General features: G+C 51.5%; 28 protein-coding genes and 1 riboswitch. Of the genes, 6 read left to right on the forward strand and 22 right to left on the reverse strand.

Annotated elements, in window-relative coordinates; translation table 11 throughout:
• Positions 1-362 precede the first annotated feature (362 nt).
• The 21 genes from M4D81_RS32860 to M4D81_RS32960 all read right to left on the reverse strand — a co-directional run bounded on the left by M4D81_RS32860 (position 363) and on the right by M4D81_RS32960 (position 33,677).
• Positions 363-1,733, reverse strand: coding sequence for an NCS2 family permease (locus M4D81_RS32860; RefSeq protein WP_071220837.1), 1,371 nt, complete (start codon positions 1,731-1,733; stop codon positions 363-365).
• Between the two features lie 214 nt (positions 1,734-1,947).
• A riboswitch (purine riboswitch) is annotated at positions 1,948-2,046 on the reverse strand.
• Between the two features lie 346 nt (positions 2,047-2,392).
• Positions 2,393-3,331 carry an NADP-dependent oxidoreductase gene (locus tag M4D81_RS32865; RefSeq protein ID WP_260069450.1) on the reverse strand — a complete coding sequence of 313 codons (939 nt, stop codon included), beginning with the start codon at positions 3,329-3,331 and terminating at the stop codon, positions 2,393-2,395.
• Positions 3,332-3,566: 235 nt separating this feature from the next.
• Entirely contained in the window at positions 3,567-5,105 is a 1,539-nt protein-coding gene (gene guaA / locus M4D81_RS32870) for a glutamine-hydrolyzing GMP synthase (protein ID WP_071220839.1), read from the reverse strand.
• A 78-nt stretch (positions 5,106-5,183) separates the two neighbouring features.
• On the reverse strand, positions 5,184-7,508 hold the full coding sequence (locus M4D81_RS32875; RefSeq protein ID WP_260069451.1) for a transglutaminase TgpA family protein: 2,325 nt from the start codon (positions 7,506-7,508) through the stop codon (positions 5,184-5,186).
• Positions 7,480-8,778 (reverse strand): DUF58 domain-containing protein, encoded by a 1,299-nt coding sequence (locus tag M4D81_RS32880; RefSeq protein ID WP_260069452.1) that lies wholly within the window; start codon positions 8,776-8,778, stop codon positions 7,480-7,482. The genes M4D81_RS32875 and M4D81_RS32880 overlap by 29 nt, the downstream gene beginning before the upstream one ends.
• Positions 8,775-9,782, reverse strand: a complete 1,008-nt coding sequence (locus tag M4D81_RS32885) for an AAA family ATPase (RefSeq protein WP_260069453.1) — start codon at positions 9,780-9,782, stop codon at positions 8,775-8,777. Before M4D81_RS32885 ends, M4D81_RS32880 begins: the two co-directional genes overlap by 4 nt.
• Positions 9,783-10,058: 276 nt before the next feature.
• Positions 10,059-14,498, reverse strand: a complete 4,440-nt coding sequence (locus tag M4D81_RS32890) for an endo-1,4-beta-xylanase (RefSeq protein WP_260069454.1) — start codon at positions 14,496-14,498, stop codon at positions 10,059-10,061.
• A gap of 57 nt (positions 14,499-14,555) precedes the next feature.
• Entirely contained in the window at positions 14,556-15,515 is a 960-nt protein-coding gene (locus M4D81_RS32895) for a carbohydrate ABC transporter permease (protein WP_007127858.1), read from the reverse strand.
• Positions 15,515-16,474: an ABC transporter permease gene (locus M4D81_RS32900; RefSeq protein WP_260069455.1), complete on the reverse strand. Its 960-nt coding sequence runs from the start codon at positions 16,472-16,474 to the stop codon at positions 15,515-15,517. Before M4D81_RS32900 ends, M4D81_RS32895 begins: the two co-directional genes overlap by 1 nt.
• Before the next feature lie 86 nt (positions 16,475-16,560).
• Positions 16,561-18,264 (reverse strand): extracellular solute-binding protein, encoded by a 1,704-nt coding sequence (locus tag M4D81_RS32905; RefSeq protein WP_260069456.1) that lies wholly within the window; start codon positions 18,262-18,264, stop codon positions 16,561-16,563.
• 126 nt (positions 18,265-18,390) lie between these two features.
• Entirely contained in the window at positions 18,391-19,923 is a 1,533-nt protein-coding gene (locus M4D81_RS32910; protein ID WP_260069457.1) for a response regulator transcription factor, read from the reverse strand.
• Positions 19,895-21,739, reverse strand: a complete 1,845-nt coding sequence (locus tag M4D81_RS32915) for a sensor histidine kinase (protein WP_260069458.1) — start codon at positions 21,737-21,739, stop codon at positions 19,895-19,897. The genes M4D81_RS32910 and M4D81_RS32915 overlap by 29 nt, the downstream gene beginning before the upstream one ends.
• Positions 21,740-21,756: 17 nt before the next feature.
• Complete coding sequence (locus tag M4D81_RS32920) at positions 21,757-23,304, reverse strand: helix-turn-helix domain-containing protein (protein WP_260069459.1); 1,548 nt, start codon at positions 23,302-23,304, stop codon at positions 21,757-21,759.
• A 189-nt stretch (positions 23,305-23,493) separates the two neighbouring features.
• On the reverse strand, positions 23,494-24,327 hold the full coding sequence (locus M4D81_RS32925) for a carbohydrate ABC transporter permease (RefSeq protein WP_100540217.1): 834 nt from the start codon (positions 24,325-24,327) through the stop codon (positions 23,494-23,496).
• Positions 24,328-24,358: 31 nt separating this feature from the next.
• Complete coding sequence (locus M4D81_RS32930) at positions 24,359-25,309, reverse strand: carbohydrate ABC transporter permease (RefSeq protein ID WP_113059341.1); 951 nt, start codon at positions 25,307-25,309, stop codon at positions 24,359-24,361.
• Positions 25,310-25,339: 30 nt separating this feature from the next.
• Entirely contained in the window at positions 25,340-26,662 is a 1,323-nt protein-coding gene (locus tag M4D81_RS32935) for an ABC transporter substrate-binding protein (RefSeq protein WP_071220850.1), read from the reverse strand.
• A gap of 140 nt (positions 26,663-26,802) precedes the next feature.
• Positions 26,803-28,356: a response regulator gene (locus M4D81_RS32940; RefSeq protein ID WP_260069460.1), complete on the reverse strand. Its 1,554-nt coding sequence runs from the start codon at positions 28,354-28,356 to the stop codon at positions 26,803-26,805.
• The gene (locus M4D81_RS32945; RefSeq protein WP_113059338.1) at positions 28,331-30,109 is read right to left on the reverse strand and encodes a cache domain-containing sensor histidine kinase; all 1,779 of its coding nucleotides are present in this window, start codon (positions 30,107-30,109) and stop codon (positions 28,331-28,333) included. Before M4D81_RS32945 ends, M4D81_RS32940 begins: the two co-directional genes overlap by 26 nt.
• A 312-nt stretch (positions 30,110-30,421) precedes the next feature.
• Positions 30,422-31,597: an NAD(P)/FAD-dependent oxidoreductase gene (locus tag M4D81_RS32950; RefSeq protein WP_071220853.1), complete on the reverse strand. Its 1,176-nt coding sequence runs from the start codon at positions 31,595-31,597 to the stop codon at positions 30,422-30,424.
• A gap of 31 nt (positions 31,598-31,628) precedes the next feature.
• Positions 31,629-32,099, reverse strand: a complete 471-nt coding sequence (locus M4D81_RS32955) for a DUF1641 domain-containing protein (RefSeq protein ID WP_194540930.1) — start codon at positions 32,097-32,099, stop codon at positions 31,629-31,631.
• A gap of 270 nt (positions 32,100-32,369) precedes the next feature.
• Complete coding sequence (locus M4D81_RS32960; RefSeq protein WP_260069461.1) at positions 32,370-33,677, reverse strand: polysaccharide deacetylase family protein; 1,308 nt, start codon at positions 33,675-33,677, stop codon at positions 32,370-32,372.
• 104 nt (positions 33,678-33,781) lie between these two features.
• Here M4D81_RS32960 and M4D81_RS32965 point away from each other — a divergent pair, with 104 nt between their 5' ends.
• Positions 33,782-34,078 carry a hypothetical protein gene (locus M4D81_RS32965; protein WP_260069462.1) on the forward strand — a complete coding sequence of 99 codons (297 nt, stop codon included), beginning with the start codon at positions 33,782-33,784 and terminating at the stop codon, positions 34,076-34,078.
• 348 nt (positions 34,079-34,426) lie between these two features.
• Here M4D81_RS32965 and bcp read toward each other — a convergent pair whose 3' ends face one another.
• A complete protein-coding gene (gene bcp, locus M4D81_RS32970) occupies positions 34,427-34,909 on the reverse strand; it encodes a thioredoxin-dependent thiol peroxidase (RefSeq protein ID WP_260069463.1) in 483 nt (160 codons plus the stop codon).
• Positions 34,910-35,038: 129 nt separating this feature from the next.
• On the opposite strand from bcp, the gene M4D81_RS32975 reads away from it, so the two are divergent.
• The 5 genes from M4D81_RS32975 (at position 35,039) to M4D81_RS32995 (ending at position 40,404) form a co-directional block, all read left to right on the forward strand.
• Entirely contained in the window at positions 35,039-36,127 is a 1,089-nt protein-coding gene (locus tag M4D81_RS32975; protein ID WP_260069464.1) for an LCP family protein, read from the forward strand.
• A gap of 79 nt (positions 36,128-36,206) precedes the next feature.
• Positions 36,207-37,523, forward strand: coding sequence for a glutamate-1-semialdehyde 2,1-aminomutase (locus tag M4D81_RS32980; RefSeq protein ID WP_260069465.1), 1,317 nt, complete (start codon positions 36,207-36,209; stop codon positions 37,521-37,523).
• 172 nt (positions 37,524-37,695) lie between these two features.
• On the forward strand, positions 37,696-38,568 hold the full coding sequence (locus tag M4D81_RS32985) for an aminoglycoside 6-adenylyltransferase (RefSeq protein WP_260069466.1): 873 nt from the start codon (positions 37,696-37,698) through the stop codon (positions 38,566-38,568).
• Between the two features lie 299 nt (positions 38,569-38,867).
• Complete coding sequence (locus tag M4D81_RS32990; RefSeq protein ID WP_194540924.1) at positions 38,868-39,467, forward strand: RNA polymerase sigma factor; 600 nt, start codon at positions 38,868-38,870, stop codon at positions 39,465-39,467.
• Entirely contained in the window at positions 39,418-40,404 is a 987-nt protein-coding gene (locus tag M4D81_RS32995; RefSeq protein ID WP_260069467.1) for a DUF4367 domain-containing protein, read from the forward strand. Before M4D81_RS32990 ends, M4D81_RS32995 begins: the two co-directional genes overlap by 50 nt.
• The last annotated feature ends 248 nt before the right edge of the window (positions 40,405-40,652 follow it).

Here is a 40,652-nt window from a genome sequence, read left to right on the forward strand (position 1 = left end):
ATCATTGCAAGCTTTTTTTGAATTTAATTTTTCAAATTCATTTTGGCTTGTTGTCCCAAGCGTTTGTTTCGACCGTATTTCTTGGCCGGAAATATAATATACCATGTGCAGATCCTGAATGCAAGTCTTTTTTAAAAGTTTTTTCATAGAATGCTCTCTATCTAATAGAATGCTCTTGATGACACGTCTACTCGGTGACAGAACCTTTCTATAATAATATGACTAACTTAACCCTAGCTTCCCCAACATCCTGTTATTTTAGCAATTACCCATACCTGCATTGGCAGACATAAAAAGTGAAGGCTCCGGATAGAACCCGAAGCCTTCACTTATTTATTCATTTATATAGTAGTATTCCGAAACTACTCGGCACCGAGGAAAGCGTATCGGATCAGGATGATCACAAACAAGATCCACATCAGCCAATGCACCTTAGTATCTGTGCGTCCGATCAACTTGCCGAATACTGCAAGGATGACATAAGCAATGATACCAGCAGAGATGCCGTTAGCGATACCGCCAGTGAATGGCATCAGGATGATGGTCAAGAATGCCGGGAATGCCTGCATGAAATCATCCCACTCGATATCCCGAACCTGACTCATCATCAGCACACCGACAATTACGAGTGCCGGCGCGGTAGCAGCCGAAGGAACAACCAGAGCAATCGGAGCCAAGAACAATGCCAGTATAAAGAGTACGCCAGTAGTAACAGCGGTCAAGCCTGTACGTCCACCCTCGGCGACACCCGAAGTACTTTCTACGAAAGCTGTGATCGTACTTGTTCCAAGGAATGCGCCTGCGCTTACGCCGCCGGCATCCACGAGCATCGCTTTACCAAGCTTCTTCTCGCCTTCCTCTTTGTTCTTGAGGAGTCCCGCACGACCTGCGGTACCAACCAATGTACCGAACGTATCGAATAGTTCAACGAATGTAAAGATGAAAATAACTTCGATAAGACCAATGCCAAGCGCGCCCTTCAAGTCCATCTGTCCGACAGCCAGATTATCAAATGAAGGAATCCAGCTTGCAGTGCTTAGACCTGACAGATCGGTTACTCCCATCGGAATACCAATCAGCGTCGTGAGCACGATACCAATAAGCAGAGCGCCTTTCAGTTTCAGGACCATCAGGATGGCGATCAGGAACAGCCCGATGATCGCAAGCAGCGTATCCTTGTTCTCAACGAAATTCCCAAGGCCAAGATTGAAGGCACCGCCTGGTACCGGATGAGTAATATCCGTTCCCGGGTTAATGGAAGCCGTCACAATGTTGCCCAGCTTAAGACCTACGATGGTAATGAACAAGCCGATACCGACGGTAATAGCAATCTTTAAGTTGTTCGGAACTGCAGTCAGCAGCATTTGGCGGACTTTGGTTACCGTGAGAATGATGAAGACAATACCCGAGATGAATACTGCACCGAGTGCGGCCTGCCAAGTAATCGCACCGTTCGAGCTTAATACAACCGTCATGAAATACGCGTTCAAACCCATACCTGGTGCCAACGCAACCGGAATGTTAACGAAGAAGCCCATGGCCATCGTCACGAGACCGGCACCTACTGCAGTAGCGAAAAATACGCCTTCCTGCGGAATACCTGCGCCATCAGGTCCCAGGAACAGATTGTTGACCAGCAGGATGTAAGCCATGGTCATAAAGGTCGTCAAGCCTGCGATAATCTCGGTTCTTACATTTGTTCCGTGTTCCTTTAGTTTAAAGAAACGCTCCATTGTAGAGATATCCCCCTTAAAATTAATGACCGGCAACATACAAAAAAGACCCTAAGGATAAATCCCCAGGGCCGTCGCTTGAAAAAAGAGCCGCAAAACAATCATTCGCATGCTGCAGGGCAGCATCCTTATCGAATAACCGGCTGCTGCTTAATGGAACGCTGCTCCATCTTGCTGGCCGATATCTCGAATGCTGGACGAGTCCGCATCATTATATTGCCGCTCTTCTTTTCGTAGCGAGATCATTACGGTGACCTGTAGAGACTCCCGGGCCCATTCCCGGGATTATACGAAAAAGCTCGTTATTTGTAGTTGTCATGTCAGTTTCTACACATATTCTAGGACGAGAAGCCCAACCTTGTCAATAACAAAAACGAATATTGCACTTGTCAATTTAAAGAAACGTTCGGGATTTGATATTCCACAACCTATTCATTCTAGGACAACCGAACTACATACGACAAAATACACCCCCGGAACAGGGGACAATGTGCACATAACCACTCAAATCCGCTCGCGAGGTACATTCGATTTCAATTTTCAAATCTTAGCTGTCCTTACGATCCCCACCTAGCCCTCTCATTTCACTCGATGACAGCAGACGCGATTGAAACCGGATGGTTTCCACACGCAGGATGAAACAGGGGTCACTGTGCTCCTTAGGAGAAACTTATAGCTATTTTACCGACAGCATGGTGGGTCTCACTTAATGCGTGGGCATCGGAGAGCCCTTTTTGCGAAAAAGGAAACGTAGCTCCAACTATGGATCTTACTTTTTTTTGCTCCAACAGGGCGGCTATTTCCTGAAGCTGCTGACCATTGGGATCCAGCCATATATTTTTGGCGGTTACGTCGTATTGTCTTACCAACTCTTCATCAAAATCGCTGACAATGGATATGATTCGCCCGGTATGTTTCTTCAGCACTTTAAAGCTGTTCTTCTGAACGTCACCGCCCATCGTATCGAACACGACATCCACATCCGATAAAACATCTTCAAAAGGGGTCGTCCGATAATCAATAATCTGGTCAGCTCCGAGTGAAGCCAGCAGCTCATGATTACGCTCACTGGCTGTCGTAATCACATAGGCGCCCGCTTGTTTGGCAAACTGGATTGCGAACATGCCAACGCCACCTGCGCCTGCGTGAATCAATACCTTCTCTCCATGGGTCAGTTCACCATGTGTAAACAGCGCCTGCCAAGCCGTCAGTCCTGCGAGCGGAACGGATGCGGCTTCCTCCCATGAGATAGCAGCAGGCTTACGCGCCAGCAGGTGATCATCCACCAAAGTATATTCGGCATATGTGCCAAAACGGGTCGTTTCCGGACGGGCAAACACTTCGTCTCCCACCTTCCAATCCGTTACCTCGTCCCCAATTTCCGAAATCGTCCCGGCAACATCCCAGCCCAAAATAATCGGAAACTCCCAATCCATCATTTGTTTTAAATAGCCTTCACGGAGCTTCCAGTCTATTGGATTTATCGAGGTGGCGGCCACCTTAACTAAGACCTGATGCGCTTCCGGTGAAGGGGTAGGTACTTCTCTTTCCTGTAGTTCTTCCTTGCCCCCATAACGATCAATGACGATAGCTTTCATTCTTTTTCCTCCTCACGGGTTTAGGTCTTGGTTCAGCCTCCCTTAACGCTCGCACCTGACTTTTGCACCCTAACGTATTATTTATCTTAATTCACAAAAGATGCATGCAATAAAACCAATGGCATTTACCCGTCCAGAGGAGAACGGTTTTGGTCGTACAAGCACACATAAAAAAACCTTCAATTCCACAGGTGTGGATTTGAAGGTTTTTGGGTTTAGTACAGCTGTATAAAAACTATTCCCACTCGATCGTTGCTGGCGGTTTGGAAGTCACGTCATACACGATACGGTTGACGTTCTCGACTTCGTTCACGATACGAACGGAGATTTTCTCCAGCACATCCCATGGGATACGTGCCCAGTCCGCTGTCATGCCGTCAATGGAGGTTACGGCACGGATGCCTACGGTGTAGGAATACGTACGTGCATCACCCATGACGCCGACACTCTTCATGTTCGGAAGCGCCGTGAAATACTGCCAGATCTCGCGATCCAATCCCGCTTTCGCGATCTCTTCACGCAGGATGTAGTCGGAATCACGAACGATTTGCAGCTTGTCCTCCGTTACTTCACCCAGTACGCGGATCGCAAGACCTGGGCCAGGGAAAGGCTGACGGTGAACGATCTCATCCGGTAAGCCCAGCTCCTCGCCGACTTTACGAACCTCATCCTTAAAGAGAGCTTTCAACGGCTCGATCAGCGTGAATTTCATGTCTTCTGGAAGCCCGCCGACATTGTGGTGGGATTTGATCGTATGCGCCGTGTCCGTACCGCTCTCCACGATATCGGTATACAGCGTGCCTTGAGCCAAGAATGCAAAATCATCAAACTTGCTGGACTCCTCATCGAATACGTAGATGAACTCGTTGCCGATGATTTTCCGTTTTTTCTCCGGATCGTCTACGCCTTTCAGCTTGGACATGAAACGTTCCTGAGCGTCAATCTTAACGACCTTCATATCAAACTTGCCGACGAAGGTTTCCATAACGCTCTCAGCTTCGCCCTTACGCAGCAGTCCATGATCGATGAACATGCATGTCAGCTGATCGCCGATTGCCTTGTGGATCAGCATGGCCACAACGGAGGAATCCACGCCGCCGCTCAGCGCGCACAGCACTTTTTGCTCGCCAACGACTTCACGGATTTCACGGACCTGGTCCTCGATAAAAGTCTCCATGCTCCAGTTGCCTTCGCATTCGCACACTTCATACAAGAAATTCTTGATCATTTCATTGCCATGGACGGAGTGACGAACTTCCGGATGGAACTGCACGGCGTACAGCTTCTTATCCTCGTTACTCATTGCGGCGATCGGAGCGGATTCCGTTCCTGCATCCAGCTTAAAGCCGGAAGGCAGCGATACCACGTGATCACCATGACTCATCCATACCGTTTGTTTTTGCTCAATCCCTTTGACAAGCGTCGAGTTCGGAGCAAACTCCAATTCGGCTTTGCCGTATTCACGTTTCGAAGCACGTTCTACTTTTCCGTCCAGCTGTTGAGCCATCAGCTGCATGCCGTAGCAAATGCCGAAGATCGGCAGTCCCAGGTCATAAATGGCGGGGTCCACATGCGGTGCATTCTCGGAATACACGCTGGAAGGACCTCCTGAGAAAACAATGCCGCGCGGGGAAAGTTCTTTAATTTTCTGAGCGGACGTGTTGTATGGCAGAAGCTCACTATAAACGCCGAGATCGCGAATGCGTCGTGCTATAAGTTGGTTGTACTGTCCACCGAAGTCTAAAACGACGATGATTTCATTAGGCTTATTCATTACCGGGCCTCCCTTGATTAATGAAATTAATTATACGCAACCCTAATTCATACCGTCAAGAAAGAGGGGCTTTTGTTTTCATGCCAGTTTTTTGACAATTCGAATACATTGGCGTAAAAAGAGTACTTTTTCGGTACGGGACCACGGTTCGTCATCGAATGCCGCCCGCTCCCAGCGCTGCGCAAACTGCTCCAGCTCCGCCCTGAATTCGGCATCGGCAATCGACAAGGCATTGACGTATTGACGCATGGTCTGCCCTTTTTCCAAATCTCCAAACCTTCGCTGGAGCTTGTCCCAAACCCATACCGAAATCGATACGAGTCCCTCCCGCCCGCTTACCGCTATCGTTCTGGCCATCCTCAGAAAGGCCAAACTTTGGCGCACGGTCGGAATCTGATAAACAACCGCCACCAGGATGGGAAGAACTAATAGTAGCACGCCCCCAAACATCACAGGACCGATGGCGGTTATCAGAAAGAGTACTTTAACGGCTCCGTAAATCATGGAGTTCCACAGGCTGTTCCAGTACTTAAGCCCGGCAGAACCGGAATCACCAACCAGTGGAGGCGTGGACATCTGCTCGATGCTAAAGCCCGGGGTCGGATCGAACAGCACCCAGCCTTGTCCCGGAAAAAAAACCTCAACCCATGCATGCGCATTCTTTTGGGCTACCTCATAACGGTCAACCGTACCTGCCACCCGCTCACCCGGTGCAAATCCGGTCACGTAGCGTGCCGGGATGCCTTCGGATCGAAGCAGCACGGTCATCGTCGTAGCAAAATGAACGCAGTATCCTTCCTTCGTATCAAACAAAAAATAATCGGTAAAATCCCTGCCTTCCGGAGGCACGGACGTTTGCAGGGAATAGGTATAGTTCTGCTCCAAATAGGATTCGATAGCTTTCACCTTTTCATACCTGTTCTCAGCGTCCCATGTGATCTCCCTTGCTAAATCGCTCACCCTGAGGGGCAGTTGCTCGGGAAGCTGCAGATACATTTCCTTCATATATTCGGGATCGTTGTTAGTCGCACTGCGAAGCGATTGCTCATCAGGCTGACTATATAAAGTTTCTATGGTATAACCGGATACCGCCCTTTCGCCCTGCAAGGATACCGTTTCGGACAGCCTGTCAACGGCGAGCCTCGGTGTACCTCTCTCTTTGGAGAAATGGATCTCCTTTACGCTGGTAATAATGCCTCCTGACAGCACGGACTGGATCGGAGTATCTTGTTCAAAAGTCAGTGTCTGAACAAGCTTGTCCCCGGAAGGACGCTCCCAATAGGGCAGGATGCCGCTCAGGTCCTCGGACAGCTTCACGGGTTTGCGGATTGAAGGATCCGCCTCCCACTTCCGCCCATCATACCGATTATACGTGTCTCCTCGCCAATAAGTCGGTTCAGGCGACTGCGCGGTAAAATACAACGCATCACTCAGCGTTAACGGACCTCCCAAATCTTTTCCTTGGGAAGCATATCCGGCAACCTGGGAGGCAGGAATCGACGGTTCCCTGTTTCCCCAGACAAGGTCTCCCCATCCCGTCAGACGTGCCGCCATTTCGGACACCGTTAATCCCACACCGGCCGACGGCTCGCTAATAGCTCCTCCCACTCGGGTAATACCGGCGATCAGACCGGAAGCAAGCAGCACCACCAGACTCCAGCGAAGCACAGGCAGCCCGGACAAGCGGCCGGATCGAACAGGCTCAGGGATGTCCAATTCAAAAGAGGTTCCCTCCACAGTTTCCTGCTTCAGCTTTAGGATCAACATCATGCCCTGGGCCAGCAAAATGTACAGCACCGCACGCAGCATATCGCCATAGATGCTTTCTTCCATGGCCGATTCCAGCACCGCCAAATAAACCAGCGTCGAGCCGCCAAACAGCCACACGGTTCGGCGATACAAAGCCAGCATATGGACCGCGGATACCATGATTGCCCAGCCGACAAGCAGGATGATCGTTCTCGTCTCCTGGCTTAAGGCAGTAAACTCCCACGCATTTCCGAATGCCGAAACGTCCCCCGGAAGTGTCTCCGAAGCATAATCGGACAGCCATGCCAGCGGATGGTTATATTCAAACAACCGGGCACACAGCCAGACCACCAGAACGGCGTTCAGCGGCAGCCATACCCAGCCCCGCAGCGTAAACAATCCTTGGAGCAGCAAGAATAAAGCCCAGATGAATAAGGTTTGCAGCATAAGATGGCTGCCCATGTCACCTGCATCCCGAAGCGGCAATAGCCACTCTGACAGCAGTCCCATAACCGGCAGCGTAATCAATATACGATGAAGAAGTGTTCCGTGCGTCAATCGGGAAACGAAAATAGAGGGTACATTCCAGGCTCCGGATATTCCGGCCTTACGATGGCCTCCATCCCTAACGGGCGAGCTTCCCGGTCCGCTCATGGTCGGCACCTCCTATCTTCATTGGCTTCCTCTCTGTCCACTTTTCATGCAAGTAAACCAGCCTTCCGCCTTTGTTGAAAAACTCCCCTGCCCACTCAGGCAACGCCTGATTCTCTAATGGACTCACTTCTAAGCCTGAGTTGCCAGCCGATTTCAAACGCGTTACACTTTGCGTACAGAAGATGGTAACCTTTCTGCTGCCCTCATTCAGCAGGTGGATTGCTGCGACAGCCGCTCCCTCATGAAAAACGCCCGTAATAATCGCCCAATCCTTATTCTTTTGCGAGGGAGAAAGAGACTTCTCGAAGCTTCGGTCCCTTACAGGACCGTTCCCGGTTAGCTGAACGGAGGCAAACGGAACTAACGTGTCCTGCTGCCCCTTGAACACGTCCTTGTATTCGTTTCGCCGATCCTCTATCCCAGCCCCATCGATATATAGTTGATAGGGAACTTTGTAGCGGATGAGCCGGGATACAAATCCTGCTGCCGCAGATACCGCGTCTTCAAATGCATCCTCCGGTTTCAAGGCGCCAAGACCTGCATACCCTTGGAGCGATGTATCCAGCACAACCCCCTGCCTTGATCCATACCCCTCATGCGGCATGAAGGATTGCAGGCGTCCCAGCTTCGCGGAATTCTTCCAATGAATCCGGTTCATGGGATCACCAGGAACATAGTCGCGCACGCCCGATCCTCTCATTTCATTCCAAACATGGAAGCGTACCCGTTCATCTTCGAAGTCCATATCGCTTCCATGCATGGGCACTTGGGCCTCCGGCCACTCGGCGGGTCTTGGCAGCACAATTATGCCGCTGTTATCGCTTTGCACGCTCCGGCTTGTTCTGAACCAGCCGAACATATCGCCCCATTCCACCTCGCTATAGATCGAAGACCAGACTCCGCGGGGAACCTGGTTCAGTCTGTAGGTATACTCGAGCCTTCGCTTCATGCCGGGGAACAGCAGCTTACGGTATTCCCTGATGCCGATCCGGTCGGTTATGATAAGCCACGGCACGGGTAGAGGAGAACGATAGGTTACTTGAACCGTCAACTGAGCAGAATCTCCCGCCTGTAAGCATGAAGGGGAGCTTGTATGCGAAATGGTGATTCGTGTTGGGCCCAGCAAACTCGTCAAAGCTCCGCCAAGCAACAGAATGGTGCTTGCCCACCATACAAGACGCAGCGATTCACCTCCTAACCAAACATAAAGACCCAAAGAAACGGACCAGATGGCCACTCCTCTCGACCATTCCAGCAGACGGCGTTTCATGACGGATTCCCCTTCCGGCTTCGCTGGCGCGGCAGATCAAACCTCGTAATGATGGACTCCACCATTTCATAAGGAGTTATGCCGGCAGCGCGTGCCTCATGAGACAGATGAATCCGGTGGGTGAGCACAGGAACGGCAACGCGCAGGCAGTCATCAGGGATGACATACATTCGTCCTGTCAAAAAGGCGGCCGCCTGTGAAGCGCGGAGCCACGCCAATGTCCCTCTCGGACTAATCCCTAAGGACACATCTTGCTGTTTTCGGGATGCATCGGCCACACTGACCATATAACGTTTTATGGTGTCATCCACAAATACACGGGAAACCATCTGCTGCATTCGTATGAGTTCGGATCCCATCATGAGGGGCTTCAGGTCGTCCAGTCTGGAACTGCCCATCCCCCGCTCCAGCAGCTCCAATTCACCCTCCATATTGGGATATCCCAGCGATAATCTCATCAAAAAGCGGTCCAGCTGCGCCTCCGGCAGGCGGCTTGTGCCTTCATATTCGTACGGATTTTGCGTTGCCAGCAGGAAGAACGGGGCAGGCAGCGGATACGTATGGCCGTCCACGGTGACGCGCTCCTCTTCCATCGCCTCCAGCAGCGCGGATTGCGCCCGCGGCGATGCCCGGTTGATCTCATCGGCCAACACAATATTGGACATCACGGGTCCTGGCCTGAATACGAATTCTCCCGTATGCGGATAATAGACCGACGCCCCTGTAATATCCCCTGGCATCAAATCATACGTAAACTGAATGCGGCTGAAATCGCAGCCGATTAAAGCGGCCACCGACTTCACCAGCATGGTCTTCCCGACTCCCGGCACATCCTCCAGCAGCACATGTCCTCCGGCCAGCAAGGCAATCATCGTTAACGAGATTTGCTCCTCATGTCCGACAATGACACTCCCGATCCGTTTGGTAACCCTCCCCAGAAGCTCGGGTGCCCACTCCGGGTGGTTCGCTTCTTCAGCATGAACGGATGAACTAAACAAGAACATCAACCCCCAACCTATATTCATAGATTATTAGATAGCGGTAACTTGGAATCTTGAATCTATGAATAGGTTTTCCAAGAAAGCAAGAAGATAGACGTCATTTACTAGAAAAGCATTGGCCTGTCCTGCATGATTTATAGCGTACGGTCCGCCTGGCCTAATCGGCATCTACACAAAAAAGGCCAGCCCGTTACTCACGGCTGGCCTCCAAACTCATTCATAATTTTCATTCAGGCTTTCATCGTTCAAGTCCGATCATCGTATTAACGATTCACAGCCTTAATCATTCCAAGTCCAGATCCGGTCAAGGATCACAGCCGCCTGAGCACGCGTAAAGTATGCTTTCGGCTCGATTTTGCCGTTCATTCCGTTCACGATGTCCGAACCTGCAAGCGCTGCTGCACTCGATTTAGCATACTCGGCGACCTGATCCCCATCAGCAAAAGAATCCAGTGACCTCTGTCCTTCCAGCTTCTTGCCGGCTGCCTCCAGAGCACGTTGCGTCGTTACCATCATGTCCTGGCGTTTCATTGGCGTGTCCGGCAAGAAACGGGTTCCTCCGACACCTTGAACGAGCCCAAGCTCTGCGGCGATCTGCAAGTCTTCGTAATAATATGCCGAAGGCAAAACATCTCCGAACGCTGCCCGGCCTTCGCCCGAGCCTTCCAGCTCCAACGCGCGTACGAGCATAACGAGGAATTCGGCTCGAGTAATCGGGTTCAACGGATTGAAACTTGTTTCAGTCTCACCTTGAATGATCCCTCGAGATGCCATCGTTTCGATTGCATCGATCGCCCACGGCACATGCTTCAGGTCATGAAACGTCTTGAATGCGGAAACGACTGCAAACGTGCCGCCATGCGGCAGCGCAGCACGAACGATCCCATCTGCGGAGTTATACCGGCTACTGGAAAGCGGAACCCCGCGTCCGTTAGAGTCGATATGCCAAACCATGATATGATTCGGCCGTGCAAGCTCTTCCTCGGTGGGGGAATAAGGCATCGACCAGATGAGACGATGCTTGCCCTGTTTCCAGGACAAAGCCCGCTCGCCAGCAAGAACCTCTGCCCGGAACACCGGACGATCGCCGATCTCCTCGCGAAGGGCCGCATCCAGATTGCCGCCCGATGATTTCTCCAGACGCAGCGTTACGGTTTCCGTATCCGTTACACCGGTCCCCTGAATCAACACGCTTGGCATTTCCAGCGTACCGAACTCCGTTTGGACTAGGAGAACTGCCTGCGGATTCTCCAGCAGCCACTTACCCGGCAGCAGAATGTCATAGGACTGGGCTCCTTTCTGCGCCGGAACGTTAACAAGCGCCCGCTTCGTTCCGGTAGTTCCAGCCACAGCCTTTTCCATTGCCTGCTGAAGCACTCGGCTCGAGACTCCAACTATAATCCGCCCGTCATGGTTCCGGATTTCGAGTGAAGACGTACTTGGTGCTGGACTCGGACTGCTTCCGCCACCGCCCGCAGTTCCGCCGCTTCCACCGTTACCGCCGTTACCGCCCCCACTATGTTCTCCGCCGTCTCCATTTCCTCCACCGGGAGCGGAGCTATTCGTAAATTCCAGCACGCCGAATCGGGTCGTGTTCTGATAGGATTGGCCGGTCGGATCCGACCATATGGCCACACTGTCTCTTGTACCTTGGCCGTCTTCATCGTTGTTCACCTGAAAATCGAACCCGATCACCGTCCCTTTCTCAGGTTTGATCTTATCCAAGCGGATCGCTGCTTCAACGACATATCCGCCCTCGATAACCTTCGCAGCGGAAACGAAATTATCCTCGCCCGCATGACCGCCGAAGGAACGCGCATTGTTGAAGTTCATCCGGTACTGTCCATCATCTTCTTGGTAAACATCCGTCTTTCCATTATTCTGATCCACAAAAATCTCTACCGAATCCTGCTCCCATACGTTGGGACTCGCATCCGATAGCAAGCTGTCGTTAATGATGGCATAAACGTACAGGTGATTCTCATCCCATAGCGTCCGGAATGTGGCGGTCGCGCCGCTGTTTCCCTCGACCCACACGTCGGTTGCCAGTTCCCCGGCATCCTTCCAGATGCCGTCGAGTTCGCCGTCTACCGTTGGGGTGCCATAGCCGGCCTGGGCCGATTTCGGCGCAGCAGAGAGCGTTAGAATGCCGAGTCCCTCCTGATCGCTGTCCTGGGCATGCCTTGGATCGCTCCAGGACACCACCGCTCCGTTCTTGCCATGCTCAGAGCCGTCATCCGAACCGGAATCCGTTACTCGGACATCGAAATAAATCTCGCCGCCAAGCGCTCCTGCTCCGTTTAACTGGAGGAGGGCTTCCCCTGCGTAACCTGCAGCGGTCTCGACCGTATTGGCGGCTCCACGCTGAATCTCGGCTTTTTGCACAGCACCGTTCACTACAGCGAATATTTCGGCCTGATCTCCGGGAGATATCGAGCCGTCCGACACGTCAACCTTGACGTAGACATGGTCCCTGTCCCATAGCGTCTTAAATTCGGCAGATATCGAGCCAAGCTGCTCCGTCTTAAATGACGGAACCAGATTCCAGGCGAAATCCGGCTGTCCGTCAATAACCGCCTTCCCCTCCACGGCCGTTCCGGTCTTTCTCACTATCGTTAGCCTGGAAGGATCGACCATCCCCCAATAGGCTGGCTTGGCCTGATACTGCTTGTCAAAAGGAAACGGGGCATCCTGTCGTCCCGTACCCGCGGGACGGTCATGCAGCCAGGTATGGTCGTCTGCGATCCCCCAAAGGGTGACATTACTGATCCAGCCCCCTTCCACACCTGCATCGGCGCCCATTTGATCCAGCCGCTTCAATTCTTCAAACAGCTCTTTGTACCGATAGCCTTGCTTGTCGAGCAATTCCTGGGGAACGGTCTGGTAGGTGTCGGTATTGTTCGTGTACACCGAAACGTCCAGCTCGGTGAGCTGATTATCAAAGCCGGCCTCGCCGAACATCCGGATGGAATCCGAGATTTGCTGGATGGACGGCCCGCTGATATTGATGTGCGTTTGATGGCCGACGCCATCGATTGGAACGCCTTCCGCCTTTAGCTGTTTTACAAGATTCAGCAAATAATCGCGTTTCTTCGGGTTGTGCGTGCTGTAATCGTTGATGTAGAGCTTGGCCTCGGGTCCGGCTGCATCTCGTGCCGCATGAAAGGCGGTCCGGATATAGTCGAGTCCCGTTATCCGGTACCACTGGCTGTCCCGCATGCCGTCCGGACGCCCTTCGTCAATGACCTCGTTCACGACGTCCCAATCGCGGGCATCTCCCTTGTAGCGGCCGACCACTTCGTGAATATAAGCTTCCAGTCTCTGAAGGACGAGCGCTTTATTCTCCGGCGTGGCTTCGAGATATTGGCCCTGATCATCCTTCAGCATCCATTCGGCTCCTTGCTGATGCCACAGCAGCGTATGGAACCGAAGGTTCATGCCATGATCCCTGGCATAATCCCTGATGAGATCCGCGTTGGTAAAGCTATAGGTTCCCTCTCTCGGACTGAGAGATTCCGGCTTCATCACGTTCTCGGCAACAAGCGAGTTGTAATGGTAATCCAGAAGCTCCTTGTGCACGCCGGACAGATGCTTGGGCTCCACGGCTGCCCCAATCTCAAAATAATCCGCATACACATCCTTCAGCGCGGGAATATCCGTCTGAATCGAGCCCGGCAGTGCGAGCTTAATGTCATCGACATAGAAATTGGAAAGATCCGAGGTTTCCACATACAGCTTCAAAGTTTCCATATCCGAACTGAAGCCGAAGGTTCCCTTCAGCTCCACCCACTCCGTGCCGCTCGCGGAGGCTGAGGCAACGGTCGTATAGGACGTTTCTGCTGCGCCCGCTGCTTTGTTCTCCATCGAAAGGGATATTTTGACCGGAGCGGCAGGTGCCTGCTCAAGCCTCGCATAGGCTGAGATCGTATACGTTTTTTGGCTCACCATGATGTCTTTAACGTCTTGGCTGGGCCCGTTCCAGCTGTTCGACCGCTCATGGATCTTTAAGCCGTAGCCGCCGCTATGGGCTGCTTCTGGTAAAACTTCTAGAGTCTCCGAATCGCGTGGTCCCCAATCCATCGTCGTTCCGTCTTCAAAATCCCATACGACCGTATGCTCTCCCGGCGTCCCACCGCCCGGGTCCGTTGCCGGCTCAATCAGCCGGACTTTGAATTCGTCCATATAATAAGCGGCGTCCGGACTGCTCGGGCTCTGCAAATACACCTGCAGGGCCGAAGCATTAGCATCGTATTTATAACGGCCTTTTACCTCCACCCATCCGTCGGCGGTTACATCGACCGGGCTGCTGAAGTTCACATATTCCGGCTCGGCTCCCGTTTGCTGGATCGCAAGCTGAAGCTTTTGAGACCCTGGGGTGCCTTCCTTCAGATGGACATAAGCGGAAATTTCATAGGTAGCCCCCTTGTCCAGACGATTCGTGGCGGATAGATTAAACCCCGGGCCGTTCCAGTTCGCCGTCCTTCCCTCCGTCAGCAGGCTCCCCGTCCCTTCATATGCATAGGTAGCCGAGGTCACCGTCTCCGTCCCCCGTTTGAACCACCCCTCCGTCCCGCCATCGAAATGCTGGTGAATCACAAGATCCTGATCAGCGGGCGTTTGAGCCGGATCAACCGCCGCTGCGCTCCGGCTGGGCGGAATGAGCAGCAGGGACGCGATCAGCATCAGGCTGATCCTCCTAATGATTGTTCTCTTAGACACGAAATGCTTGCCTCCTCATTAGTTGCATTTATGGTCTGTCATATAGCGAAACCTGGATTATTCCTTGACGCTGCCCACGTTCAATCCGACTACGAAATATTTCTGCATGAACGGATAAACCAGCAGAATCGGAACCGATGCCACGACCGTTACGGCAGCGCGAATCGAAATCGGCGTTACCATGTTCACCGCAGCGTCCTGCGTCATCCCGGCTCCTGCAGCCACTGCCGGGTTGCTGTTCGCGTTCATACTGGATGACAGCAGCTTCATCAGCTCATACTGCAAAGTGCTCAGCTCTTGGCGGGAGGAGGTATAGATGAATGCATCGAACCAGGAGTTCCAAGCCCCCACGGCCACGAACAGCGCAATGGTTGCCAGCACCGGCTTACACAGCGGGAAGATGATCCGGATGAAGATTTTAAAATCTCCGGCTCCGTCAATTCTTGCCGATTCGACCAAGCTTTCCGGAATCGTTCCGATATACGTCCGGATAACGATCATATTGAATGCGCTGATCATCGACGGGATCACATATACCCAGAACGAATTCAGCAGGTGCAAGTCCTTCATCAGAAAATATCCAGGAATCAAGCCTGCGTTAAAGTACATCGTCAGAATAAAGATCAATGTAATCGGCTTGCGGAATACATATTCCCGACGGCTCAGCGTATACGCCAGCATCGTGGTCAAGACCAGATTCAGCAACGTTGAAAGCACCGTTCGTGCCACGGAAATCCAGAACGCGTCATATATCGTTCCCGAAGCAAATACCGCCTTGTAGTTCTGCCAGGTAAATTCCCTCGGCCAGAGATAGATTCCGCCCCGGATCGTATCATTCCCCGCATTCAGGGAAACGACGATCGTGTTCAGAAACGGATATAATGTGACAACGACAAGACCAATCATAAACAAGGTATTGAATGTATTAAAAAGGATCGGCTCTACTCTTTTTTTTCTGACGGATTTAGGCGCTGCGGCAGCAGTTGCTGGCCCAGGGCTGATTGTTTGATTTGCCATTATAGCAGCCTCTCTTCCCCTAGCCGTTTCGCGACTCCGTTTGCAATCAATAACAGCGTCACACTAACGACCGTTTTAAATATACCGGCAGCCGTTGCTAATGAGTAATTGCCTTGGGCAAGCCCGTACTTCAGCACGAAAATGTCAATCGTTTGCGACCAGTCGACAACAAGACCGTTGCCCAGCAAGTATTGAACCTCGAAGCCTGCTTCCAGAATGTGACCGACCTGCATGATCAACAGAATAATGATCGTTGGCTTAATGCCCGGCAAAGTAACATGGAACATTTTCCGATAGCGGCTTGCCCCGTCCATATCGGCAGCCTCATAAAGCGCCGGGTCGATGGATGCCATCGCAGCCAAATATATAATCGTATTCCAGCCGACTTCTTTCCAAACATGCGACGCTCCGACGATTCCCCAGAAGTATTTGCCTTCACTGAGCCATTGGATCGGCTCCTTGATGAGATGCAGCTTCATAAGGACATCATTGATGATTCCGTCCGAAGCCAAGCTCGTCGCCACAATCCCGGTTACGATGATCCAGGATAGAAAGTGCGGAAGATAGGAGATCGTCTGTACGGTTCTTTTCCAAAATACTTTCTTGATTTCATTCAGTAACAATGCAAGGATAATTGCAGTCGTAAAGCCGAGAATCATATTGATAACACTCATTGCGAGCGTATTGCGAAGCACTTGCAGGAAACTTTCATCCTTAAAAAGAAATTCAAAATGTTTAAATCCTACCCACGTCTGTTCACTAAAGTCTCTAGCCGGCTTGTAGTCCTGGAAAGCCATGGTCCATCCCCAAATAGGAACGTAGGCAAACAAGATGATGTAAGCCATCAGAGGCACCGACATATAGATCAACTGTCTCTGTTCTTTGAGTACGGCCCAGGTGATTTTCTTGTTTGTCTTAGGCTTCCGGACGGCAGAGTCTTTGACAAAGGTCTCTTCCATAAGTTTGTTCTCCCCAAAACCCCATATTTCGTAAACAAGGAAGGCATGAAGCCTTCCCGTTTCCGATTCATGTACCTTCCGTTGCCTTACTTAACAGACCAAGTGTCTCTTCTCCATTGCAGCACTTCATTAATCCGATCTTCATAAGCCTTGATGTTGAGCTTGCGGATATCAGTGACGTACTCATCCCAGACGCTGTCGAATTCTTCCGGTTTAGCAAGAATGGCTTTTGGTAAGTACTTCGTGGACAACTCATTTTGCTTCGTATTCACGATTTTCGCTTCAGATCCGTCTACCAGGTCGACAGACCATGCCGGGTAAGCGATGTCGTTCTCGGGAGCCGGACTGAAGAAGTCGACATAGCTGTTGAATCCATATTGGGCGAGGAAGTTCTTGTCATACTCTTTCATGCCTGCCAGAATTTCTTCAGGCTGGGCAGCCGCATCTGTAGCGTTGCCGTCCGAGAATAAACCTTCCATTTTTGGGGCTTGGCCGTAGAAGGAATCGGCTTTATTCGCGAGCTTCCAGGTTGCATCGGTAAACTGATCGCGCTGCTCTTGCGTTTTCATGAATCGGCCATCTTTGACGATGTAATCTTCCCCTTCGATCCCCCAGGCCAAGATTTTTTGCCAATCTTCTTGAATCAGCGTATCCAATAGTTTAATAATTCTGATAGCCTGCTCTTCGGATGCATTGACCGTAATCCCGAATCCGTTATTGAGGTTCAGAGCCGGACGATCTTTGTAATGATCCCGGATGCCTTCATCAAATACAAGCGGAAGACCAACATATGTTCTTTCATCTTTCTTCTGGGTAATCAGCGCGTTTTCTGCGCTTTGGAAGTTCCAGTGCTGGTCAAACATACCAAGAACTGCGCCGCTGGAGATTTTCGCCATATACTGGTCGAAGTTTTGAGTGAACGTTTCTTTGTCGATGATGCCCAGGGCATTCATCTCGTTCAGCTTTTTATAATAGCGTTTGGCATAGTCCTTATCGGCAAAAATTTCCGCCTTGCCATCTTTAACGACCACACCGCCATCGTTCGGATGACCGATCAAATGCTGAGGAGCATTGAACAGCCCCCAGTTTTTCCAGTCATAGTTCAGAATTTCAAAGCCGATCGTCGGCGTACCGTCGATGTTCGGATGCTTTTCCTTGTATTGTTTAATCAAGTCAAAATATTGATCCAAGGTTTTAACCTCTGGATATCCCGCCTCTGCCAACACGTCCTTCTGAATCCAGAAAGCCGGGCCCGAATACCAAGACGAGCTAACGTCCGCATTCGTTACACCGTAGTTTGGAAGATTGTAAATATGACCGTCATTCGGGTCTTTCATCATGTTCCAGTACTTCTCATAATGCTTCTTCAAGTTTGGCGCATGTTCTTCAATCAAATCCTCGAGCGGGATAAAGGCACCGGCAGCTGTCAGCTTTTGATTCGCTGTCATCATGTCAGGATAATCGCCGCCTGCAATCATAACGCCGAGCTTCTGGTCAATATCGCCTGCCAGGAACTCGAATTTGAAGGATGCTCCTGTCTTTTCCCTGATTAATTTATAAATCTTGTTGTCAGGTGTTGGTTGCTGGTCGGGCTGACCGATAAAAACACTCACCTCAAATGGTTCGATCTTATCCCCGTCCGTCCCGGGTGTTGTTTGTTCTGCGGAGTCCTTTGCTTCCGGCTGGGCCCCGCTATTCCCGTTTCCGCCCCCGCAGCCCGTAAGCACGATGCAAAGCGACAACAGCAACACCGTGCTGAGCCGAAGCCATGATTTTGTCTTACCCCCCATAAAAGCACCTCCGTCATAATGTGGTTACATCGTTGGTCGATACGCCCCTTCATGTAACCTTCCTTTATTTTAAAAGCGCTTTCAAAGGCGGACTATACTATAATTAAAGCATTAACCTTAAAAACTTTAGAACATCCTCTTCTTGAACTCATTCGGTGCCATGCCCCATCTTTTTTCGAAATGCTTAAGGAATTGGTTGTAGTGGGTGTAGCCGACCCTTTCGGCGATTTCGCTGTTCTTTAGCTTGTTCTGCTTCAACAGCGCGGCCGCTTCCTCAATCCGCAAATTATGTATGAGTTCGTTGAAGCCAATCCCATTCTTACGCATCAGCAGCTGGCCGAGATAGACGGGATGCAGATAAAAAAGCTCCGCCAATCGCTTAATGGTCAGATTCTCCCGGTAGTGCTGCCGAATATAATCGTTAATCTCCTGGATTATGCCTTGCGAATGCCGGGCCTGCTCCTTGAGAAGAAGCTCGATGCACTCTTCCCCGAAGCGCAGCAGCTCTCCCATCAAGTCGTTTAGATGGAAGATTCCGTCCGTTAATCCAGCTGCATTGGATTTCGCTGCCAGGATTCGAGCTTCCGCACCTTCCGCCTCCCTCACCAAATCCATGATTTTATACAAAACATGGATCACCATTTTCTTCACGATCCCCGGCGCGATTCGCTGCTCCGCAAACCTGGACGCAGCCAATCCGGCAGCCTCGCGGTATCCCTTCTTGTCGAGGAGTTCCACGGACCTGATTACATCATCCATCAGGTTCGTGGGGTAACGATAATGAAACGGCCGATCCCGTACCTCTTCATATGAAATCATCCCGCCGTACGCCGGATCGTAAAATTGATGCTCGATGGCTTCCTTGGCGGTTTCGTAGCAGCGACGGATATGCACCAGAGACTGCTGGCCTTCTCCTACAGCCATAAACAGCCGCTGTCCTGCATAATGGCGGACCAGCTCGCGGATCGTGCCTGAGGGTACGCTCCCGTTGTCAGGGGAATAACCGTTCACCAAACCAAGCCGGTTCGATTCCAGATCGATGACATACTCCGAATTCGCGTGGGCTGACAAGCGGGCGACGGTTTCCTTGACGTCAGGAAACAAGGCAGACTCCGCTTGGATCAGACATACGTTCCACTCTTGATGGGCGGAGGATAAAACCTGAAGCCTCGACAGGCTGCTAGCCCTAAGCGGCATCTCCAAGAGCGTTTGCATGATCAGCGAAACATCCTCTTCCCTCTTAGCAATCGCGCTCAGGCTTAATCTGCGATGCTCCTGCATCAGCTCAGCATGAATCTTGCCGAGCTCCTCCTCGGCTTCCTCTGCAATAATAGGCTTCAGCATGTAGTGATGGATGCCGTGCCGCAATGCCTTCCTTGCATATTCAAATTCACTGTAGCCGCTCATGATGGCAAATTTCACACCGCTATCCCGGTGATGCTGCTGCCAGGTTTCAATCATATGAAGCCCGTCCATTAGCGGCATGTTTACATCGGTAATGACCAAATCCGGCGCAAGCCCATGAATCATCTTCAAGCCTTCCACTCCGTTGCCCGCGGTTCCGCAGACGCTAAACCCCAAGCGTTCCCAATCGATCCACAGCGCCAGCCCTTCCAGCGCACCCGGTTCGTCATCGATCAACAGCACTTTGAAAGGCATGGTTCTCCCCCTCTCCGCCTTCATGCTCCCGGGACTCCAACAGCCGGATCGGAATCTCGAATGAAACGGTTGTCCCTTGATTCGGGGTGCTGGCAATGTTGAAAATGACATGATCGTCGTAGTACAGCTCCAGCCGCCGATATACGTTTCGAATGCCGAAGCTGTTGCCCGAGAACTGCTCGTTGCGAACCGAGAGAATAATGTCCCGTAGCTTGCTTTGCTCAATGCCCTTACCGCTATCCGTAATGACGATGCGAAGATAATCACGGGCAACCGAAGCGCTTATGGTCACCAGACCCGCTCCATCCATCGCCTGCAGGCCATATTTGCATGCATTCTCAACGAGCGGCTGAATGCTCATTTTCGGAATTTTATAATGAAGCGCTTCCAAATCGATGTTGAATTGATATTCGAATTTATCCCGAAAGCGGAATTTTTCGATTTTGAGATACATTTCGATAAATCTGATTTCCTCCTCCACGGAGACCAAATCCTCTCTCCAGCTCAGGAGTCTGCGAAGCAGCTTGGACAAGCTTTTGATAATATCCGTCACATCCGTGTATCGATTCTTCGTGCAGACCACCAATATCGCATTCAGGGTATTGAACAGGAAATGGGGATTCATCTGGCTCTGCAAAAAGTTCAATTCAGCCCGAACCCGCTCCATCTCCAGGCTTTTCTTCTGAATCTCCAGCTTGTACACATTGTTGATCAGGGAGTTCATCTTCGCTGTCATCTGATTGAAATTCCGGATGAGTCCGCCGATTTCGTCCCGGCCTTCGTCCAGTTCAATCAAGTCGAATTTCTCGTTGCTCACCTTCTGCATATGACGGGACAAACGCTTCACCCGGTAATTGTAGGACCGGAGCATAACGGTAATAAAGACCGCCGCAACCAGCGTAACAACCGCTGCCAATACAACGGTAAACAGCTGCATATCCAGCATGGCGCTCGTAATACGACTCCCCCGGTTGATGCCGATCAGCTTCCACCCCTTCACGTACCTGGCCGTTCCGATCGAGAACACATGCCGATCCTCTTCGTCGTATTGCTCCAGGTCAAGCTTCGAATATGCGCTGTACTTCCCTCTTTCATAACCGCTGCTGGCCGACATAATAATCTCATTGTTCTCGTTCACCAAATACATATCCAGATAATCGCGTTCCCGTACAATAACGTCATAGATCTTGCTCAGGTCGATGTCGATGCGAAGCAGCTTCTCATAAGTGGAATAGCTATCAAAATAATCCATCTTCTCAATGACGCTTAAATACGGAACCGTCGAAGCCGAATTGCTTGCCTCCGTAGCCCTGTATGCCGCCACCAGCACCGGATGGGCCGAGCTCTTCCACAACGCATACCAGTCGCTCTCGAGCACATTATCGTTGATCACATGATAATTGCCGCCGGACACAATGGTGGAATTTTCGGTGAAGATGCTAATCCGCTGAATCTGGTTGTTAACCGGTATGTAGCTCGTTACCCGATTCCGGAGCTGCTCATCAAAGGTTTCGTAGAAGTCCAGCTGGGACTCATACTCGCGATCGAGCATTTCGTAAAGGGTCTTATCCGTACTCAGCGCATGACTTACAGCCACCCCGCCGTCGATGAAATTATGAATATCCTTCCTAGCCCGCTCCATCGAGATATCGAGGTTCTGCTCCTCTCTCTCCCGGATCAGCTCCGACATCCGATCCATAAAGATGAGGTTGACCACCAGAATAGGCAGCAGTACACCAATGACAAAAATAAGAAAAAATTTAGTTTTCAACGGAATATCGTTGACGAAATTCCCCAGCCTGAACATCCTCTTCATGAAGGCACCCTCCCGGTTTAGCGCTGCTTGCTTTCAACATGATTCTTGTAATTCGAGGGCAGAATCCCGGTTGTCAACTTAAACTTATGGATAAAATAGTCCGCGTTCGGGAACCCGACATGGAGCGCAATCTCGGAAACCTTCATTCCGCTCCGTTTCAGCAGCAGCTTGGCCTCCTCGATCCGCTTGTCATTCAGGTATTCCTTGAACGGCTTGCCAGCATGCTTCTTGAACAGCTGCCCCAAATAGGTGGCGTTCATATGGAAATGTCGTGCCAAATCCTGAAGCTGAAGCCTGCTCCGGTACTCCCGGTCGACATACTGAATCACTTGAAAAATGGTGTTGTGCTCGTTAAGCTTGCTTAACTCTTCCAGCTGCGAAGCGGCCTCAAACGCGAGCAACCGCATATAATTCTTCAACGGCGCTTTATGGCAAGCATCACTCAGATGACCAAGCTTCCTTTGCAGCCGGTTCATGAATAGATCCGGATCTCCATTCATTTCCGCGATTCTTCGACACAGCTTCAATTCCAGATCGGCCACATCGGCTTGAAAAGCCCTCAGGTGGAGGAGATGATCGGGCATGGCCGCAAAAATCCGCGCCAAGCATGACTCGATGGACGCATGCTCCCCCGCCATAATCATGGAAAGCAATTTGTCCATCCATCCGCAGGGAAGTCCCCGGAGCCGCTCGGCTCCTCTCGGTTCTTGGCAACAAAACACGCCGCTTCGGCCTTGGCTTCGCTTATCGTCGCGCACCTCCGCGCTTTGCCTGTAAAGCTTTCCGATCGCCTGGATTCCCTCCCCTGTGCCGCTTAACGCCACGATAACCGGCCCTTCAAGCTCCCGGGCCAGAGCAGACTGCAACTGCAGCGCAGTCTCCATGACCTCATCCGGAGTCGAATGCTCGACATGCAGCACCACTCCGATGCTCCCGCTATTGTCCTGGAAGCATCCCAGTAAGCTCGGGGGCCCGTAATCGGCCATCCATTCGATCCAATCCACTCCCGTTTCAGTAATCCCTATTTCAATCAATAGGCACTGCAGCAGCGGCTCACCCTGGATTTGCATCGCTTTGCTGGCTTGCTCGGCCAAATCAGGGCTCAACTCGTCACGAATGAGCCGGTTCAACAAATAATGGACGGCAAGGCCCGCTTTCTTCCGGTAGCTGCGTTCAGCGTCTAGTTCGTCCTGGATCTCATGGCTGAGCTTGGCAAGCACAGCCTCGATCTCCTCGTCATCAATCGGCTTCAGCAAATACTCGGCGACCCGTTGGCGCATGGCTTGATGCGCGTACCCAAAATCATCATATCCGCTCAAAATAACGAATTTCGGAGGGAGAGGCAGTATCCGTTTGCTGTGCTCAATCAATTCCAGGCCGTTCAGGACTGGCATGTGGATATCCGTCATCACCAGCTCGGGCTTCAACTGTTCCATTAACTTTAGCGCTTCCGGAGCGCTCAGAGCTTCTCCGCATATTTGAAATCCAAACCGGTTCCAATCGATCATGGTTCGAAGTCCTTCCAGAACCCATGGTTCATCGTCCACCAGAAGTACATTGAACAATACCCTCGTCCCCCTTCATGATATGTCAGATGTAAGCGTACTCATTTTACCTTATACTACCATACTAGTATATCTGTGAGAATATACTGCAGCTCCTCTGCTTTTATATTGGTATCCTGATCAGAACACAAATAACCCGTAAGCGGGGTTCCTATACAAGAACTCCGCTTACGGGCTGCTTAAGCTCGCCTACCCCTTAATTCCGGATAAAGTAACGCCTTCAATAATATATTTCTGCCCGATGATATACACGATGAGAACCGGGACGAGCGCAATGGAGGCCCCCGCCATCATCAGTGTCCAATCCGTTGAATACATGCCCCGGTACAAATTCAGCATCATCGGCACGGTAAACTTATCCGTGCTGCTGAGAAATATCAGCGGGTTAAAGAAGTTGTTCCACATCCCGAGAAAGGTAAAAATCCCGAGTGCCGATAAAGCCGGTTTGATTAGAGGAAGCATGATGCGGGCGTAGATCGTCCAGCGATTCGCGCCGTCGACGATGGCGGCCTCTTCCATTTCCTTCGGAATGCCTCTGAAGAATTGCCGGAGCAGAAACACCCCGAAGGCGTTCAGCAGCGCAGAAGGGACGATAATCGCCAGATGCGTATCCAGCCATCCGATATTTTTCATGATCAAATAAAGCGGAATAATGGTCACTTGTCCCGGCACCATCATGGTTGCCAGAAACAGAATGAACAGCGGCTCCCGGAACGGGAATGTGATTTTGGCAAAAGCATAAGCTGCCATAGAGCAGGTAACCAGCTGTGAAACCACGACGATTATATTGATGTAGAAGCTGTTGAAATACGCGCGCCCGAACGGCAGCGCAGTCAGCGAATCCTTATAATTGGACCAGATGAACGGGTCCGGAATCCACTTGGGCGGCACGACGAATACTTGCGACAAATCCTTGAGCGAGCTCAGCACCATCCACACAAACGGCAGGGCCATCATGCAGGCGCCTAGGATCAGCACGATATGCAGCACCACGGTGGACATCCTCAATCCCCGATGTATCATTCATTTTCCCTCCTTCCTAAAGGTTCGACCATCAGTCTTCGTAATGCACCCACCGCTTGGACATTTTCATCTGGAACAGGGTAAGCGACAGAATCATCACGAACAGGATGACCGCCGATGCCGTGCTCTTGCCAAAGGTAAAGTCCGCAAAGGCGGTCTCATAGATGTGATAGACAAGTGTATAACTGGCCTTCGCCGGCCCGCCGGAGGTCATGACAAACGACTGGTCGAACACCTGAAAGGAACCGATAATGGACATGATCGTTACGAAAAAGGTCGTCGGGGACAGCAGCGGTATCGTAATATGGATCAGCTGCTGCCATTTGCCGGCGCCGTCAATCTCGGCTGCCTCGTAATAACTTCTCGATATGCCCTGAAGCCCGGCAAGGAACAGCACCATGTTGCCTCCCAGCCCCATCCAGACGCTCAGCAGGGCAATCGAAGGCATCACGTACCTGGAATCCGTCAGCCAGGAGGGGCCCGTTATCCCGAACCACTGCTGCAGGTACATGTTAATAAGGCCGAAGTCGGCGTTGAACAGCCACATAAACACAACGGCGACGGCAACGGACATCGTAATGTTCGGCATGAAGTAGATCAGCCGGTACAGAATCTTCCCGCGAACCCGGTTCAAGCCTACCGCTACCAGCATGGCGAGAACGATGCCTGTCGGTACCGACAGAATCGTGTAATACACCGTGTTCACCAGTGCGATGTGGAACTCCTCATCCTGAAGCTGGGACACGAAATTTTGGAGACCGATAAACTTCTTGGCTCCCATGCCGTCCCAGTTCATCATGCTGATGACAAAAGCCGAGATGAGAGGGACCAATGAAAAAGCGATCAAGCCGATCATCTGGGGGAAGATAAAAAAGTAGCCCCATAAACCGTCGGACGTCTTGCTCTTTAAGGTCGTTCTCCTCTCCGGAATCCGCTCCGGAGAAGGAGCGGCTCCGGAGCTTCCTGCAGGCTGCGTGTTCATTTCATCTCACCGTTCCTCCCCAGAGCTGGATCAATTCTTGCCGCTCTTGTAATCCTGAATTTTCTTGTTGGCCATATCCTGAATATCCTTCAACGAGCTTTCCAGATCCTGATCTTTCAGCCACAACGCCTCGAACTTGGACGTAATATCCTGGCTAAGCCCGGGAATACCGGCCTCGAACGGAGTCAGGGAATACCCGATCTCACGCGCGTCCAGGAATAACTGGGCATGCTCCGGCAGATTGCCTTCCAGCACCACTTCATCCGTTCCCTGTACCGACGGGACAGCATTGCCGCCGCCCTGCAGGCGGAAACGTTGACCCTCTTTGCTTACGTACTCGGAGAAGAAGGTGTATGCCGCTTCCTTATTCTTCGATGCCTTGTTCATCACCATGTATGCGGTCGGGATACCGGCCGGCTCGATTTTATTGCCGGTATTGGTTGGCCATGTGACCACGTCATATTCAAGTCCTTGATTCTTCTTGAACAGCGGCAGGTACCAGCGGCCTGCAGCAACGAATCCGACCTGGTTGGACATAAACATGGCATCCCCGCCCTGCCCTTTGGGAAGCGTGCCGGAGAAGGTGATGTTTTTGGATTTCACGTTGTCGTACAGGAAGCGGAACGCCTCCATCGCCTTCGGATCCGAAGCCGCTACGAAGTTCCCTTCGTCGTCGTATACTCGGCCGCCGTTGGAAGTAACCCAGCTGTGATAGCTGTTCCAGGAGTTATCCAGCACGTAGCCGTACTTTTTGCTGTCCCGGATCTTGTCCGACATTTCCTTGAATTTGTCCCAGGTCCACTGTCCGTTCGCCTGAAGATCGGCCGGCATCTCGGTGATCCCTGCTTCCTTCAGCACCTTCTTGTTGTACCACAGCACCATCGGGTTACAGTCCACCGGCACCCCGAAGGTCTGACCATCCCGAACGGCTGCGCCCCACAAGCCTTCAAAATAATCCTCCTTCTTGATCACGCTTTCCGGTGCGTCCATATACGGCGTTAAATTCTCAATGCTCTGATTCTCGATCAGTTTCACGACCAGGGCGTCCCCCGCATAGAAGATATCCGGGGCGGTCCCTCCTGTTAATTGGGTTAATATTTTCTGATCATACTCGCCCGGAATCGGAATAAATTCGACCTCAATGTCCGAGTGCTTCTTATTAAAGTCCTTCGTGAGCTCCTGAAAGCGGGTAAGCTCGCCGGGATTTCCCCAGGTCGCCCATTTGATCTTGACCTTCTCACCGCTTCCGGACTCCCCACCTTCTGATGTTCCACCGCCTCCACACGCTTGGAGTATGGATGATAGTAGAAGAATGATTGCAAGCAATGACCCTCTCACCTGTTTCCTTGTCATTTCATTTCCTCCATTCAAACCAGATTTGGACTCGCTGGCAAGCTCTTGTAAACGCTTTAATTATAAAATTTTGACAAAAAGCTTTTGAACGGATTTTGTTCCGAAAAAGTGGATTCTTTTCCGATCCTATGAAATTCCCATTATTTTCGATGCTGTCCCTGGTATTCCGCGGGCGTCATGCCTACCATCTTCTTGAACAGTTTGCTGAAGTATTTCACGTCATTAAATCCCGAGCGATCCGCCACTTCATACACGCGCAGCGATGTGGTGGAGAGCAGCTCCTTGGCCCGTTTCAGCCGCAGATCAATCACATAGTCAATGAAGTTGTGTCCGGTGACGCGCTTAAACATTTCGCTAAAATAGTTGCGGCTTACGGCCACTTCGTCCGCCACCTCCTGCAAGGAGATCGGCTCGGCAAAGCGCGCCTTAATATATTGAACGGCCTGCAACACGATCCGCTCATGCAGCGTGGATTCCGGTAAAGGGTGCCGCATAGCCTCCTCACGCAAGGTATGGAAGCCTTGGAGCACCAGCTCCTTCACTTCCTCCACCGAACGAAGCTTGCCCACTTCCCCGATCTGCGGAAGCGGCGGGCCGCCGGGAAGATGAAACATTGCGAGCAAGCTCAGAAGTTCCTCTGCTTCCCGGAGGACCTCCTGCTTTTTCATCCGTCCGGGCTGCCAGCGCTGCATGACTGACTGCAGCCTCTCTTCAGTTTTGACCATGTTTCCAACCGCCAGGGCGGCTCTAAGGGAATGCATCTCGGAAGCAGACGTCTTCTGGGCCAAATCGGCATCAGTAAGAGGGAGCTCCTCTGCCCGAAGAATCTGTTGATCTCGATGGAAGAATAGGCCCTCCAGGCTCTCGCTAGCTTCTCGAAACGCTTCCTGCAGCTTATCCATACCGTTATATCTCCTGCTGAGCCCCATGGTGCATCGGATCGGCAGACGGATAGCCGCTTCGTGCTCTAAAACCTGCCGATTTGTTTCGTCCCCTAACGGCAAGCACACAGCGATCCGGTCCGTCTCCAGCCGAACGGCCAGCGCCTCCGGCACCTGGTCATATAACTGCTCCATCAATCGCTCGATCTCGTCATGCCAATCCTTGTGCTGCACCCCGGCCGTGCCAGCCCCTGGATCAGAATCAAGCTGGAGCACGGCCAGCATATAATCGCCGTTAAGATTTCGTGCTTCCAGGCTGGCGATTGCGCCCGGCTCTCCGGAAAGCGCCTGAAAGAGCGTTTTCTCGGCGGCCTTCTTCTTATTCAGCCGCTGCTGCTGCTCATGCTCGGTCAGAATCCGCTGCATCTGCTTCTCCTCTTCCAGCTTCAGACGCATGTGATCAAGCACGGCAGCCAGAGAGTCCGCATCGAGCGTCGGCTTGAGAATGTAATCGGAAGCGCCAAGCCTGATGCCCTCGCGCACGTATTCGAAATCGCTATGACAGCTGAGCAGCAGTACCTTTACCCAAGGACAAAGCTCCCTTGTCCGACGGGTCAGTTCCAACCCGTCCATGACCGGCATCGCGATATCCGTGATCAGAATGTCCAAATCCCCGTTTACGATCCACTTCATGGCCCGCTGTCCATTCGAGGCCTCGCCCACAAGCCGGTAACCGTATTTCTCCCAGTCGAAGGTCGAGCGCAGCCCCGTACGCGCGATCGCTTCGTCATCCACGAGCAGCACTCTGTACATAATCGTCCCCCCTTTGTCTCGCAAACGTGATTGTGACCCGCGTTCCTCCGTCTTCCGGGCTTTCCACCCATACCCCATATCTGCTGCCGTAATACAGCTGAACCGTTTGGTGAACATGACGCAGGCCGATATGGGTCATGCCATGCTTGGAGTGATCCTGCTCATAGGACAGCAGTCCTTTTATTCGTTCAGGCTTAATGCCGATTCCATTGTCCTCGATCCGCACCATGACATCCTGCTGCTGCGATGTTATCCGGATCTGAATGACGCCCCTTTCATCAAGCGGGGCAATTCCGTGAAAGATCGCATTCTCCACGATCGGCTGCAGCAGCATCCGGGGAACATAAAGGCCCTCCATCTCCTCAGGGCAATCGATCCTTAACTCGATTTGGTGGTCATAGCGGTAATTCTGAATGATCATATATTTGCGAAGCAGCTCCAGTTCATCGCCAAGGCGTATGAACACCCCATTGCGCTCCAGGCTCCCCTCCAGCAGATGAACAAGGGCCGTAACCGATTGATCCACGTCATTCGTCCGGTTCAGCTTGGCCATCCAGCGGATCGAGTTCAGCGTATTGTAGAGAAAATGGGGATTGATCTGATACCGCAGCGCGCGGATTTCGGCTTTTTTCTTCTCGGACTCCTCCGCGGCGATGCGCCGGATTAGGAGGTCGATCTGCTCTATCATTTTGTTGAAGCTTCTGCCCAGCTGACCGATCTCGCTGGGTCCTACATTCTTGCTGCGGACCGATAAATCGCCTGCCTCGCTTCTGCGCATCAAGCGGCTCAGGTGAACGAGCGGATTGCCGATTCTCCGCGTCATGAAATAACCCATGCCGATCGCTGCCAGAATCGATCCGAATACAATCCAGACCGTGAAGCTCCGGATGCTGGCGGAATCGGCCGTTAGTTCCTTCAGCGGCACCATGCCTACCACATGCCAGCCGTTGTTCAGGCGCGAGGGGATCATCAGCGTTTTGTTGTTGTTTAAGTTATATTCCGTCAAATCCGAGGGCAGCTTGATCCGGGACTGCCTCCCGTACATCGAAGGATCCGGATGATAGAAGTAACGATTCTCGTCATTGGCCACGTACATATACCCCGTGTCCCCGAACTGGACGTGGTTTAATTCATCGATCAGGACATCCCCCATAATCTCGATAAACATGACTCCGACAATCTCCCCTGTATCCCAGCTCCGAATCGCCCGACCTAGTCCGAAGACCGGAAATCCCATTCCCGTTTGCTTCAGGTAGGAGGTATCCGACAAGCCGAACCATACCGCCTGTCCGTTCGCCTCCAGAATCGATCGATACCATGGAGAATCCCACTGGTCCGGGATGGACATCAAGGAATCGGCACTGAGAACCGAATTGTTACGTTGCACGTCAAACACGTACACGTCCAATATCTCCGGCGAGTTAATCATGATGGAGGTCAGCAGGTCCTTCCCCTCCTTCACCTTCAAGGTCAGGTCATACTTACTGATATTCTGATCCTCTAGTATGCCGTGAACCACCTTGCTGTTCAGCACCATCATCGAGGAGTCGTCCAGCTTCTTGAAGAACATGTTCAGCTTGTCACTGACTTGGGTGATGGTGAGGGAAGCCACTTTACTAACCTGTTCCTCCACGATCGAGGCCGATTTGTTATACGACAGGAACCCCATAATGAGAACCGGGAGTGTTGTGCCGATGAAAAAAAACAAAAACAGTTGAGTGACAATGGAATGAAGACGATGATATCCCCGCATACAAGCTCCCTCCGTTTCATAAAATGAAAACTGCGAACCTTTTACGATAGCGCTTACATAACTGTTTGACCTTCTTTCATCTTCCTTTTCACCTTCTGCCTTTCCCTTACCTCCTTCTCTAACATCCCGCTCCGGAGCACCATGAAGATCCTGTTATATCCCTCGCTCCCGGGTGTAATCATCGTATTATGTTTTCATGTCGATGTCCCTAAGTCCATCTGCTTATGTTTGGACTGCGCAAATAAAAAAAAGATGGACCCGAAAATCTCGGGCCCATCTCTTTATATGTGGATATAATGCCGCCTTCTAGGCTTAGTAAGCCAGTGTAAACAAACCGTTGATGTGGGACAGGTAACGCATGTTACTTGCTTCTTTCATCAAGGTTGCAGGCAGACCTTTCAATTGGGTCTTGTTAGCGCCAATGGTACCGATGGCATCTTTACGTCCCAAGCTGCCGAGCGTACCGGAGAATACCGGTGTGAACGAAGCTGGTGCGCCGCCGTTCAATTGAGCGAAGATGTTGTAGCCGATCAGCTCGCCCATTTGCCATGCGAGCTGTGCCGTTGGCGGGTATGGACGGCCTTCAGGTCCCATAACCACCGCGCTGTCGCCTGCAACGTATACATCAGGGTGAGATGCGGATTGCAGGAATTCGTTAACAACCGCACGTCCGCGATTGACTTCGATGCCGCAGTTAGCCACAACGGAGTTGCCCTGTACGCCGCCAGTCCATACCAATGTGCTGGTTTCGATCGTGCTGCCGTCTTTCAGTTCAACAGTTGTACCGTCCATTTTGGTGATCGGCAATCCGGTCAGGAAGTTCACGCCGCGTTTCTGCAGGCTTGTTGTCGCGCGGTCAACCAATTCAGCAGGGAAGCCCGGCAGAATCGAAGGAGCTGCTTCAACACAATAAAGCGTGATTTCTTGTGGGTCGATACCGTATTTGCGAGCCAGCTCGCTTCTCATATCGGCATATTCACCAACAAGCTCAACGCCAGTCAAGCCGCCGCCGCCAACCACGATGGTAGCGTCCGCTTTGTTTTTCGTTTTGCTGTATTCCGCAATGCGGGACTCCACATGAGCACGCAGACGATTAGCATCGTTCACGGACTTCAGAATGAAGCTGTTCTCTTGCAGTCCCGGAATGCCGAAGAATGCCGTTTCGCTGCCCAGTGCGATAACCAGGGCATCATAGGTGAAGTTTCCGCCGTCATCGAGGGAAACCGAACGCTCATCCGGCTTGATTTCCTTAACGTTGCCGATGCGCAGGTCAACGTTCGCGCCGCGCAGAAGCTTGTCGAGCGGCAAAGCTACTGCTTTCTCTGCGATGTTGCCTGCTGCCAGACGGTGCAATTCCGTAATGATCTGATGGGTTGGGAAACGGTTGATCAGCGTGATTTTTGCAGCAGCACCAAAATGCTCGCGTGCAGAAAGCGCACTAAGCAAGCCGCCATAGCCTCCGCCCAAAATTAAAATATGTTTAGACATGACCATCCTCCGTTCTTCGTATGATTATGGATTAACGCTTGTTTTGTTGGTCGCGCTCGTTAAGAACGTCCAAAAAAGCCTGAGCATAGCGAAGACCCTTTTGAACCTGAGGATCTTTCAGCATTTTCATCAGACCAAATACGCCGATCTGAGCTTGGTCGCCTTGAGCGTGTACACGGTCTCCGGCTTCGATAGCTGCAGATGCAACGCTTTTTGCTGCTGTCGTGATTGGCTTCGCGAATCCGCTAAGGGAAGCCATGGTGTCTTCCGCAAGCACGGGATCCGTAGCTACGGATTTACCGAAGTCATAAGCTTTAGTCATGACGGTCAGCATTTCCGTAAGTTTTGGAAGATTGTCCACGAGAGTTGTGAGGGATTCCTGAACCTCGGGCTTGAGCAGTTGTTCGAGCAGCACATCAGGACGGCTGGACGCCGCAGCTTCTTGGTTTCCTACAACATTTTCCGGAGTTTCGGACGGCTGTGGAGAAGATGTTTCTGTCATAAAGAATTGCCTCCTTTTCTTTAAGTGAATTCCCAAGATGAACTTGGCGACGATCGAACCGGCTAGCTTTAATTTTGGGATAACCGGTATCTATTATGCATCACTTACAAAAGTGCGAACTTATGGGTGACTCACTATCGCCAAAAATAAAGCAGGGGGAAACTTCCCCCTCCTTTATTCGGAAACAATCTTAGGGATTGTGATAAATATCTCTAAGTACTAGTCTATAACTTGTGAAGCATAATTACAAACATAAAATGCAATTTTCGACTACAAAGTTAGAACGCGATACTCGCTTTCTTCATATGTAACTCTTGTAACAGGGCGGCCGGAAAAGTCAAGCGCTTCCCGAAGCGGGATCCAAGCCGTACCGCCGATTAAATGAACATCCGAAGACACCGGTTTGCCCCCTGTTTGCATGGGGAATAACAAGCCACCCACCGGGTCCGCTTCCCAGCGATTCCCAGCAAGCGTCACCTGTACGGTCTTGTTGTGAGACTTCCAGGTCACGCTTCCGCCGAGCCGCTCCACCAGGGATCGCAGCGGTACCATCAACCGGCCGTCCACCATTTTGTATTCACCTGCCGCGAATGCAGTCTCCATTCCTCCAAATTCCACAGCAAGCGTTCTCCCGGTCTCAAATAGCGCGGCATTGGCTGTGACATGTTCGCGAATCCACTGCTTTGAAGGCTGAGAAGCCTTACGAGCACTCGGCTGGGCACGAAATTGAACAGGCTGGATCTCCGGAGACAATACGTCAAAGGCATAACCTTGCTTTTTATAATAGGAAATAATCTCCGGCAGGGCCTTGACGCTCTCAGCATGCCCTTTACCGTCATGAAGAAGCACGATCGACTCATTGCCGTTCACTTTGGTGGTTGCCCCTTTGACGATGTCTTTAACCGGAACACCTCGATACCTGGAATCGCCGCTGTCGACGTTCCAATCGAATACTTGATATCCCCCCTGCTTCATGTATTGAAAATAGGCTTCGTCAAAATGTCCGGCCGTCCCCCCGGGAGCTCTGACCAGCTGCGGCCGTTCACCCGTAATTAAACGAATAATTTCCTCCGTTTTCTTAATCTGCCCCCAGAAATCCTGAAAATGTCCGTAGAGCTCGTCATAACGATGATCATATGTATGATTCCCAATCACATGGCCTTCCTCATAGATCCGGTTGATAATTTCGGGACGGGTCTCCGCCTCCTTGCCCAGTACAAAAAATGTGCCTTTAATTCCTTCGCGCTTCAAAATATCCAGAACATCCAGCGTCAGATCCGATGGCCCGTCGTCAAATGTCAGGTATACCGTTTTGTCACTTTGTTTCTTATATTGAACAGGTGCGGCGTTCACGGCCGGTGTATTCTTGAATGCAGTCGTGACGATTGGCAGGCTGGCCTCTTCGGGCTTCACCTGTACATCCTGCCGAGTTGCTGTCATTGGCGCCGATGCCAGAGGAGCCTGTTCCACATATATGTCTATCGGCCGCTGGACCTCAAGCCCCATACCGATCATGATCAGCAATGCCAACACGCCGAAAAATACCGCAATTGATGTTACCCGCACCATATTTTTCATTATCAACTCTACCTCCATCGTTTCTATGAGTTCGGCTTCCTGATAGATTATATGGAGGGCGTTTCAAAAAAAGACTAGGATTTGATATTTTACAACCGGAAGGGATGATAGAACATCCGGGCAAACAAGAAAATGGCGCGGACGTGCGAGTCTTCTCCGTTTCTTCCGGCAATGTCGTATTCGCCACCCTTGAGGGCAACGGAACCTTCTTGGGGCAATGCCGTGAACGCGCTAAAAGCCCTTGTGACTGGGCCCTGGAATCGACGGGGACCAGGCGAATGACGGCAACAGGGCATGGTACTCCCAAACAGCTTGATTCTCCTGGATTAGCGGTATTTGATGATATTCGAGGACTGTGGTTCCGCTATTCCTTTGTTTTCTGCCCTTTAATGGAGGTGTGAGGACATGAGATCCGCTATTGCAAGATATTACGGGCTAAATTCGTGATTTTGGGTGCATTAACGGATCCTCTGTCCGGATGGCCTCCCAAATGGATCGGTTTTCGGTAAATAGCGGATCGAGTGTCCAAATGGGTTCAAAAACAGCTCGTTTTTACAGCATACAGGGGATCCTATGTCTGCCGGCCCGAAACAGCTCGCTTTCGGTAAATAGCCAAACGCGGGCGAGCCGCTGAGGGCAGCCAGTGGCCCCCTTCGCCTTCGCGGACCTATACCTCTGGTCTTATTTATTTAAAAAAAGCTCCCTTATCATGCCTGTTCAGGCATGCTGAGGGACCGTTCTTCATATAGCTATGACAGCACGGCTGCGAGAACCGCTTCGACATGACCATTTACTTTCACTTTCCGCCACTCGGCGGCCAGCTTTCCCTGCTCATCAATCAAGAAGGTCGAGCGTACAATACCCATATACTCGCGGCCGAACATCTTCTTCATCTGCCACACGTCAAACATTTCGCTTACCTTATGCTCCTCATCAGACAAGAGCAAGTAGGGCAGGCTATGCTTATCGATGAATTTGGCATGGGATTTCAAGGGATCCGGACTAATCCCGATCACGACTGCCCCTGCCTGCTCCAAGCTTCCATTATGGTCCCGGAAGCTGCAAGCCTCTTCCGTGCAGGTCGGGGTCATATTTTTCGGATAGAAGAACAGCACGACTTTACGTCCACGAAAATCGCTTAAAGCTACCTTCTCCCCGTTCGAAGCCGGAAGTGAAAAATCCGGCACCTGGCTTCCAACTGTCAACTGCGTTTGATCTGCGATAAGGCTCAACTCCTAAAATAAGGACTTTAGTCCCGAAAATTGATTGTCTTTTCGAAAAAAATTATAATAGAATGAATGTCGAATGTTCAAATGTTCTATCGAATTCATTCATCAGCGTAATCCGAAAGGAAGAACACAATGACCAAAAAAACAAAGAAGACGATTATATGGAGTGTCAGCCTCATCCTCGCCGCTATTATTGGTTACGGCATTTATTATGCGGCATCGTTCTACGACGGCTTGCAGAGTCTTCAGAAATCAGGTGAATCCTCCCCTTTTCGTGAAATTGAAAAGGTAGATGCCAAAGTTCCAGCGCCACCCGAGTGGGAAGGAACGGAGACGGTTAACATTCTGCTGATGGGCGTGGATGCGCGCGGTTTTGAGGAAGGCGAAATTCCTCGTTCCGACAGTATGCTTGTTGCCTCGATTGATCCCGTGAAGAAGAAAATGCACTTATTCTCTATTTTGCGCGATACTTACGTAGAAATACCCGGATATGACAGAAACCGAATCAATACAGCCATTACACACGGCCCAAATACGGCCATGAAGGCAGTAGGCGATCTGCTGGGCATTCCGGTTCAATACTACGTCTATACGGATTTCCAGGGCTTCATGAAGCTGGTTGATTCCGTTGGCGGGGTTGATTTCTATGTTGAGAAGGACATGAACTATTCCAGTAAAGCTGACAAAAACGAATACGACATCGAGTTGAAGCAAGGCATGCAGCATCTGGATGGCAATGCGGCGCTGCAATATGTGCGGTTCCGCTATGATGCGATGGGCGACTTTACCCGCACCGAGCGTCAGCGCGAGCTCTTGAAGGCCGTAGCCAAGAAAATGCAGACCACCACTTCCATCATGAAGCTTCCGGACATTCTGAAGTCCGTCAGCCCGTATATCGATACCAATCTCGATGTTGAGGATATGTGGAAGCTTGCGAACGTTGCCTACAAGAGTAAAATGAGCGGCAGCGAACAGGTGCCTCCGATGAAGCTCCTGAAGGAAGAACATATCGGCGGGGCAGCCGTTCTAACGGTCGGTAATTCGGATACGCTGAAACAGTATATCCAGGACATCTTAAATCCGCCAACGCCTGATCCTGAGACAGAAGGCAGCCAAGGTACGGAAAACAATTCTGAAACCACTGGTTCTGAGAATGACGATTCTGAGAATGGTCATTCGGATAGCTCTACTGTTCCATCTGCAACAACGGATCGTAACTAATACACTTACAGCAAGCAGGACAGGAGCTATGTCATTTTAGCTGCCTGTCCTGCTTCATGAAGAAAGGAAGTTAATGATAATGACAACATCAAGAAACCGTTCAGAAACTCTATATCAAGAAGCGCTGCAGCATATCGTAGGCGGCGTAAACAGCCCCTCCCGTTCGTTCAAAGCCGTAGGCGGCGGCGCCCCCGTTTTCATGAAACGCGCGAATGGAGCTCACTTCTGGGACGAGGACGGCAATCGCTATATCGATTATTTGGCAGCCTATGGCCCGATCATAACCGGACATGCCCATCCCCATATTACGGCAGCAATCACGGCAGCAGCTCAAAACGGCACCCTCTACGGGACCCCAACGGAGCTTGAGATCACTTTGGCCAAAATGCTGAAGGCTGCCATCCCGTCCATGGATAAAGTGCGTTTCGTCAATTCCGGCACCGAGGCGGTCATGACCACGATCCGGGTCGCCCGCGCCTACACCAAACGCAACAAAATCATCAAGTTCGCCGGCTGCTACCATGGCCATTCCGATCTTGTCCTCGTGGCAGCAGGCTCCGGCCCTTCCACGCTCGGCATTCCGGACAGCGCCGGGATCCCGGCCAGCATTGCAACGGAAGTCATTACCGTTCCGTTCAACGATCTGGAAGGCCTGCGCGCTGCCCTCGACGCATGGGGCGATGATGTGGCTGCCGTTATGGTGGAGCCGATCGTCGGCAACTTCGGCATGGTGATGCCGAAGCCGGGATTTCTCGAAGGCTTATGCCAGATGACGCACGATAACGGCTCATTGGTCATCTATGACGAAGTTATCAGCGCTTTCCGCTTCCACTATGGATCTACCCAAACCTATGCCGGTCTGAACAATCACGAGGCGATTCAGCCGGATCTTACGGCGCTTGGCAAAATCATCGGCGGCGGTCTGCCTATCGGCGCCTATGGCGGCCGTAAACACGTGATGGAACAGGTCGCGCCGCTCGGTCCTGCTTATCAGGCAGGAACCATGGCGGGTAATCCAGCCTCCATCGCCGCCGGAATCGCTTGCTTGGAGGTTCTGCAGGGTGAAGGCGTATACGAAGAAATGGAGCGATTGACCATCAAGCTGACGGAAGGCTTGCAGGCATCCGCCGACCGCCACGGCATTCCGCTCACAATCAACCGCATCCGGGGCTCCTTCTCCACTCACTTCTGCGACCATCCGGTTACGAACTATGACGAAGCCCAGGACACCGACGGCGAAGCCTTTGCAGCCTTCTTCCGCCACATGCTGGACCGCGGCGTGAACCTGGCTCCTTCCAAGTACGAGGCCTGGTTCATGACCACCGCCCATACGGATGCCGACATTGAGGCTACGCTTGAGGCTACGGAGGAATCTTTTAAGGCCATGAAGAATTAATATAGATAAATGCATAACCCGCGAAAGGAGATCTCCTCATGAAAAAGCGGTTGAACAAGTTATAACATGCTCCATATCCCTGCCGTGCTTCCACGGTCCGAATTCGTGGACCTCCTGACCTGCCCGATTCAAATTATGAGTAATCTAAATATGAATGCGGAGGCTGGATAACATGAGAAGCGAGCAAGAAATGATGGATTTGGTATTGGGCTACGCAGCCCGCGACGAACGGGTTCGGGCCGTTACCCTGGAAGGCTCCCGAACCAACCCCAACGTGCCTAAGGATATATTTCAGGATTACGATATCAGCTTTCATGTTACGGACATGGAGAGCTTTATTCAGGACCCGGATTGGATTGACGTCTTCGGTGAACGGATTATTCTGCAGACGCCCGAAAACATGGCCCTGTTCCCCCCGGATCTGGGAGGTTGGTTCTCGTACCTGATGTTGTTTACCGACGGCAACCGGATTGACATGACTCTGATTCCCATTGAGGAGAAGGAAAAATACTGCAAGGAGGACAAACTGATCCGAATCCTAATGGATAAAGATCAGGCGTTCCCGACGATTCCGGCTCCGTCTGACGAGGATTTTTGGGTAAAGCGTCCGTCCGCAGCCTTTTTCGAGGATTGTTGCAATGAGTTCTGGTGGGTATCCACGTATGTAGCCAAGGGCTTGTGGCGGGAAGAAATACTGTATGCCCAAGACCACTTCCACAACATCATGCGGCCGATGCTGATGAAAATGCTGGAGTGGCAGGTGGGCGCCCAAACCGATTTCTCGCTCAGCGTGGGCAAGAACGGCAAGTACTTGAAAAACTACCTGTCTGCGGACAGTTGGAACGAGCTGATGTCCACCTACCCGCGCGGAACCTACGAAGAAGTGTGGGAGGCGTTGTTTACGATGGGAGCGCTGTTCCGCAGAACCGCGCTGGATGTTGCTGAGCAGCTGGGCTTTGAATATGATATGGGGCAGGATCAACGCGTAACGGGCTTCCTGCAGCATGTCCGGCAGCTGCCGGCGGATGCCAAGGCGATCTATTAAGATTGCGGGAAGCTGCGGTTCCCTTGATTCCAAATATCGAACCCAAGCAGCCGGGCTCAAAGCGGATTAACCACTGGTCCCAGTGAAGCCACGATTGCTAAGAATATGAATCAGCAAAGAGAGACGCCGCTCCGGCGTCTCTCTTTTTGTTGCAGAATTCTCCCCAACCCATTCAGGGCACCGCTTACTCCAACTCGATTTTGCCGAATGCCCTCTCCTGCAAACAAAATTTATTGAATCCATTTGTCACATTTGTGCTTTGCCCAAACGTAATACAAATTGTAAAGGGGTGAAACCACTTGGATGAACCAGCATTCCATCAGATCGTTGCTGATGTTTTGAAGGGAGAGATCGACAAATATGAGCTGATCATGAACCGTTGCAATAAAGCCATCTTCAACTATTGCTATCACATGCTTGGCGACTATGCCGAAGCCGAAGATTGCACCCAGGAAGCTTTTCTGAAAGCTTACCGCAATCTATCTAAATTCGAACCGGACAAGCCCTTCGAAGCCTGGCTGTACAGCATCGCCTGCAACCAGTGCATCGACTACCTCCGCAAGCGAAAGCTATCCCGATTCCTCCCCTTTCTGTATCAGAAGGATCAGGATAACCGGCATGTCGATCAGGTCATCGAGCACAAATACTACAATCCATCCGTGCTCCGGGCGCTGGCCAGGCTGACCGCCGAGGAACGAAGCCTGCTCATCCTGCGCTGTGTCGAGGACAAGAGCTATCAAGAGATCAGCCTGATTTTGAAACACAACACGACCTATCTCAGGAAAAAATATGAGCGGGCCGCAGCCAAGTTCCGCAAACATTACGCCATGGCAGAGGGGGAAGAAACGAATGAGCAAGGACAACGATCAGGACCTGAAACCACTCTTTCAAAGGGTTGAACCGCCGGGGACGGCCCTCCAGGAACACGTCATGAACCAAATTCGGGAAAAACAACTTAAAAAGGAGCGATTTTTTGTGAAATACAAAGTTAGCATTCTCTTAATGGCCGGCATGCTGCTTACCGCATCGACCGGATTTGCCGCCGTACAGTACCATTCCTTAACCAACAGCAAAGGGGAAGTTCTCTATGAGGAGAAATCGGACGCTCAGGCGCCTTCACCAAAAAACTATTCAAAAAAGGAACTGAACCGCATACATCTCATGAACACCATCTGGGACGAACAGATCAAACCGGGCGAAGCCGCCATCATTTACGTCGTACCGGATAATCCAAAGCATGTCATCGACATCAAATCCACTCCGCATGCCGTCAAGGATTTCGCCAAGCTGCAAAGCATGGTGAACGTGCCCGGTTTGCCGCTGGCCAAGGAACTGTCCGGTTCGGGCACATATACGTTCAAAAACGCCAGCGTGCACATGGAACGCGAGACTGATGTGACCCCGCTGACCGAGCAGGAAAAAGCCGACATCGCCAAAAAGCTGCTTGAAAAAGCCAAAGCCTCCGGGAAGGACTACGCCCTGATGCCGGTGAAGTTCACCGATCAATTCTGGCTTTCGACGGTATATTATGCCAGCGGCAATAAAAAAGTCTCCCTTACCATTCTGAATAACGGGGACCACGGGAGCGTGACCTCCTACTGGGACGAGAGCACGGGCATGACCAGCCGGAAAATCGAGATCAACGGGCAGGACGTGCTGCAAAAAACGTGGAGCGGCGGAAACTCGGCGCAGCTGGCGCAGCTGGACTGGGTCTATGAAGAACCAACCACCGGACATCACTACATGCTTTCGCTCAACTCTACCACGGGTGACATCGCTGCCGAAGAGCTGATACGCATTGCCAAGACAATCATTCCGAAGGCGGATTCCAAGTAAGCAGCGTGATGTCACTTGGCTTAGGGCTGCCATAAATAGCAATCATTATACCAATATAAAAAAAGTCGCCTGTGGCAGTTTCGGGATCCGGACACGAATCAGGCGGCCGTGTTTAAGAAGGGCTGACCTTTCGCCCGGCTTGAGCAACTAGTTCCAAGGATATGAGAAAGCAAAGAGAGACGCCGCTCCGGCGTCTCTCCAGGCTGTCGAGAAAGTCTCGACAGCTATTTTTTATACATTTAATTCAA

The sequence above is a fragment of the Paenibacillus sp. p3-SID867 genome (genome assembly GCF_025142895.1).
Classification (GTDB): domain Bacteria; phylum Bacillota; class Bacilli; order Paenibacillales; family Paenibacillaceae; genus Paenibacillus_AQ.

What these genes read in the sequence shown, in the direction of transcription:
- M4D81_RS32860 (WP_071220837.1), bottom strand. Translation starts at nt 1,733, where the DNA reads ATGGAGCGTTTCTTTAAACTAAAGGAACACGGAACAAATGTAAGAACC.
- M4D81_RS32865 (WP_260069450.1), bottom strand. Translation starts at nt 3,331, where the DNA reads ATGAAAGCTATCGTCATTGATCGTTATGGGGGCAAGGAAGAACTACAG.
- guaA (WP_071220839.1), bottom strand. Translation starts at nt 5,105, where the DNA reads ATGAATAAGCCTAATGAAATCATCGTCGTTTTAGACTTCGGTGGACAG.
- M4D81_RS32875 (WP_260069451.1), bottom strand. Translation starts at nt 7,508, where the DNA reads ATGAGCGGACCGGGAAGCTCGCCCGTTAGGGATGGAGGCCATCGTAAG.
- M4D81_RS32880 (WP_260069452.1), bottom strand. Translation starts at nt 8,778, where the DNA reads ATGAAACGCCGTCTGCTGGAATGGTCGAGAGGAGTGGCCATCTGGTCC.
- M4D81_RS32885 (WP_260069453.1), bottom strand. Translation starts at nt 9,782, where the DNA reads ATGTTCTTGTTTAGTTCATCCGTTCATGCTGAAGAAGCGAACCACCCG.
- M4D81_RS32895 (WP_007127858.1), bottom strand. Translation starts at nt 15,515, where the DNA reads ATGGCAAATCAAACAATCAGCCCTGGGCCAGCAACTGCTGCCGCAGCG.
- M4D81_RS32900 (WP_260069455.1), bottom strand. Translation starts at nt 16,474, where the DNA reads ATGGAAGAGACCTTTGTCAAAGACTCTGCCGTCCGGAAGCCTAAGACA.
- M4D81_RS32905 (WP_260069456.1), bottom strand. Translation starts at nt 18,264, where the DNA reads ATGGGGGGTAAGACAAAATCATGGCTTCGGCTCAGCACGGTGTTGCTG.
- M4D81_RS32910 (WP_260069457.1), bottom strand. Translation starts at nt 19,923, where the DNA reads ATGCCTTTCAAAGTGCTGTTGATCGATGACGAACCGGGTGCGCTGGAA.
- M4D81_RS32915 (WP_260069458.1), bottom strand. Translation starts at nt 21,739, where the DNA reads ATGAAGAGGATGTTCAGGCTGGGGAATTTCGTCAACGATATTCCGTTG.
- M4D81_RS32925 (WP_100540217.1), bottom strand. Translation starts at nt 24,327, where the DNA reads ATGATACATCGGGGATTGAGGATGTCCACCGTGGTGCTGCATATCGTG.
- M4D81_RS32930 (WP_113059341.1), bottom strand. Translation starts at nt 25,309, where the DNA reads ATGAACACGCAGCCTGCAGGAAGCTCCGGAGCCGCTCCTTCTCCGGAG.
- M4D81_RS32935 (WP_071220850.1), bottom strand. Translation starts at nt 26,662, where the DNA reads ATGACAAGGAAACAGGTGAGAGGGTCATTGCTTGCAATCATTCTTCTA.
- M4D81_RS32940 (WP_260069460.1), bottom strand. Translation starts at nt 28,356, where the DNA reads ATGTACAGAGTGCTGCTCGTGGATGACGAAGCGATCGCGCGTACGGGG.
- M4D81_RS32945 (WP_113059338.1), bottom strand. Translation starts at nt 30,109, where the DNA reads ATGCGGGGATATCATCGTCTTCATTCCATTGTCACTCAACTGTTTTTG.
- M4D81_RS32950 (WP_071220853.1), bottom strand. Translation starts at nt 31,597, where the DNA reads ATGTCTAAACATATTTTAATTTTGGGCGGAGGCTATGGCGGCTTGCTT.
- M4D81_RS32955 (WP_194540930.1), bottom strand. Translation starts at nt 32,099, where the DNA reads ATGACAGAAACATCTTCTCCACAGCCGTCCGAAACTCCGGAAAATGTT.
- M4D81_RS32960 (WP_260069461.1), bottom strand. Translation starts at nt 33,677, where the DNA reads ATGAAAAATATGGTGCGGGTAACATCAATTGCGGTATTTTTCGGCGTG.
- M4D81_RS32965 (WP_260069462.1), top strand. Translation starts at nt 33,782, where the DNA reads ATGATAGAACATCCGGGCAAACAAGAAAATGGCGCGGACGTGCGAGTC.
- M4D81_RS32975 (WP_260069464.1), top strand. Translation starts at nt 35,039, where the DNA reads ATGACCAAAAAAACAAAGAAGACGATTATATGGAGTGTCAGCCTCATC.
- M4D81_RS32980 (WP_260069465.1), top strand. Translation starts at nt 36,207, where the DNA reads ATGACAACATCAAGAAACCGTTCAGAAACTCTATATCAAGAAGCGCTG.
- M4D81_RS32985 (WP_260069466.1), top strand. Translation starts at nt 37,696, where the DNA reads ATGAGAAGCGAGCAAGAAATGATGGATTTGGTATTGGGCTACGCAGCC.
- M4D81_RS32995 (WP_260069467.1), top strand. Translation starts at nt 39,418, where the DNA reads ATGAGCAAGGACAACGATCAGGACCTGAAACCACTCTTTCAAAGGGTT.